The following is a 56,585-nucleotide window of genomic DNA, read 5'->3' as shown; positions in this document are numbered from 1 at the left end:
CTGTCGGCGAAAGCCCGAATTGCAGGGTTGCGTTGGCGCGCGACGAGGGCGGCCATGTAGAGGCTGGATCTGAGGTCGGCGCGTCCTCCGCCGATGCGCCGCCTGCCGGTGAGTTGGCCGGAGTCGTTGGCGATAGGGGCTAGGCCGGCAATGGCCGCGGCGGTAGCTTTCGAAATGGAGCCGATCTCGGGGAGGTAAGCCAGGATAGCGGCCGTGGTGTGTGGCCCCACGCCCTTGAGTGATCGCATCAAGCCAGCTTTGCGCTGCAGTTCAGGGGTTTTCTTGATGAGGGCTTCGATCTCGGTCTCAATGGCCTGCAGTTCCCCTTTGAGCCAGGTCTGGTGGCGCTGGATCGAGGTTTGCAAGCGCTTGAGACTGGCGTGTTCGCTACGGTTGGCCTCCATTCGCAGCATCTGGGCGAGCTCGTCACGGCGCCGGCGGAGTTGACGCAGGGCGGCTTGCTCGGGACTGGGCGGTTGGTAAAGTTCCAGTCCGGGGGTCAGACCATAGCGGGCGATCAGGCGGGCATCGATCGCATCCGTCTTGGCTAGCTTGCCGTTGAAGCGAGCGAAGAGCCGAGTACGGCTGCCATGGGCCCGGTGAACGGCTAGACCCAGTGCGACCGCCTCGGACAGCACATGGCGCTCATATCCGCCGGTCGCCTCGCACACCACCAGCAAGGGGCCGGTGCCAAGCCTGGCGCTGACGCGCTGTTCTGCCCTGAGTAGGCGGCGCACCTGAATAGGGGTGTTCGGGATGATCTTCTGGCTGTCGGCCGGCAGGGTATGCACCACCAGATGGGCCTTGCTTACCTCGAAAGCGACGATGTGGTTGAAACGTGGATCGTTGGAGTTCATGCTCATGCTTGCTGTCCGTTCGTCCTGGATTATTTGCGGCCGTCAAAGGCCTCTCTACCGTTCGGATGGCCGGAAAGGTCTGCAGCGGGGGGCAAGATAAGCTACGGCCTTTATGGCCAATCCCCACCAGGCCCGCCCGCCGCCCGGCGCCGGAGCTGTGCGGCTCCGCGCCGGGCTATCCTCGCGCCAATAAGACCCAGCGCAAGGATGCGCCCACAGAAATAATCCCCACCCCCTCCACCTGTGCCTACAATGCACCCATCTCTTCCGCGACGGGGCGGCCTGCAGCGACCAGTGGCGGAAGGAGCCGGGCACGGGGACGTCGCTGTCCTGCGTGGGTCCCGCCGGATCAGGCCGGCGTGCGCATCCAAAAACCGGCGCCCCGAGGTGGATATCGCCTCATTAACATTTACTCAGAGGCGGCATCGCCTCGGGGCCCCGCCTCCATCCGAACCGACGGTGACCCCGGCGGGCATGCGTGTTGCCTCAAGCCGAATCGTCGGCCTGTGCGTCCTCCGTCACGAACTCCACCGGGCCGGCTTCCTCGCCCATGATGGTCCGGCCGAAGAGGCTGGCGACGAGGTCGACCAGCAGGGTGGCGCTCCTGCCGCCATGGTCGAGGAAGGGGTTGAGCTCCACCAGGTCGAGCGAGCCGACCACGCCGCTTTCATAGAGCATCTCCATGATCAGGTGCGCCTCGCGATAGCTGAGGCCGCCGGGCACGAGGGTGCCACCACCGGGTGCGATGGAGGGGTCCATGGCGTCGAGGTCGAGGCTGACGTGGAGGTGGGCACCGGCGTCGCGTGCCTTGGCCAGCACGCCCCGCATCAGCGCCACCATGCCGTTCTCGTCGATGCGACGCATGTCGATGATGTCCACACCGCGCGCGCGCAGCAGCCGGCGCTCGTCACGGTCGACGGAGCGGGCGCCGATGATGGTGACGTTGCGCGGGTCGATCCGGCCCAGCCACGGCCCGCGGAAGCTGTCGTCGAACTCCGGTTCGCCGCAGAGCAGGGCGAGCGGCATGCCGTGCAGATTGCCGGTGGGGGAGGTCAGCAGTGTGTTGAAGTCGGCGTGGGCATCGATCCAGAGCACATGCACCGGCCGCCCGAGCGGCTCGCAATGCCGGGCGGCGGCAGAGACGGTGCCGATGGCAATGGAATGATCGCCTCCGATATAGAGCGGGAAGTTGCCCTGGCTGAGCACGGTGGCACCGAGTTCGCTGGAGCGGGCGGCAAGCTCGAGCACGTCGGCCTTGCGCTGCTCCGGCAGGCGCCAACTGGCGGGGTCGGTGCTGATCTCCGGATGTGGACGCCGGAGGTCGCCATGATCAGCGATATCGTGGCCGAGTTCGACCAGCGCTTCGGGCAGGCCGGCGACGCGCAGTGCCTCCGGTCCCATGCCGCAGCCGCGTACCGAGGCGCCGGCGGCGGTGGCGATGCCGATGAGGTCGATGCGGCGCGGTTTTGCGGGCATGAGGCGCTCCCTTCGAAACGGTGGATAAACCCCTGTCGCAGGGCTGGTTTGCGTTCACATCTTAACCGTCACAAAACCGTGCTGGTTGACTTGCGGCACCCATCCGAGAACCTATTTATTAACCGGAATCAGCACAGCCTCGTTGCTGGAGCTGTCTATCACGGGCGCGCTCTCATCTCCTTCCTCCCGCGCGCCCTGGAAAGGATACGAGATGACGGACGCAAATCCCGCCGCCGGCGATTTCAGCCGGGATCGGGTGTACCCAGTTCTCCCCCTGCGCGACATCGTCGTGTTCCCCGGCATGATCGTGCCCCTGTTCGTCGGCCGCGAGAAATCCGTAAAGGCCCTCGAAGAGGTGATGCGCGACGACAAGCACATCCTCGTGGTCACCCAGAAGAACGCCCAGGATGACGATCCGGCTCCGGACGAGATCTACGCCACGGGTACCATCGCCACCGTGCTGCAGCTCCTCAAGCTGCCGGACGGCACGGTGAAGGTGCTGGTGGAGGGGCTCAACCGCGCGACCATCGACCGGTACCTGCAGACCGAAGAGTATTTCGAGGCCGAGGCATCCATCCTGCCCGAGCCGGAAGAGGATGCCACGGAGATCGAGGCGTTGGGCCGCTCGGCGCAGGCCGAGTTCGAGAATTATGTGAAGCTGAACAAGAAGATCTCCGCGGAGGTCGTCGCTGCGGTCAGCCAGATCGAGAACCCGAGCAAGCTGGTCGACACCATCGCCAGCCACCTCGTGATCAAGATCCCGGAAAAGGAAGACCTGCTGTCGACCGTGTCGGTGATCGAGCGCTTCCAGAAGGTCCTTGGCCTGATGGAAGGCGAGATCGGCGTGCTGCAGGTGGAAAAGCGCATCCGCTCCCGCGTCAAGCGGCAGATGGAGAAGACGCAGCGCGAGTACTACCTCAACGAGCAGATGAAGGCGATCCAGAAGGAACTCGGCGACGGCGAAGACGGCGCCAACGAGATCTCCGAACTGGAAGACCGGATCAAGAAGACCAAGCTCTCCAAGGAAGCTCGCGCCAAGGCCGATGCCGAGGTGAAGAAGCTCAAGTCGATGAGCCCGATGTCGGCCGAGGCCACCGTCGTGCGCAACTATCTCGACACGCTGCTGGGCCTGCCCTGGGGCAAGAAGAGCAAGGTCAAGCGCGACCTTGCGCTGGCCGAGAAGGTGCTGGACGAAGACCACCACGGCCTCGAGAAGGTCAAGGAACGCATTCTCGAGTATCTGGCAGTGCAGGCTCGCACCGGCGCGCTCAAGGGTCCGATCCTGTGCCTTGTCGGCCCTCCGGGCGTCGGCAAGACCTCGCTCGGCAAGTCCATCGCCAAGGCGACCGGCCGCGAGTTCGTGCGCATGGCGCTGGGTGGCGTCCGTGACGAGGCCGAGATCCGCGGCCACCGCCGGACCTATATCGGCTCCATGCCAGGAAAGATCATCCAGTCGCTCAAGAAGGTGGGCAAGTCCAACCCGCTCTTCCTGCTCGACGAGATTGACAAGATGGGCCAGGACTTCCGCGGCGATCCGTCCTCGGCGCTGCTCGAAGTGCTGGATCCGGAGCAGAACGCGACGTTCAACGATCACTACCTTGAGGTCGACTACGACCTTTCGGACGTGATGTTCGTGACCACCTCGAACACCCTGAACATCCCGGGGCCGCTGATGGACCGCATGGAGATCATTCGCCTGTCGGGTTACACCGAGGAGGAGAAGCACGCGATCGCGAAGCAACACCTGATCCCGGAGGCTGCCCGCGAGAACGGCGTCGCCCATGGCGAGTTCGAACTCAGCGACGAGATGCTGATGAAGGTGATCCGCGGCTATACGCGGGAAGCCGGCGTCCGCAATCTCAAGCGCGAGATCTCCAAGCTGATGCGCAAGGCGGTCACCGACATCGTGCGCACCAAGGTGAAGTCGATCACCATCGACGACGCCAAGCTCGCCGAGTATCTCGGCCCCGCCATCTTCAAGCATGGCGAGATCGAGGCGGAATCGCAGGTGGGCCTGGTGACCGGTCTGGCCTGGACTTCCGTGGGCGGTGAGTTGCTGACCATCGAGGGCGTGATGACGCCGGGCAAGGGCCGTATGTCGGTCACCGGCAACATCAAGGAAGTGATGAAGGAGTCGCTGACGGCGGCTGCCGCCTATGTGCGCTCCCGTTCGATCGACTTCGGCATCAAGCCGCCGATGTTCGATACGCGTGACATCCACGTGCACCTACCCGAAGGCGCGACTCCGAAGGACGGTCCGTCCGCAGGTATCGGTCTGGCCACCGCGATCGTGTCGGTTATGACTGGCATTCCGGTGCGCAACGACGTGGCGATGACGGGTGAGATCACCCTGCGTGGCCGGGTACTGCCGATAGGCGGCCTCAAGGAGAAGCTGCTGGCGGCCCTGCGGGGCGGCATCAAGACCGTGCTCATTCCGGAAGAGAATGTCCGCGACCTCCAGGAGATCCCGGACATCGTCAAGGAAGGCATGGAGATCGTGCCGGTCTCGCGCATGGACCAGGTGATCGAGCGGGCGCTGGTGCGCAAGCCCGAGCCGATCGAGTGGAACTTCGACGAAGCCACCCCGGCGGTGTCCACCACCGTCGAGGCCGGCGAGGAAGCCCCCTCAGGCCTGCTGCCGCACTAAACCGGCAGTTCCAACGAACCAAAACGGCGCTCCGAAAGGGGCGCCGTTCGTCATTCAGGGGAAGCAAGGAGGGCAGACGTAGCCGCGAGCGAAAGGCTCAGTGCGTCCAGGGAATCTTGCGGTCATGCCGGAAGTTGTCCGGGTAGGAAGCTCGCTGGACCTTGGGTTCGTGGTCCGGCTGCACCCAATAGGCGATGCCGTTGCGCTGGCAGTAGGCCTCGGCGTCCTCGAGGGTGTCGAAGGCGAGGCGCACCTGCTGTGTGGTTTCGGTGCTGGACGTGTAACCCATCAGGGGATCGATGGCGCGCGGCGTGGTGGGTTCATGGATCAGGACCCACTGCTTCGTCTTGCCTTTGCCGGACTGCATGGCGTTGCGAGACGGGCGGTAGATGCGGGCGGTCATGAAATCCTCGACGATAAGGCGCGAATGGTCGGAGTACAAAGATTCGAACTTTGGACCCCCGGTTCCCAAAACCGGTGCTCTACCAGGCTGAGCTACACTCCGACTTCGCAGCTTTGCAGTTAGCGTGTTCCCTTTAAAAGAGCAAGCAGGCCGCGCGGTTGCAGCCACTATTGACGCAAGGGCCATAGTGCCCGCAGAAGCGTGGCATGGTGGATTTGAACAAGCCCTGGCCGCTGGGGCTCGATCGCGGCCGATGGATCGTGTTTTGCGTCGGCGTGCTCGCCGGGCTGGCGATTCTGTCGCAGGTTGACGTTTGGGCATCGCGAGCCGCCATCGGCTGGCCAGATGCGTGGCGGGCGCCGTTCTTCTTCATCACCGATTATGGGCTGTCGGACTGGATCCTGATTCCGACGCTGATCACGACGCTTATCGGCCTCGTGGCGCTGCTGGTGGTTCGCGGGCGATGGCGACCGGTTACGGTCGAACTGACGCTGCTGAGCGCCTACGTTTTCGTCGGTGTCGGTCTGCCTGGACTGATTTCGAACCTTATCAAGCGACTGATCGGCCGCGGCCGGCCGACTGAGTTCGACGACGTCGGTGCATTCTCGTTCCAGAACGTGTTCAACGACTGGACCTTCCAGAGCTTCCCGTCCGGTCACACCACCACGGCGATTGCGCTTGCCTTTACCATCGGGTTCCTCTGGCCCCGGCTGTTTCCGGTGCTGATGGTGGTCGGCCTCGTCGTCGGCATTTCGCGCGTGCCCGTCGGCATGCACTATCCCACCGACGTGTTCGGCGGCTTGATCGTCGGCATGCTCGGCGCCTATCTCGTGCGCAACGTATTCGCGCTGCGCGGCTGGCTGTTCGAACGGCAGCCTGATGGACGCATGGTTTTCCGCGGTTTTCCCGCCTTGCGACAGGCGTTTCAGCGCGCCGCGCGGTAGCGCTCGATCCCGGCCGAAAGATCCTGCTTCAGGTCATCAAGACCTTCAAAGCCGACATGGATGCGGAGCAAATTGCCTTCGGCGGTCCAGGGCCGGACGGTGCGGCTCTTGCCGAACTTCACCGGCAGGCACAGGCTTTCGTAGCCACCCCATGAGTAGCCCATGCCGAAGAGTTCGAGCCCGTCCACGAAGGCCGCGACGGCGGTGCGCGGCGCCGGTTCGAGCAGAACGCTGAACAGGCTGCCGGAGCCGGTGAAGTCGCGCTGGAACAGCGCATGATCCGGGTGGCTCGGCAGGGCAGGGTGAAGCACCTGGGTGACCCCCGGCTGCGTTTCCAGCCATGCCGCCATGTCGAGAGCGCGGCGGCGATGTTCTTCCATGCGCAGGGCCAGCGTCCGCAGCCCGCGGGCGACGAGGAACGCATCGTCGCCGGAAGTGAAATAGCCGAGCAGGGCGCGGATCCGCTCCACATCTGGCCACGCTTCTTCCGTGGCTGAAATCGTGCCGACCATGGCGTCGGAGTGACCCACGAACATCTTGGTCGCCGCGTGAACCACGAGGTCGGCGCCGAGGCTCAGAGGCTTGTGGAACAGCGGGGTGGCCCAGCTGTTGTCGACGATCAGCCGGGCGCCGTTGGTGTGCGCTGCTTCAGCAATGGCTGGAAGGTCCTGAACCTCGAAGGTCAGCGAGCCAGGGCTCTCCGCAAGAACGGCGCGGGTGTTCGGCTGCATCAGGTCGGCGATCCCACCACCAATTCGGGGATCGTAGTAGCGGGCAGTCACACCCATGCGGGCGAGAAAGTTGTCCGCGAAGATTCGCCCCGGTTCATAGGCGCTGTCGGAGATGAGCACATCGTCGCCGGCCTTGAGGCAACTCATCAGCGCAATGTTGATGGCTGCGAGGCCGGACGGCACCAGCTTGGTACGGTAAGCGCCCTCGAGCGCGGTGACCACGGTCTCGACGCTTTCGGTGGTGGGGTTGCCGGCGCGGCCGTAGAGGTATCTCTGCTGCTGCGAGTCGAGGTCAGCAAGGGTTTTGAACAGGACCGTCGAGCCCCGATAAACCGGGGTATTCACAAAACCGAACTGATCGTCCGGCGCGCGCCCGAGGTGGGTCAGCAGTGTCTCCACGGAGGTCGCCGAGGAACTGCTGCTTTTTCGATCATTCATCGTAGGCTCGGTGCTCAATACAGTATCAGTCGCTGAACAGTGGCGACATTTGCGACAGAGTTGCTGTCGTAAAGGTCCATCTGCCCTTGACGCAACGGTCATTAGCGGATTGCATGCTTAGCAGCATCATGCCTGTCTTCAAAGGCGGGGTGCCACCGGCGCCGAAAGAGCGCCGGGACACAAGGGTCAGGAAACAAAAGGCAATTCAATGAACAAATCGCTTGTAACGCTCGCGGTCGCAGCCCTTGCTGGCTTCGGCGCGACGGCTGCTCACGCCGATACGCTCGATGACGTGATGGCCAAGGGATATGTGCAATGTGGCGTTACCGGCGGTGTGCCGGGTTTCTCCGCTCCCGACGCCAACAACGTCTGGGCCGGTCTCGAGGTCGATTTTTGTCGTGCGGTGGCTGCCGCCATCTTCAATGATGCCGAGGCCGTGCGCTACACGCCGCTGACCAGCCAAGAACGCTTTGCGGCCCTGTCTGCCGGCGAAATCGACATCCTGTCGCGTACCACCACCTGGACCATGAGCCGCGACACCGATCTCGGCATCAGCTTCATCGGCACCATGTACTATGACGGCCAGGCCTTCATGGTTCGCGAGGCCGACGGCATCACGTCCGCCCTGGAACTGTCCGGCGCCGCCATCTGCATCGAGTCGGGTACCACCACCGAGCTGAACGCCGCCGACTACTTTGCCGCCAACAACATGGAATTCAACACCGTGGTGTTCGTGGATCAGGACGAAGTGGTGAAGGCCTATGAAGACGGCCGCTGCGACGTCTACACCACCGACGGTTCCGCCCTTGCCGCCGAGCGCTCCAAGTTCGCCAACCCGGCCGAGCACGTGATTCTGCCCGAGATCATCTCCAAGGAGCCGCTCGGCCCCGTGGTTCGTCAGGGCGACGATCGCTGGTTCAAGATCAATCGCTGGGTCTACTTCGCCCTGCTGGAAGCCGAAGAGCTGGGCGTGAGCTCCACCAATGTCGACGAGATGCTCGGCTCCGACAACCCGGCCATCAAGCGCCTGCTGGGCGTGGAAGGCGAGTTCGGCACCCCGATCGGTCTGCCGAATGACTGGGCCTACCGGATCATCAAGCTCGTCGGAAACTATGGCGAGTCGTTCGACCGCAATGTCGGCCCGAGCACCGATATCGGCCTCGAGCGCGGCCTCAACGCTCTGTGGACCGATGGCGGCCTGCAGTACGCAGCCCCGATCCGCTAAGCTGTCACTCGACACCGGCGCCCCGCCACAAACGGGGCGCCGGACTTCTTCGAGAACCGGCGACCTCTGCTTTTGTGTGTGCGTGATACCCGGCGAAGGCCGGCCTGCGCGGCGCTTGCCGCAGCAGCGATTTCGCATTCCGATTTCAGGGCGCGCGCCGTTCACAGCAAAGGAATGCATGCGCCATGGCCGTGCAAGGACATATGGCAGGGGCGCCGCCCCGAGCCTCATTGCTGAATGACCCGGTTTTCCGGGGGATCATCTACCAGATACTGGTCGCTGCGGCGGTCATCGCGTTCTTTGCCTGGATCGTCGTCAACACGGCACAGAACCTCGCAGCGCAGAACAAGACCACCGGCTTCGACTTCCTGTTCCGAACCGCCGGGTTCGACATCAGCTTCACGCTGTTCCCGTGGAGCCGCACCTCCTTCTACTGGGAAGCCTTCCTTGCTGGGCTGCTGAACACGCTGCTGGTGGCAGTGATCGGCATCTTCTTCGCAACGATCCTCGGCTTTGCCCTGGGTATCGCCAGGCTGTCGTCCAACTGGCTGATCGCGCGATTCGCGACGGTCTATATCGAAACCATTCGCAACATCCCGCTGCTGCTGCAGCTGTTCTTCTGGTACTTCGCGGTGCTGAAGGCGATGCCGGCGGTGCGCCAGAGCTTCGAACTGCCGCTCGACATCTTCATCAACCAGCGCGGCGTGATGGTGCCGCGGCCGATGCCGGACCAGGAGTTCACCCTGGTGATCGTCACCATCGTGGTTTGCCTGGTGGCGGCCATCGCGCTGGGCATCTGGGCCACGCGACAACGCGCGGCAACGGGTCGGTATCCACGGGCCGTGGTGCTGGCCGGGCGCGTTGCCAACGCTGTCGTCACGCTTGGGTTGGCGCTGCTCGGCGCGTCGTTGCTGCCGAGCGTCATCCCGGCGCTCTCGGATCTTCAGTCGGTGCTCTATGCGGGTGCAGTGGTGGTGGGGGGGCTATCGTTGACCCGTTTAGCTCCCTATGCGCGAGCGACGCTGTTCGTCATGTTCAGCGCGATCATCCTGTCGGCCGTGGTGCAGTCGATGTTTGCTGCCTGGCCGCCGCTGCTGCTGGTTGGCGGCAGCGTCATCGCGGCCTTCGTGATCGGCTGGATCGTCCTCGATGGCGCACGCAGTCGGCCCGAGGCAGAAGCCGGCTTTCCGTGGGCATTGCTGGCGCTGATCGTCATCGGCATTCCGTCGCTAGTGTACTGGGCGACCGGGGCCACCCTGGCGTTCGAAGTTCCGGTGCTGGAGCGGTTCAACTTCAAGGGCGGGCTGCAATTGCCGCCGGAATTCGTGGCGCTCGCCTTCGGCTTGATCATCTACACGGCAGCCTTCATTGCCGAGAACGTCCGAGGCGGCATCCGCGCCGTCAGCAAGGGGCAGACCGAAGCCGCGCAGTCCTTGGGCTTGAAGGAAGGCGACCGGCTGCGGCTGGTGATCGTGCCGCAGGCGATGCGGGTGATCGTGCCGCCGCTGACCAGCCAATATCTCAACCTCACCAAGAACTCCTCGCTGGGCGCCGCGATTGGCTACCCTGAACTGGTCAACGTGTTCACCGGGACAACGCTGAACCAGACCGGCAAGGCGATCGAGGTGATTGCCCTGACCATGGCGGTCTACCTCACCTTCTCGCTGCTGACCTCGGCGTTCATGAACTGGTACAATGGCCGCGTGGCCCTGGTGGAGCGCTGATCATGGCCAAGGATGCACTCTACGTTCGCGACGAATTCGTCGAGGCCCGTCCGGCTCCCGGGCAGACCGGCGGCCCGTTGCTGTGGCTTCGACAGAACCTCTTCGCAACGCCCGTCGACACCATGTTCACTCTTGGCGGGCTGTTGTTCCTCCTGTGGGCCATACCGCCGATCTTCAACTTCCTGCTCGGGGATGCGGTGTTCCCCGGTGGCACGGTGGAGGATTGTCGTGTCGAAGGGGCAGGGGCCTGCTGGGCCTATATCCATGCCCGCTTCAACTTCTTCATCTACGGCTTCTACCCCATTGATCAGTACTGGCGGCCGAACATCGTGTTCGTGCTGGGGGCGGCGCTGATCATCCCGCTGCTGATCCCCTCGGCGCCGTTCAAGCGCATCAACGCGGTGCTGTTCTTCGTCGTGTTCCCAGTGATTTCGTTCTACCTGCTCAGCGGCGGGGTGTTCGGGCTGCGCTATGTGCCGACGGAGCAGTGGGGCGGGCTCCTGGTGACGCTGATCATCTCGCTGGTCGGCATCTTCTGCTCGATCCCGATCGGCATCCTGCTGGCTCTGGGGCGGCAATCCCAACTGCCGATCATCAAGACGCTGTGCGTGATGTTCATTGAACTGTGGCGCGCCGTGCCGCTGATCACGGTCCTATTCATGGCCTCGATCATGCTGCCGCTGTTCATGCCCACGGGCACAACGGTGGACAAGTTGTTGCGGGCACTGGTGGGCGTGACGCTGTTCTCATCGGCCTATCTGGCCGAGACCGTTCGAGGCGGGCTGCAGGCGCTGCCGCGTGGACAGTACGAGGCGGCGGCCGCCCTGGGGCTCGGCTACTGGAAGCGCACCTGGTTCATCATCCTGCCGCAGGCTCTGCGGCACGTGATCCCCGGCATCGTCAACAACTTCATCGCCCTGTTCAAGGACACCTCGCTGGTGTCGATCGTGGGCATCTTCGACCTGCTGAACACGGTGCAGGCGGCCAGTTCGGACATCGACTGGGCGTCGCCGACGCAGGCGGTGACCGGCTATGTGTTTGCCGCCGCCATGTTCTGGATTTTCTGTTTCGCCATGTCGCGCTACTCGCTCTGGATGGAGCGGCGCCTCGACACCGGCCACAAGAGGTAGACCAATGAGCCAGGTATCTTCCGCCACGGTGGAGCGCACCATCGACACCTCCAATATGAGCGTGTCGGACACCGAGGTCGCGATCGACGTGGTCGGCATGCACAAGTGGTATGGCGACTTCCACGTGCTGCGCGACATCAACCTGAGGGTGATGAAGGGGGAGCGTATCGTCATCGCCGGGCCGTCGGGCTCGGGCAAGTCGACGCTGATCCGCTGCATCAACCGGCTCGAGGAGCATCAGGAAGGCCAGATCATCGTCAATGGCACCGAACTCACCGCCGATCTTAAGCGCATCGACGAGGTGCGGCGCGAGGTCGGCATGGTATTCCAGCACTTCAACCTGTTCCCGCACCTGACGATCCTCGAGAACCTGACGCTGGCCCCGATCTGGGTGCGCGGCATTCCCAAGGCGGACGCTGAGGCGACCGCCATGCATTACCTCGAGCGGGTGAAGATCCCGGAGCAGGCGAACAAGTATCCGGGGCAGTTGTCCGGTGGGCAGCAGCAGCGCGTGGCGATCGCCCGGTCTCTCTGCATGCAGCCGCGTATCATGCTGTTCGACGAGCCGACCTCGGCGCTGGACCCCGAGATGGTCAAGGAAGTGCTGGAGGTGATGATCACCCTGGCCGAAGACGGCATGACCATGATCTGCGTGACTCACGAGATGGGCTTCGCCCGCCAGGTGGCTAATCGCGTGATCTTCATGGATCAGGGGCAGATCATCGAGCAGAACGAGCCCGAAGCCTTCTTTTCGGACCCGCGGCACGAGCGCACCAAGCTGTTCCTCAGCCAAATCCTGCATTGATCGCCGGAGGAGCGCCTGAGCGCTCCTTCATCAGGCTTTGCCGAGTACGCCCAGGTGCGAGTGCTTGAACCCGGACGGGTATTTCAGCCCGTACCCGAGAGCCCGATCGAAGCCGATGTGAGCGGCGTGGATCAGGGCCAGATGCTGCAGCAGATCACTCTGGACCATCAGGCCCACGCCGCCGAGCACCGCCGGCACCACATAGGTGTGGGCGAGATTGTAGACGAACGCACCTGTCCGGCGTCCGGCGGAATAGCCGAGGAAGGATAGGTCTGGCGCAAGGAACAGCAGGGCAAAGAGCCACCAGCTGCCGCCCAGACTGAAATAGAGCGCGGTGGCGATCACCAGCGCCGCGGCCCCTTCGGCCCGCAGGAAGGCGCGTACTGCTCCCGTGACCGTATCCACGTCTTTCGTTTTCGACATCGTTTGATCCCTTTCGTTGATGCGAAAGAGATAGGTGTCAGCGCGCTGATGCTGAATTCACCAAGGCAGAGGGTACGATATGCGAAACTGAATAGTGCCGTACTAGCCGGCGAGACCGTGCGCCGCCGTGAGTTCGGAAAGCGTCACCTGGGGGCGAGCGCCGATATGGGAGATCACCTCGGAGGCCGCGAGGCAGCCGGTTTTGAGCGCTGACTCGAGCGTCTGGCCACGGGCGATCCCGAGCAGGAAACCGGACGCGAACAGGTCCCCGGCACCGGTCGCATCGACTACCTTGTCGACGGGAAATGCGGGAATGGAGACGATCTCTCCATTGTAGACGGCCATGGCGCCATCGGCGCCCATGGTGATGGCGGCGAGCTCGGCATCCTTGGCGATCTCGCGAACCGCTTCGCCGAGATCGTCGGTCTCATAAAGCGACTTCAGCTCGTGCACGTTGGCGAAAACGTAGTCGATGGTCTTGGAGCGGATCAGATCCAGGAACTCGGCGCGGTAGCGATCGACGCAGAACGGGTCAGAAAGGGTGAAGGCCGCTGCTCGTTCATGTTTGTGGGCATAGTGCGCTGCCAGCACGAAAGCCTTCTTGGCTTCGACCGGGTCCCAAAGGAAGCCTTCCATATAGGTAATGGCAGACCCACCGATCTCGTCGGGGCGGATGTCCTGCTCGGTCAGTTGATGGCAGGCACCGAGATAGGTGTTCATGGTCCGCTCGCCATCTTCCGACAGGAAGATCATGGAGCGGGCCGTCAGTGCGCCGTTCTTCAGCCGCGAGGTCGCGTAGTAGACGCCGATGTCGTTGAGGTCGTTCTCGAACACGTCGCCCAGAAGGTCGTCGGCCACCTTGCCGACGAAGGCCGCCCGCCCGCCGAGCGAGGCCACGCCGGCTGCGGTATTGGCTGCGCTGCCGCCCGAGATCTGTTGCCGCGTCAGCGGCATCTTGGAATAGAGTTCTTCCGCCCGATCGGTGTCGATCAGGTGCATGATTCCCTCGGTCATGCCTTCGCGCTCGATGAAGCCGGACTCTACGGGCGCGATGATATCGACAATGGCATTGCCGATGGTCAGCACGTCGAAGCGGGTCTGGGTCATGGCGGCTCCGTATGCGCGGGAACAGCGCTGGCAAGCGCGATGAACATGGTGCCGGCAGCAGGGTTCGAACCCGCGACCCCCTGATTACAAATCAGGTGCTCTACCAACTGAGCTATACCGGCCTTGCGACGGCTCTAGCATCGACCGGCATGGGTGGCAACGTCGCGCTTGTCACGCTGTCGAAAACCCTGGTGTTCCCCTGGGCCTGCCTTGACCCCATGCAGGCACCGGCCAATATGGGGCGGCGAGAGAGGGAAGGTGTTCGTGCGCGGTTTTGTGTGGTTGCGGCGGCTGGTGGGCGCGCTGGCGTTTTCGGGCCTGATCGCGTCGCCGGCGATGGCTCAACAATCCACGCTCGAACAGGTTCGCGAACGTGGATTCCTGATCTGCGGTTCGGCCAATCCGATCGCCGGGTTTGCGCAGCAGGATGCGGAAGGCCGCTGGTCCGGCTTTGACGTCGACCTTTGCCGGGGCCTTGCGGCGGCCGTGCTCGGCAATCCCGATGCCATCGAGTTCCGCGCCTTGCGTGGTGAAGCCCGCTATGCGCCGTTGCAGACCGGGCAAGTCGATGTGTTGACCCGCAGCGGTGCCTGGGGCATGCGCCGCGATACGATCTACGGCACCACCTTCGCCGCCACGGCATTCTTTGACGGGCAGGCCTTCATGGTGCCACAGAGTCTGGGGCTGGTTTCCGCCTTCGAACTCGACAATGTCAGCATCTGCGTGATCGACGGCAGCGAGGAACTGCGGCGGCTTCAGGAGTTCTTCTTCCTGAACCAGGCCCAGTATGTCGGTGTCCCGTATGAAGATCCTTCCGACATCGCCATCGCCTATCAGGCTGGGCGGTGCCAGGCTGTCTCAGCCTCTGGTCGGCAGTTGCAGGCAATCCGGCGGGCGCTTCCGGATCCCTCCGCCCATCGCATCCTGCCTGAGCGCATCTCCAAAGAGTTGCTTGGGCCGGTCGTGCGGGAGGGAGATGACCAGTGGCTCAAGATCGTCCGATGGACGCTGTTCGCCCTGATCGATGCCGAGGAGCTGGGGGTAACGGCCCTGAACATCGACTCCCTGGCTGCGGCACGGGCTCCGGCGGTACGGCGCTTGCTTGGCGTGGAGGGTGATTTCGGTACCACCCTGGGTCTCGCTCCCGACTTCATGGCGCAGGTTATTCGCGCTGTCGGGAACTACGGTGAGATCTATGACCGTCATTTCGGTCCTTCGACCGGCGCGGCGCTGCTCCGGGGGCAGAACGCGCTATGGTCCAATGGTGGGCTCCTCTACGCGCCGCCGGTGCGTTAGGTGGGATCGGCGAACACGACGCTGACGCGGCGGTTCTGCTTGCCCTTCTTCTCGATCTTGCCGAGCGCAAGCCGGCCGATCTCGCCGGTGGAGCGCACATGGGTGCCGCCGCAAGGCTGCAAGTCGATGTCGCCGATCCGTATCAGGCGGACACGCCCCTGACCCATTGGCGGCTTGACGTTCATCGTCTTGATGAGGTCGGGCTGTGCCGCCATTTCCTCATCGGTGATCCACTCGGCGGTGACGGCATGGTCGGCTTCCACCATCTGGTTGAGGCGAGCGGAGATGGCGTCCAGATCTTCGGGGGCCTCCGGCATGTCGAAGTCGAGGCGTCCCTTGTCCTCGCCCACCGAGCCGCCGGTCACGGGATAAGGCAGCGCCACCGACAGCAGATGCAGTGCCGTATGCATCCGCATCAGGCGATGGCGGCGATCCCAGTCGATGCTGGCGGTGACCGTGTCGCCTGGCTGCGGAAGGGTGTCGGGGCTTGCCGGTACATGAACGATGCGGCTCTTGTCCGCATCGGGGTGGACGGCCGTGCTGATCAACAATTCCCGGCCGTCGGACAGAAGCAGCCGACCGCTGTCCCCCGGCTGGCCGCCGGAAGCGGCGTAGAAGACGGTTCGGTCGAGCACTACGCCGCCCTCCGGCGTGATCTCGATCACCGTCGCTTCGGTGTCGACCAGATAGGCGTCGTCGCGAAACAGGAATTCAGTCATGTCAGAGCACCGGGGAAAGCAGGCGTGCCGCCTGGGTCAGGAAGCGCATCCAGGGCGCACGATTCTTCACTTCGTCCAGTTCCACAAGCCGGCAGCTCTTGAAATCCTCGAGCAGCATCTCCTCGACAGCGGTGATGGTCTGCTCGTCGGCGAACCAGAGGGTGATCTCGAAGTTGATGGCAAACGAGCGATTGTCGAAGTTCACGCTGCCGATGGAAGCGATTTGGTCATCCATCAGCACCACCTTCTGGTGCAGGAAGCCGTCGGTGTAGCGGTAGACGGGCACGCCATGCTCCACCATGCCATCGGCATGAGCAATGCTGGCGAGCCAGACGATCTTGTGATCGGGTTCGTCCGGCAGCATCACTCGCACGTCGACGCCGCGGAGCCGTGCTGCGAACAGGGCGGTGCGGATGTCGGTATCGGGCACAAAATAGGGGCTGACGATCCAGACCCGCTCCCGTGCGCGGCCGATGATGTCGGTGAAGGCGATGGCGCATTCCTCGAGCTTGTCGGCGGGACCGGACCCCATGACCAGTACGGACTGGTCCCCGGGCGTCGGAACCTTTTCGGGCGGGGTTTCGGGCAGGGCTTCGCCCGTTGCCCACTGCCAGTCTTCGCGGAACAGCAGGGCGCAGGCGAGGGCGGCAGGACCGGATACGCGGACATGGGTGTCGCGCCAGTGGCCGAAGCGGGGATCCTCACCAAGGTACTCGACGCCGACATTGTGTCCGCCGACCCAGGCGTGCTCGCCGTCCACCACGACGATCTTGCGATGGTTGCGGTAGTTGATGCGGGTGGGCCCGAAGAGCCGCAGGAACTTGTGGCGCTGGTTGAAACCCGCAACGCGAATCCCCGCCTCGCGGAGCTCCCGGCGATACCGCTTGGGCATGCCGGTGGAGCCGATGTCATCATAGAGCAGGTAGACCTTGACGCCGGCCCTGGCGCGCTCGATCAGCCGCTCCGCCAGCTCCTGGCCAAGAGCGTCGTCGCGAACGATGTAGAACTGCACCAGCAGGTAGTCCTTGGCCTTGGCGATACCCTCGAAGATGGAATCGAAGGTTGCCCGGCCATCGATCAGCAGTTCGACCTCGTTGCCGTTGAGGAACGGCACTTCCGAGACCTTGGTCTGAACCGGCCACTTGTGGCTGGTCTCGCGATCGATCAATGCTAGGTCCTTGGCGCGCAACGGGCGCGCGGCGCGGCCGTTGCGAATGCGGTCAGTGGCGTAGTCGTCGAAGGCCTTCCAGCCGAACACCATGTAGACGAACACGGTCGGGAACGGCAGCAGCGCCAGCGACAGCAGCCAGGCGATCGAACCCTGCGAGGTGCGCGAGTTCATGATTTCGCGCACCGCACAGACGAAGGCGAGCAGGTAGATCGCCGCGGTGATCGCGGCGAACAGGCTGAAATCGGCAGTGATGAAGCGGAGGAGGTCGTCTAGACCGAACAAGCAACAGACTCGTGACGCTGAAAGGGCGCCACTTTAGCAGCCCTGCAGCGACGAACAATGCGGCAGACGATCGGAGGTTCAGACCGGATCGGGTTCGAACACGCTGCTGATGTCGATCGGCGTCCGGCCCTCCAGCCAGTTCGGCACCGGTAGTCCCTTGGCGTGCAGGAACTCCGGATTGAAGATCTTGCTGGCGTAGCGGTTGCCGTAGTCGCAAAGGACAGTGACGATGGTCTTGCCAGGACCCAGGTCGCGAGCCATGCGCACCGCGCCGGCGATGTTGATGGCGCTGGAGCCGCCGAGGCAGAGGCCCTCGTGTTCGAGCAGATCGAAGATGTAAGGCAGGGCCTCGGCGTCCGAGATCTGGTAGGGCAGGTCGACCTTGAGGCCTTCCAGATTGGCCGTGATGCGGCCCTGACCGATGCCTTCGGTGATGGAGTTGCCCGAGGACTTCAGCTCGCCATTGGCGAAGTAGTTGAAAAGGGACGCACCCTCCGGATCGGCGAGGCCAATCTTCACATCCGAACTGCGGGCCCGCAGCGCTTCGGCCACACCGGCAAGGGTACCACCGGAGCCGACGGCACAGATGAAGCCATCCACGCGTCCGTTGGTGTCGTGCCAGATCTCCGGGCCAGTGGTCTCGATGTGAGCGCGTCGGTTCGCCGTGTTGTCGAACTGGTTGGCCCACACGGCGCCGTTCGGCAGCTCGCGGTTGAGCTTCTCGGCGAGGCGGCCGGAAACCTTGATGTAGTTGTTGGGGTGCTTGTAGGGCTTGGCCGGGACTTCGATGAGCTCGGCGCCGTAGAGGCGCAGCGCATCCTTCTTTTCCTGGCTCTGAGTGTCGGGGATGACGATCACCGACTTGTAGCCGAGCGCGTTGGCCACGAGGGTGAGCCCGATGCCGGTATTGCCGGCAGTGCCTTCGACGATGGTGCCACCCGGCTTGAGGGCGCCAGACTTCACCGCATCATGGATGATGAACAGCGCCGCCCGATCCTTGACCGACTGGCCGGGGTTGAGGAACTCGGCCTTGCCCCAGATTTCGCAGCCGGTGAGCGCCGACACGCGATTGAGACGGATCAGCGGCGTGTTGCCGATGGCGGAAATCAGGTCTTGGTGCTTGGCCATGGTCTATCGAGAGTGGGATCAAGCTTTCAATGGTAGGGGGCGTGGTGCGGTGGGACAAGGCGCAACAACCTCACCCGGCAGGACTTTCCTGCTGAATGGCTTGTGGGGCAAGCTGCACACCGCCTGTCCGCCGAGGCAGCAAAATCATTCCTGCCGCGGGCTATTCCATCAGCTCGGCAAGCTGCTCAAGCGCCGCGTTCCAGGCTTCCATCGAGAAGATGCGCGTTTCCGGATCGGCGTGCGCAAGCCCGCGTTCGGTCAGAGTGATACGGGTCTGGTCCGAACCGACCGGCTCGAAAAGGATGTCGAGCACGAAGATCAGCTCGTCATCGCCTTCCTCCTCTTCGTCCTTGTGCACCCAGGACATGACGAGCCGCTGGTCTTCGACAAAGGTCAGGATTTCGCCCGTGACCACCTGGTCGGTGTCGTCATCCTCGTCTCGGAAGGTGACGAAGCGGTACTCGCCGCCTTCGAAGGCGTCCAATTCCGCTTCGTCGGCCTGCCACTGCTCGATGAGCGCGGGATCGGTCCAGGCGGAAAAGACGTCGCTGACGTTCGCGCCGATGGTGCGGGTGAGGGTGATCTGGGACTCGCTGTCCCCGCTCATTGAATCGCTCATGCGGTCTCCTTGGCACGTCCGTGCAGTTCGGCCGACCGGGGCAGGAAGATGGTCAGCACACCCAATATGGGCAGGAACGCACAAAGCTGGAAAACGGCGATGATGCCGATCATATCGGCAAGTCCGCCGAGCACTGCGGCACCCAGTGCGCCGACGCCGAAGGCGAATCCGAAGACGAATCCGGCAACCATGCCGACCTTTCCGGGCAAAAGTTCCTGCGCATAGACGACGATCGCCGAGAAAGCGGATGCGAGGACGAGGCCGGCGAGCACACTCATTAATGCCGTGCCGAAGAGGTCGAGGTGCGGCAGCAGCAGGGTGAAGGGTAGGGCGCCGAGAATGGACACCCACACCACCGCCAGACGGCCGAAACGGTCACCCACGGGGCCGCCGATGAAGGTGCCGGCCGCGATCGCCCCGAGGAACAGGAAGAGATAGAGCTGCGATTCTTCCTTGGAGAGCCCGAACTTCTCGATCAGGAAGAAAGCGTAGTAGCTCTTCAGCGTCTCGATGTAGACGTACTTGCTGAGCAACAGCGCGCCGATCACAACGAAAGCGACTATCAGTCGCTGGCGGGTCAACTGCGGCTTCACGATCGGAGCCCGAGGCTGCAGCGCCAATTGACGCTGATGTTCGGCATACCAGCGGCCCACATAGGCGAGCAGCAGCACGCCGATGGCAGCCACGATCACGAACCAGCCAGTGCTGGCCTGACCCATGGGGATCAGAATCATGGCGGCCGCGAGCGGCCCCAGCGCGGTGCCGGCATTGCCGCCGACCTGGAACAACGACTGCGCCAGCCCGAGGCGTCCGCCGGAAGCGAGCCGGGCCAGACGCGAGGCTTCCGGATGGAACAGGGCCGAGCCCGTCCCCATGACCATAGAGGCCAGGAACAGCAGGCCGAAGCTGTTCGCCGTCGCCAGCAGGAAGACGCCGATGCCGACGATTGCGAGCGAAAGCGCCAGCCAATAGGGCTTCGGCCGCAGGTCCCCATAGAGCCCGAAGGCCGGCTGCAGGATGCAGGCGGTGATCTGCTGGGCAAGGGTCAGCAGCCCGATCTGCAGGTAGCTCAATCCGTAGGCATCCTTCAGCAGCGGATAGAGCGCCGGCAGCAGGAACTGCATGAGGTCGTTCAGCAGGTGCGAGGTGCTGAGGGCTGCGATGATGCCAGTCGACATGCGTTGCCTGGCTGGAGAAGCCAGGTTGGAAACGGCGGTCATGGATGGAAGTCCGAAGCTGAAGACGGCCATGCCTAGCCTCTGGAGGCGGGGCTGGCAACCGTCAGATGCTTTTGGGATGGTGCCGAGTTCGGGTCAAAACCCGAATGGCTCCGCGAGCTGGACTCGAACCAGCGACCATTCGATTAACAGTCGAACGCTCTACCAACTGAGCTATCGCGGAACATATTCGTGTGCCCCCTCGGCGAGGGCGAGGTCCGTGTAGCGGACTTGTTTCGCTTTGCCAAGCCCCCAATCCCATCAGCTGTGCAGAAGTGCTCGACCCTGCTCGCGAGAGCGGTTCTGGAGAGTGATCAGATCGGCCAGCGTGTTGAGGTTGGCGAAGGGATCACAGGGGCCGTCCCAGTTGACCGTGACAGCGCCAAGGGTGGAGAGCAAGCCCTTTGGACTGGCAGAACGGGGCAGGGCGGCAGCGAGATTGTCGAGGCGCCACAAGGCGTTTGTGGGGTAAAGTTGATCCTTCCAGGCAGCTGCGGCCGCAGGTGCTGAGCCGAGGGCCGTGACCAGTCGGGTGGAATAGTCAGCAGGCAGGAAGGGTGTGTCTACTGCAACCGACAGCAGCAAGCCGGATCGAATGCCCCGCCGCTCAAGGGCGCTCACCGCAGCGGCAAGACCCGCAATCGGGCCGGCGTGCTCTTGGTCGTGATCCGGAACGGGGATGGCGTGTGGCGGCAGGTCGGGCGGTGGGGTGCCGGGGCCGGTGGAGACGAGAAGCGGGTTTTCCAGCGGACCAAGGGCGTCCACCACTCGGCGAAGCAGCGGCCTGCCACCGACTCGCAGATCCGACTTGCGGACCCCGCCGAGTCGCGCACCGGCACCACCCGCTAGAATAAGGACATGCAGATCCTTACCCGGCATGTGCCGGTGCCTTCGGCCGCCGCAGCAGCAGCAACAGAGCAATGCCGCCCACAAGGCCCCAGAAGGGGGCGCCGATGCCGACCACCGTTATCCCCGACGCAGTGGCAACGAAGGTGAGAATGGCCGGCAAGCGCTGCTCCTCGTCCGCCAATGCTGCGGCCAGAGCCGTGGCGAGACTCGACAGCAATGCCAAGCCGGCCACCGCCTGGATCAGGATGGGCGGCGACGCAGCGACAAAGGCGGCGGCAAGACTGGCACCCAGACCGAGCAGGACATAGGTGGCCCCAGCGGCAACCGGTGCGGGCCAGCGGCGCGAGGGATCGGGATGCGCTTCGGGTCCTGCACAGATCGCTGCGGTGATGGCGGCGAGGTTGGTCGTGATGGAGCCGAACACGGCGGTGACGCCGCTGGCGATGCCGGTCAAGACAAAGGGCCCGGCGGGATTGACGATGACACCATTGGCCCGCAGCACCGCCAGCCCCGGCAAGTTCTGTGAGGCCATCGTAACGATATAAAGCGGCACCGAGATGCGGACGATGGCGTCGAGGGAGAAGCCGGGGACGACGAAGCTGAGGGTCGGCCAGGTGCCCTCCAGTGCGCCCGGCGGCAGGTGCGTTGTGATCGCAAGGACGATGCCGGTGACCAGCACGGCAATGGGCACGGCATAGCGGCGGGCAAAACGCAGGCCAAGAGCCCAGGCCAGCAGGATCGGCAGCGCCATCGCTGGCACCTGCCCGACGGCCTCAACAGGCGCGAGGCACAGGGTCAGCAGCATGCCGGCCAGCATGGCGTTGGCGAGCGAGGCTGGAATTGCCGCCACCAAGCGGGCAAGTGGCCGGAACAAGCCGGTGAGGACGATCAACAGCGCAGTGACCAGGAACGCGCCAACGACTGCCGGAAAACCACCAGAAGGCTCACCGACCGTCAGCAGGAAGGCCGCACCGGGTGTTGACCAGGCGAAGCTGATCGGCGTGCGGGTGCGAGCGCTGACCGCCACGTTCAGCACCCCGAGGCCGAGGCAGAGCGCCATCAGTCCCGAGCCCGCCTGCGCCGGCGTGGCGCCGGCCGCAGTCAGCGCTGCCAGCACCAGCGTGAACGTGCTGGCATAACCGACGATGGCCGCGAGCGTCCCTGCCATCAGCGGCTGCGCCGGATTCCAGCTCCGGGAGGGCGGGGGTGTGTTTGGGGTAGAATCGCCAAGAGGCGGCAGCTCGCGGGTCATGCTGCTTTATACACCTGGCCTCTGAGGGAAACAGACGCGGACTCCTCTTGTCCGATCTTGCTCAAGCTTAAGCCGGCAACGACATCGCCTCCTTGCCGTTTGGCTCGGGCACGGACAAGCGGACGGAGACCGATCATGCTGGCAATGGACTACAGGGGGCCCTATCGGGTACGGGCGGAGCAGAAGCCGATGCCCGAGATCGAGCACCCGGAAGACGCCATCGTGCGCGTCACCCGATCCTGCATCTGCGGCTCGGACCTACATCTCTACCACGGCATGGTCCCCGACACCCGCGTCGGCATGACCTTCGGGCACGAATTCACCGGCATCGTCGAGGAAGTCGGCTCTGAGGTGCACAACCTCAAGGTCGGCGATCATGTGCTGGTGCCGTTCAACATCGCCTGCGGCAAGTGCCACTTCTGCCAGCAGGGCCTGTTTGGCAACTGCCACGAGTCCAACAATGAGGCCACAGCGGTCGGAGGCATCTATGGCTATTCGCATACCGCCGGTGGCTACGACGGCGGCCAGGCAGAGTATGTCCGTGTGCCCTATGCCGACGTCGGCCCGCTGAAGATCCCGAGCTGGATGGACGTGGACGACGCGGTCATGCTGACGGATGTCGTGCCCACCGGATACCAGGCTGCCGAGATGGGCGGCATCCGCCGCGGCGATACGGTGGTGGTGTTCGGGGCCGGGCCGGTCGGCATCATGGCCGCGCGCTGCGCCTGGCTCTTCGGCGCCGGACGGGTGATCGTCATCGATCATCTTGACTATCGCCTGGAATTCGCCAGCCGCTTCGGGCCGGCCGAAGTCTACAATTTTCGCTCCATCGAGGACCCGGTCTACTTCCTAAAGAAGGCCACGGACTCGCTGGGTGCCGATGTCTGTATCGACGCCGTCGGCGGTGACGCCGCTGGTAGTGCCCTGCACACACTGCTCGGCACCAAGCTGAAACTGGAAGCTGGAGCGGCAACGGCGCTCCACTGGGCCATCAACTCGGTGAAGAAGGGCGGCATCGTCTCGGTGGTAGGCGTCTATGGCCCCACCGGCAATCTCGTGCCCATCGGCAATGTGGTGAACAAGGGCATCACCATCCGGGCCAACCAGGCATCGGTGAAGCGTTTGCTGCCGCGGCTCATCGAACATGTCGAGGCGGGCCGCATCAATCCCAAGGCCCTCATCACCCACAAAGTGCCACTCGAGGAGGTCTCCGATGCCTACCACATCTTCTCCGCCAAGCTCGACGGCTGCATCAAGCCTGTCCTCGTCCCCCCATCTGCCCGTGCCGCTTGAAGGCTCGGCAACGCCGAACCGGATAGATCCGGCGACGGTCGTCGGCTGGGGCGTCGATGCCGACCCGGAGAATGATCCGACTTACCCGATGCGGGACCGCTCACAGGACAGCAAGGGCGGCATGGACTGGAACCGCCCGACGCTGCAGCCGCAAACGGTGGAAGTGTTGCGCTCGACCGAACATAACCGGCGCACGGCCGTCTATGGCACGTCGACGCCACCGAAGGGGATCAGCGGCGCCATCCGCCGACAGGCCTTCAAGAAAAGCGAGGGCAAGTGGAGCCATTGGCTCATGCTGCTGGCCGCCGACCGCATCAACGTGGTCGAGGGAATCGGTCAGGATCTGGCCCGTGGCAAGGTGCCGAACATCCCTGCGGAAATGGGTGTCCGGTCCGAAATCCAATACAACATGCCAGGGCTGGTGCGGAAAACGGTCGTCGCCGGCGCTGCGGTCGCCGTCCTGTACGCGCTGCTCAGGTCAACCAGACCGCGACGCCAGCCAAGCCGGCGTCGCTACTGACCTCGACTTCATAACCTCGGTGGGCGAGCCACTCTCACCACTCGCCGCTTGACCTCCGGCAGAGCTCGCAAGGCCTGCCGAACGGCGTCTCGGAAGCTGGTCACCTCCCATTGGGGACCAAGAGCCCGTAGGTGCCTTGTCCGCTGCGAATCGAGATAGCTTCTCCAGAAGTGGGTGCTCGTGCTCGAACGTGGGTGTGTGGTTGCATAGGTCCTTGATCCTTCTTGGCCTGTTTGTGGCGCTGTCAGCTTGCGGCTCCATCTGGGTCGCCTACGCTTTTGCGGTAAGTGGCACAGGGGACTTGTTCAACACCGATCTGATACAGCCCTACATGATCGTCAGGGACACGGTTATCCACGCCGGCTCCTTCCTGGCCTGGCAGTATTCACCAGCAAACTACGTCTTTCCTGATCTGTTTATTGCCGGACTCCTCTACCTGGTCGGAGTACCTTGGCTCTGGCTGCCGATCGCCTATGCAGGTGTGTTGCTTGCGGCTTATGGAACGCTCTTCGGGATTGTTTCCGAGGCGGTGCAGCCCGGAGCGGCAGTGGGCTTCACTTTCGTCGCTACGCTGATCCTGGCGGCGTTCCTGGCCGCCGCGGCTTCCGACATCTCTCATCCCGGATCGCTCCTGGCGATCTACCTGGTGTCTTCCTACATCCATACGGGAGCGATTCTGGCGGGGCTTGTGGCGCTTGCGTTAGCGATTCGGTGCCTTTCGAGCACCGAACGCGTTCTGGCGTACCGCGTTCTGCTGGTGATTTCCGTTGTCACTTCCTTTTCCGACCTGCTGTACCTGCTCTGGTTTGTTGCCCCGATCGCAATCGTGTGGCTTCTTCTGGCGCGAGCTCGCGCAGACCGGGCCCTGCGGAAGCAAGGAATCATCCTTGTCGCCAGTTCGGCCATAGCCAACTTGCTCGACAGGCTCCTCAGGGCGCCTGGTGGCCTTGAGCGCGACATCCAGCAAACAATCGCAAACCTGTGGCAGGGGTTCGTGATCGGCCCTCTGGCGGGCGACTGGGTGATGGCGATCGTCACCGTTTCCACACTGTTGATGGCATTGAGCGGCGCGCCGCTACTGTTCCGCTTGCTGCGGCGGCAGGAACTGACCCGGCTGCAGATGGCGCTGTTGATGATAACGGGGGTGCAGTGGGCCGCTATCGTGGCGCCCGCTGCCAGCGGCCAGTTCGTGTCAATCGTGCACCTGCGCTACGCGCTGCCAATCTTTGTCCTGCCGGTGCTCTGGTTTATGCTGCTGGCCTCCAACTGGCTGTTGCCGCGCCTGAGAACGGCGGTCGCGTGGGTTGGCGCAGCGGTTCTCGCGACTGTATCTGCGATGACCTTCTCGACGGGCTTGTCCGCTGCCGAAGCGTTGATGCGACCGCATCCGGTCGTTGGTTGTGTGTCGGGCCTTGGCCGGGTAGCCGGCTATTCAGACTACTGGCTGAGCAAACTGACGACCTTCTCCACGGACTACCGGATGACCGTTGTTCCGCTCGTTGAAGATGGTTCCCTTCACAGGGCCTCCATGAACCTGCGGTGGCTTGATCGCACCGCGGATGGGACGCAGCCGTTTGCCCCAACCTTCGTGATCATGGAGCGACTGGACCCGGCCAAGATCAGGGAGAGATTCGGGGCGCCCGGCGAGGTGGTGGACTGCGGCTCGAGTGAGGTTTGGCTGTACGACCATTCCCTGCCGGTCGTCCGGCCGTAGTGGACCGAAACATGAGTTCGCGGACGTGTTGAGCCAGGCGGCTCCTTGCAGGAGACACTCCGAGGCACTTGTTTCACTGAACGGTGGGTCGCGTGAGGCCAGTGCCGTTCACGAGCACCAGGAATGCGAGGATGGCTGCGCGGCAGGGAGGGGCCCTTGGTTATTGTGGGCGCCCGGCATGTCACAGCAAATCGGTGGAGGCCTCGTCCGGAATCGAACCGGAATACACGGATTTGCAATCCGCTGCGTAACCATTCCGCCACGAGGCCTCTGGGCGCCTTCTCAACAGGTTGGTGGTGACCTGTCAAGATTGGCCAGCGAACGGCGTGACGGAGCGTGATTGAAAGCTGTTATTTGTGGTTTCCGCCAGTGTCGTGCGAAGCGTCAGGCCGTCAGGCTCCCAGCGATGATGATTGTCGATATGGGCGATCGCCCAACTGAACGCCTTGTGCAACTCGGGCAGACTACGCTGCTGGATGGCTGGAGCGAGCAGGCCGTTCATCTCCGTCTTGGCCGGTAGATGCCCGGCGGGCCCTACGCGTTCGAACGAAACGGTCACTCCGGCGGCAACCCAGGCGCCGATCGCTCCGGCGAAGGCTTCGGAGAGCAGGAAAGCCGACCGGCGCAGGATCACGACCGTCATCGCATCGTTCTCGATCGCCTCGGGCCGCAGCACCACGCCACTGGAACTCGGGTGCCATTCCGAGCCGAGATCGGCCAGGAAGAACCAGCCGCAATACCAGCCGCGACAGGGTTGTGGTCGAACCTCATAGACGGTGCAGCCCCGGCCACGCAGGCAATGGGGGCACAGCGTGTTCGACGGCTTGTCGAGTTCGGGCGATCTGATGGGGATGAATTCGCAGCAGGCGGTGCAGTCGCCGCAGCTCCGATCTGCCAACCGCTTCAGCACCGGTCCGCCTCCCGCGATGCCGTTTCCAGCGCGAGAGTGAACGCAAAAAAGATGCACTGTCCAGCGCAAGTGGATGAAACTGCGGCGTGGAGCCGCGTGTGCTTGCCAGTCGCGGAATCGAGGGATATGCACGTCCGGCATATGCTCTGAGGCTACGGACTCCATTCCCATGTTCGATTTCCAGCGTGCTCGCACCTTCATGGTGGATAACCAGCTGCGCACGAGCGGCGTCAGCGACTGGCGGATTCTGGCCCGTATGGGTGAGGTGCCACGGGAGGAATTCCTGCCCGAAGCAAAGCGTGAACTCGCTTACCTCGACAGCGTGCAGTGGCTGGGCGAGCCGCGCCGCGGCCGATTCATGCCAGCCCCGGCGATCTTCGCCAAACTCTTGCAGCTCGCGGAGATCGGCAGCCAGGACACGGTGCTGATCGTTGGAGCCAATTCCGGCTATTCGACCGCCGTGGTTGCGGGGCTGTGCTCCAAGGTGACCGGGCTCGAGCACGATGCTGCGCTGGCGGAGAGTGCTCGCGATACCCTGGAGAAGCTGGGTATCAGCAATGCGACGATCATCGCCGGGGACATCTCTGCTCTCGGCAAGGACCGATACGACGCCATCTTCGTAGAAGGTGCCGTTGAGACGGTGCCGCAGGCTTTGCTGGACCGGCTTTCGGACATTGGCCGCCTTGTGGCGCTGGTGCGCGAGGGTGGCGTCTCCGTGGCAACTGTGTACGTCAAGTCCGACGGCGTAGTCGCCTCGCGTCAGGAATTCAATGCCAGCTTGCCGGCGTTGATGGTGAAGTCAGGCGAGCCGGAATTCGTATTCTGACTGTTGCGTGAGTGCCACCAGGCGACGCTATCGTCTGGTGAGAGCTTGGTAGGGGTTGTGCGTTAGCATTGGCAACGCCACCTCGGGCCAGTACAATCTTCGGTGGATGGAGTAGGGGCGATGAAGTTCAGGGTTCTTGTGGCGGTTAGCACCTTGGCGCTGACGCTCGGCATCGCCGGCACCGGTGCCGCACAGGCGCAATCGATCGCTCAGGCCCTGGCCGCTGCATACGACCATGCTCCGGACCTGCAGTCGGCACTTCTGAGTGCCAAGTCCTCGGCCGAAGACATCGTCCGGGCGGAGTCGGCGAAGAGGCCGACTATTGGGGCATCGCTGGGCGGCAACTACAACTGGGCGGTTGGACCCGGCGCGGTGGGCCCCGGAGGAACGAACCCTACGGGCGCCTTCACAGGTAGCAGCACCTTCAGCGCCGGTTTGTCCTATAACCAGACCATCTTCGACAATTTCGCGACCGAAGCGCAGATCGAAGCTGCGCGTGCGGGCGCCGAGGCCGCCGAATACCAGATCCGGAACACCGAGCAGAACGTGCTGCTCGACGTGGTTCAAGCCTATATGGACGTGATGACGGGCCAACAGCTGGTCGCGTTGCGGCAGGAGAACCTGACGTTCTTCCGCGCGCAGCTCCAGTCGGCCGAAGACCGGCTCGAAGTGGGTGAAGGAACCCGCATCGACGTGGCGCAGGCCGAGGCGCGTCTGGCCCAGGGTGAAGCAGGGTATCGGGCTGCCATTTCGAGCCTTGAGGTCAGCCAGGCGACGTTTCAGCGACTGGTGGGCGCGGCGCCGCGCAACCTGTCGGGCGGTCATGACTTCTCGCGCTTGATTCCGGGCACGCTGCAGAGCGCAATCGCCGAGGCCGAGACAGGCCACCCGGCGATCCTTCTGGCGAAAGCAGGCATTCGGGCGGCACAGGCCGGCAGTGACGCTGCACAGGCAGCCTTCGGTCCTAATGCCTCCGTCAGTGGTCAGGTCGGAACGTCTTACAGCACCGCCACGGGCACGTCTTCCGGGCTCTCCGGCCAGTTGGGATTCCAGATCACGGTGCCGATCTATGCCGGCGGCGCGCTGGGCGCAGGCGTGCGCAAGGCCAACATCGAACAGATCCGCTCGGAAGTAGACGCGATGGGCGCCTATGATCAGGTACGAGCGGCCGTGATCGCCGCCTGGTCCGGCATCCAGAGCGCTGACGCGCAGATCACCGCAGCGCAGGCCGCGGTCAGCGCCGGCCAGGAAGTGCTTGAAGGCGTGATCCAGGAACGCGATCTCGGCACCCGTACCACCTTGGAAGTGCTGAACGCGCAGGCCGAACTCACCACCGCTCGCGAAGGGTTGATCAACGCCTCGTCGGGCAAGGTGGTCGCGACCTTCTCGCTGCTGGCAGCGATCGGCCGGCTAACGGCTGCGGACTTGGGGCTGCCCGTCGAGGTGAAGACGGCCGTGCCCTATACTCAGACCGTCGAGGATGTCTGGCAGGAACTGCGCACCGTCGCGGACTAAGGGGACCAGAGTACCTCCTGCCTCGCGTGCCATCCGGCTGCGCGGAACAAGTGCTGGTGCCAGTTAAGACTCACTCGCACAACTTTTGGTGGAAGACGAGATCGTCGCTTCGGCTGACGATTCCATTATCCGCATGGTGTGTCTAGAGTTAACAAGACGATTCGGAAGCGCGGGCCGATAGCGGCGGTCGTGATCCGGTCGACCGTTGAGTATGAGGCGCCTATGAACAAGCCCGCGACCAAAGAACCGTCGATGGACGAAATCCTGTCCTCCATCCGGCAGATCATTGCGGATGACGACGCGGCGGGCGTGACGCGCCGGCCGGTGTTGCAGGCGGCGCCGCCGCCGATGGAAGCTACGCCCGCGCGCCCCGTCGCCGAGGACCGCGATCTGGAAGACATGCTCGAGGACATCGAGCCGCTGGCGCTGTCGCCAAGTCAGATCGTCAGCACGGAGCCCGAGGAAGACGCTAGCGGTTTCAGCTTCGATTCCATCCTGGCCGACACCGAAAGCGAAGTGGCGGAGAACCCTGCGCCGCAACTGGTCGAGGCGGAGGACGTGCATTTTTCCGAGCCGGAGGTCGAGGACGACCTGCCGTCGTTCGATCCCGCTCCTGCCAGGGCTGCCGCACCGGAACCAGAGCCGGAGCCTGAGCCGGTATTGCGGGTCGTGCCGCCCCGGGCGGCAGAAGCCCCGCCACAGCCACAGCGCCCACAGGTGTCCGTAGCCGAGGCGGCCCCGCTTCCCGATCCGACCCTCACCAGCGACATGGCTAGTGAACTGCTGGAGCCCGCCACCAAGGCGGCGGTTCGCAGTTCCATCGGCAAGCTGTCGGCGCTCGGCATCGGCTCGCCCGGCCTCACCATCGAGGCGATGATGCGCGACATGCTGCGGCCGATGCTGAAGGAGTGGCTCGATGAGCACCTTCCTTCCGTGGTCGAGCGCATGGTCGAAAAGGAAATCGCGCGCATTTCCCGCGGCGAATAGTCTGGCTGGGGGACAGCGCTTGCTGTTGACCCCGACCGGCGCATTTGCTTGAAGTTCCGCCACCTGACGGCCCGCCAGCCCGCACTGGCGGGTCAACTGTGTTTGCGAGTGATCCATGCTTGAAAAGACCTATGAGCCCGCATCTGTCGAGGCGCGCATCTACGACGCCTGGGTCGAGGCTGGTGCGTTCAAGGCGGGGGCAGGGGCGGCGCCGGGCGCCGAGACCTTCACCATCGTCATTCCGCCGCCCAACGTCACCGGGTCGCTGCATATCGGTCACGCGCTCAACAACACGATCCAGGACATCCTGGTCCGCTTCAACCGCATGCTGCACAAGGACGTGTTGTGGCAGCCCGGCACCGACCATGCCGGCATTGCGACGCAGATGATCGTCGAGCGGCAACTGGCCGAGCGGCAGCTCGATCGCCGCAGCATGGGCCGCGAGGCCTTCATCGAGCGCGTGTGGGAGTGGAAGGCCGAGAGCGGCGGCACCATCATGAACCAGTTGAAGCGGCTGGGCGCCTCGGCGGACTTCACCCGCGAGCGCTTCACCATGGGCGACCGTGGGCAACCGGACGACCAAATGGTGCGTGCGGTCACCAAGGTGTTCGTTGAACTGTACAACCGCGGCCTGATCTATCGCGACAAGCGGCTGGTGAACTGGCACCCCGGCCTTGAGACCGCGATCTCGGACCTCGAAGTGGAGAATATCGAGGTCAAGGGCCATATGTGGCACCTGCGCTACCCGCTGGCGGATGGCGTGACCTACCAGTTCCCGATCAAGGACGAAGACGGCAACGTCACCGGGCACGAGACCCGGGACTACATCATCGTCGCGACCACCCGTCCGGAGACGATGCTGGGCGACTCCGGCGTGGCCGTGCATCCGGACGACGAGCGCTACAAAGATCTCGTCGGCAAGTTCGTGGAACTGCCGCTGGTCGGCCGCCGTATTCCCATCGTTGCTGACGAGTATGCCGATCCGGCGCTCGGCACTGGTGCGGTGAAGATCACGCCTGCCCACGATTTCAACGACTTCGAGGTCGGTGCTCGCAACGGGCTTGAGCAGATCAACGTATTCACCACCCGCGGCGCCGTCGTCGATGCCGAGTTCATCCCGGCCAGGTATCGTGGGCTCGACCGCTTCGAGGCGCGCAAGGCGATCGTCGCCGACCTGACCGCGCTGGCGGAGGAGAACCCGACGCGTGGGCTCGACCATGTCGAAGACAAGAAGATCATGGTCCCGCATGACGAGAAGAGCAAACTCGTCGTCATTGAGCCGTTCCTGACGGATCAATGGTGGGTGAAGGCCGACGTGCTGGCCCGGCCGGCACTGGCCGCGGTGCGCGAAGGCCGCACCAGATTCGTGCCGCAGCAATACGAGAACACCTATTTCGCCTGGCTGGAAAACATCAAGCCGTGGTGCATCTCGCGCCAACTGTGGTGGGGCCACCAGATCCCGGCCTGGTATGGCCCAGATGGGCATGCCTTTGTGGCGCAGAGCGAGGCCGAAGCTGCCGCTGCCGCAGAAGCGCACTACGGCAAGGCTGTCGAGCTCCGCCGCGACCCCGACGTGCTCGACACCTGGTTCTCCTCAGGCCTGTGGCCGTTCTCGACCCTCGGTTGGCCGGACGAAACCGCTGAGCTCAAGCGCTACTATCCGACGGACGTCCTCGTCACCGGCTTCGACATCATTTTCTTCTGGGTTGCCAGGATGATGATGCTCGGACTTGAATTCCTGGGTGAGGAGCCGTTCCACACGGTCTACATGCACGCCCTGGTCCGCGACGAGAAGGGCCAGAAGATGTCGAAGACCAAGGGCAACGTCATCGACCCTCTCAAGCTCATCGACCAGTACGGTGCTGATGCGACGCGCTTCACCCTGGCTGCCATGGCTGCGCAGGGGCGCGACCTGAAGCTTTCCATCAATCGGGTCGAGGGCTACCGCAACTTCGTCACCAAGCTCTGGAACGCCGCGCGCTTCCTTGAGATGAACGAGTGCCGGCGCGTTGACGGCTATGATCCGCGCGACAACCGGTTGCCGCTCAACCGCTGGATCGTCGGTGCCACCGCCCGTGCGGCGGCGGCGGTGACGCGCGGCATCGAGGAGTACAAGTTCAACGAAGCCGCGAACGCCGCCTATGACTTCGTCTGGGGCACGTTCTGCGATTGGTATGTGGAGTTCGCCAAGCCGGTGTTCAGCGGCACGGACGAAGCCGCCAAGGCAGAGACGCGCGCAACTGCCGCCTGGGCACTGGACCAGATCCTGGCCTTCCTCCACCCGTTCATGCCCTTCGTCACCGAGGAACTGTGGGCGGAGACCGGCAAGTTCGGCCCCGGTCGTGCTGGGGTGTTGGCACTGGCCGACTGGCCGAACCTCGACGGACTCGAGGACCCGGACGCCGATGCGGAACTCGGCTGGCTGATCGATGTGATCACCAGTGTGCGCTCGATCCGTGCCGAGATGAACGTGCCAGCGGGCGCCAAGCTGCAGCTCGTGATGGTGGGGGCAGGGGAGGAAACCCTGCGCCGCGTCGTGGCCGGCACGGCGTTGATTACGCGGCTGGCGCGTCTGGAAGCCATCTCGCCGCAGTCGGAAGTGCCGGGCGAGTCTGCCCAGTTTGTGGTCGGCGAAGCGACCTTTGCACTGCCGCTGTCGGGGGTGATCGACCTTGGTGTGGAACGGGCCCGGCTCGAGAAGGAAGTGGGCAAGCTCGACGCCGAGATCGCGCAGATCGACAAGAAGCTTGGCAACGAGCAGTTCGTCGCCAAGGCACCTGAAGAGGTGATCGAGGAACAGCGGTCTCGTCGCGAGGCAGCAATAGAACGGCGCGGCCGCATCGTCGAGGCGTTGGCACGCCTGCGCTAGCCCCGTACGGGCGATGCATAAGCCTTAGAGGCGGGGCGGCCAAGGCTGCCCCGCCTCTTCTTTGTGCTGATTCGGCAACAACGATCCGGATTCCAGCAAGAGCCTACTTGCAGCAACCATTTGGCGATGTTTGTCGCCACAATCTGCCTCTAGACGATGGCTGGACATCTGGGGGCGGATGGCTGTGCAGCGTGCCTGCAAAAGGCACTGCCTTCGCTCGTCGCCTCCCGATGCTGACAATCGACCAGCGCATGGAAGTCATGCGCTGGGAAACTCCGGTTGAACTCGGTGCATGCGCCGGGCGCCCGCTCCAAATGCGGTCACAAACGGGGTTTACCGAAACCTTAACGGCAGGTCCCCGAGACGGGAGTTTGCCAAAGAAACAAGGGTCGGTGCTGCCGCTTGATGGCGCGCCGACACATAGCCCGCCAAGCGGGTGTTCAACGTGTCTGTCGCAGGACAGGCTGAAGGAGTGGCATGCGGACCGTTAGGGGTACATCCCTGCTTTCCGTACTGGTTATTGGACTGTTCGCCGTTCCGGCGGGCGGCGCTTTGGCTCAGGACAGCGTCATCGTGTATCCCGAGACCATTCCGGCTGAGGGATTGCCCGAGGTCGGGTTGCCGCCCGGCGCTCTGCCGAGCGATGCGACGCTGATGCAGCCGGTGCCCGCCGAAACGGCCATGGACGCAGCCCTCAATATGGCAAACATGCTGGACGGTGCTGGCGGCGGCGTCTCGAGCGACGCCTATGTCGCGGCGCTCGAAGATGCGGCGGCGGCCGGCCAACCGATGGCGATGTGGCAGCTCGGCACCATGTACGAGAATGGCCAGGGCGTGGCCAAGGACCCGGTCAAGGCCTTCGGGTATTTCGCCCAGATCGCCAACCAGTACGCCGATGCCGCTCCGCGCGGGGTTGAGGCCGATATCGTGGCCCGCTCCTTCGTGAAGCTCGGCGACTACTATCGCGAGGGTGTGCCGGATGCTGGCGTCTCGCAGGACCGCGAGGAATATTATCGCGTGCTCCAGCATGCGGCGTCCTACTTCGGGGATGCCGATGCCCAGTACCAGCTCGGCATTCTGTTCCAGCAGGAAGACGGCCCCGGTGTGAGCGCGGTGATGAGCGCGCGGTGGTTGCGCGAGGCGGCGGGCAAGGGGCATTGCCTGGCGCAGGCGCGTCTGGGCGATCTGCTGTTCAACGGCCTTGCCGACTATGAGGCTCGGCCGCTGGAAGGGCTGATGTGGCTCAACGTCGCCCATATCCGCTGCGGTGGCAGCCTCGACGCGGCCTGGATTGACGAACTGCTGGCGCGGGCGCAATCGGTTGCCGCTCCCGAGCACCGGACCGAGGCCCTGGCATTGGCGAGCAGCATCGCGCCGCAGTTTGCCGGGTTCTAGAAGGTAAACTCACCCTCCACCGGCACGTGGTCGCTGGGCTTGTCCCAGCCTCGCACGTCCTTGTGCACCACCACATTCTCGAGCCGGTCGGCGGCCTGCGGCGACAACAGCAGGTGGTCGATCCGGATGCCGGCATTGCGGCGCCAGGCGCCGGCCTGGAAGTCCCAGAAGGTATAGGTGGGCTCGTCTGTCACCGAGCGGAGGGCATCGGTCAGCCCGAGGTTCTTGAGGGTGCGGAACCGCTCGAGGCTCTCGGGGCGATAAAGGGCGTCGCCCCACCAGCCTTCCGGATTGTGGGCGTCGATGGGTTCGGGGATCAGGTTGAAGTCACCCACCAGCACGAACGGTTCTTCCAGCCGCAATCGCTGCTCCACATAGGATTCCAGGCGGCGCATCCAGCTCAGCTTGTAGGGGAATTTCTCCGTGTCCACAGGATTGCCGTTGGGCAGGTAGATGTTGCAGACACGGATGGCGCCGGCCTCAACCGAGAACACCCCCTCGATCAGCCTTGCCTGCTCGTCGCTATCATCACCCGGCAGCCCGCGGCAGACCTCGTCGAATGGCAGCAGCGACAAGATGGCTACGCCGTTCCAGCTCTTTTGCCCGTGCGTCTCGACATTGTAGCCGAGAGCTTCGATCTCGAGGCGCGGGAAACCCTCGTCGACCGTCTTGATCTCCTGGAGCACCACGATGTCCGGCTTCTCCTCGGATAGCCAGCGCAGCAGTGATTCCAGCCGCGCCTTGACGCCATTAATGTTCCAGGTGGCGATGCGTAGGCCCATGGTCCTCTCCTAGAACACGTATTCGGCATAGGCCGCGTTGCGGACTTGTCTCGGGAAGGCGCCGAGGCAGCCTTCGAAGGCCGTGTTGCTCATGGAGAGCATGGTAACGCCGTTGACCGGGTCTACAAGCCAGGAATGGCCATAGACTCCGCCCCAATTGACTGTTCCTGGTGCCTCCGGCGTTTGCGCCGCCTGCGGGTCGTCGACTATGGCGCCGAAGTAGCCGAAGCGCTGCCCGGCGTCGTCACGCGGCAGGTCGCCGATACGGTTCGAAAACGCCAAGTCAACAGTTTCGGGCCGCAGGATCGGTGCGCCGCCCCGGCGGAGAGCCTCGAGGAAGCGGAAAATGTCGCCGGGCGTGCCAGCCATGCCAGCACCACCTGAATGAAAGGCATTCGCGTCGAAGATGCGAGACGGCGAGAAGGTGGTTGGGCCACCCAGATGATTGTGCAACACGTGCGGGTCTTCCATGGGCACCGGCTCTGTATCGCCATCCGCATAGGCCTTCGCCAAGCGCTGCGGATCGGCCACGAAGTACCCCGTCTCCTTCATCCCTAGCGGACCGGTGACGTGGGCGGCTACGGCGTCGCCTAGTGTTCCCCCGTGCACCCTGGCGAGTACGGCACCGAGAACGTCGGTCGCGACCGAGTACTGCCAGCCGGTACCGGAAGCGAAGCTCAGCGGCTGCTCGCCAATCAGGGCGGTGTTCTCGTCCAGGGTCTGGCCGCGTGTGGGGCCGAGGCCGGTGTTGATGTGGGCGGGATAGCTGTAGCCGAGGCCGGATGTGTGCGTGAGCAGATGGTGGATCGTCACCACAGGGATCGTTCCGTCGGCGAGCTTGGGCCGGAAGTAGGGCAGGTGGTCCGTGACGGGGTCGTCCAGCCGCAGCAGGCCCTTGTCCACCATCGCAAGAGCAGTTGCAGCGATGAGGGGCTTGGTGACCGAGGCCAGGCGATAGATCGCGTTCTCCGGCATAGGCACGCCCGCCTCGCGGTCGGAGTGGCCGGCGGCGCGCCGGTACACGATCTCCCCATGCCGTGCGACGATCACCTCGGCACCGACGATGCGCCCGCCGGCGATTGCAGCATCGATGGCCGAGTCGAGCTTGTTGCCCATGGTGCCCTCCTGGAGTTGGGGCGCACCATGCCGGATTCGGTAGAGCGCGTCTGCTGCTCAGGCGCCGTCTGCGCCGAGCTCCCGCTGCCGTTGCAGGAAGTTCGCAGCTTCGCTGTAGCGGTCGTGTATTCGGCGGAAGCGGCGGAGCGTGTCGCTTGGCAGATCGAGCTCTGCCAGTTCGTCGTGAAGGGCCTTGAGTTCACCCTCGATCGCCTGCATCTCGTCGAAAAGATGGGTGATCTGGGCCTCGGTGAGGCGAACGACTGTGGCCATCTTCTCCTCCTTTTGGCGGCAACCAGCAGGACGGGCGAAGGGTTCCAGACCTAACAACGGGTCAGGGAAGGGGGCGCTAGACCGCGAAACTCGTGCCGCAGCCGCAGGAAGCCACGGCATTGGGATTGCGAATCTGGAAGGACTGCCCGATCAGGTCGTCCACATAGTCGATCTCTGCGCCACCCATGAATTCAAGGCTCAGGGAATCGATGAGGACAGTGGCGCCGTTCTTGGACAAGACCACGTCATCGTCCGTAGGAGTCTCCTGCACGAGGTTGTACTCGTACTGGAAGCCGGAGCAGCCGCCGCCGGCTACCGAGATGCGCAACACCGTGCCTTCCGGCTCCTTGGACAGGATGCGGGCGACGCGCTTGGCGGCGCGGTCAGTGAGCACAACCTGCGGAGGGGCGAGGGTGGCCATATCGCTCATCGGACTTCACACCGTAATGTCATAACAGTGGGCTGAAGATAGGCACTTCGCCCGCGGTTGAAAAGGGTAGCGCCGCGCACATGATCGATACCGCGCCATACGCCAGCAAGCCGGAACATTCCTTGGGGCGCCTGCATGGCACAGGGCCCAGCCCGACCCGCTCCGAGTTCCAGCGGGATCGCGATCGCATCATCCACTCGACGGCGTTCCGCCGGCTGCAGAACAAGACCCAGGTGTTCTTGCAGCACGAGGGCCGGCATTTCCGCAATCGGCTGACCCATACGCTGGAAGTCAGCCAGATGGCGCGCTCGATCGCCCGAGCCCTGATGCTGGACGAAGATCTGGCGGAGGCCGTTGCCCTGGCGCACGATCTCGGGCATACACCCTTCGGCCATGCCGGCGAGCGCGCGCTCGATCGGGCGATGTCGCCCTATGGCGGCTTCGACCACAACCTGCAGGCGCTGCGCGTCGTCACTCTGCTCGAAAGCCGCTACGCCGAACATGACGGCCTGAACCTCACTTGGGAGACCCTTGAAGGAATCCTGAAGCACAACGGGCCGCTGCTCGGTCCGGCCGGCAAGCCGGTGGGGCGTTATGCGGAGTACGGACTTCCCCGCGGCATCGAGGAAATCCCCACGCCGGCTGACCTGCGCCTCGACAGTCATGCCTCACTCGAGGCGCAGGCCGCCGCCATCGCCGATGATATCGCCTACAACGCCCACGACATCGATGATGCGTTCCGAGCGCGTTTGCTGGTGCTCGAAGATCTGGTGGATGTGCCCATGGCCGGGCCGATCGTCCGGGAGGTGCTCGAGCTCTATCCCGCCATCGACGCCAAGCGCCAGGCGCACGAGGTGCAGCGCCGGCTGATCACCCGCGCCATCGAGGACGTGATCGCCGAGAGCACGGCTGCGATCGCCACAGCAAACGTGCAGTCTGCCGAGGACGTCCGCCGCGCGGGAACCACGCTGATCCGGTTCTCCCCGGCCACGGCCGAGGCGGAGCAGGGGCTCAAGACCTTCCTGTTCGACAAGGTCTATCGCCACGAGTCCGTCATGGCACCGGTACGGCGCAGCGAGCAGGTGGTGGAGGAGTTGTTCGCCCGCTACATGGCCACCCGCAACCTGCCGGGCGTGTGGGGCGCCGCCGCCAGGGCCGCTGGCGACGATTTCGCGGCCGCTGCGGTTGTGCGGGACTTCCTTGCCGGAATGACCGACCCCTACGCTCTCAACGAGTACGGGCGGCTGTTTGACGCTCGTCCGGAATTGCTTTAACCCCGGCGCGCTTCCCCGCCCCAAGGTTTTGTCATGGACGTCTTCGCCCTGTTCTCCGCGCGCATTGCCGAGGCAATGCAGCAGCTCTTCCCCGACGCCGGCGCCGATCTGATTGCCCGCATCGTGGTCGAGCCTCCGCGCGATCCCGCCCATGGCGATCTGTCCACCAATGCCGCCATGGTCGTCGCCAAGCCGCTCGGGCGCAACCCGCGCGAAGTGGCGACGGCGCTGGCGGAGCGCTTCCGTGACGATGCTGATGTGGACGCGGTCGAGGTCGCCGGTCCGGGGTTCCTCAACTTCCGGCTGGCTCCTGCCGTGTGGCACCGGGTGCTGCACTCGATCGCCCAACTCGGTCCGGACTATGGCCGCTCAACCATGGGTGGCGGCACGCGGGTCAATGTCGAATATGTCTCCGCCAACCCGACGGGGCCGATGCATGTGGGCCATACCCGCGGCGCCGTGTTCGGCGATGCGTTGGCGGCGCTCATGGCCTATTCCGGCTACGACGTCACCCGCGAGTACTACATCAACGACGCCGGCGGCCAGGTGGACACACTGGCCCAGTCGGCACTGCTGCGCTACCGCGAGGCGCTGGGTGAAACCATCAGCATCCCGCCCGGCCTCTATCCCGGCGACTACCTTGTGCCCGTGGGGCAGGCGCTGAAGACCGAATTCGGCGACAGCCTGCTGGGCATGCCCGAGGCCGAAGCGTTACCCCTGGTCAAGGACCGGGTGCTTGCCGCCATGCTGGACCTGATCCGGGCCGACCTCGCCAAGCTCAACATCCACCACGATGTGTTCTTTTCCGAGCGTACGCTGCACGGGCAGGGGGGCGATATCGACCTCACCCTTGCCTGGCTGCGCGAAGAGGGGATGGTCTACGAAGGCCGCCTCGAGCCACCCAAGGGCAAGACCCCGGAGGATTGGGAAGACCGCGAGCAGACCTTGTTCCGCGCCACCGACTATGGCGACGACGTCGATCGGCCGCTGGTGAAGTCCGATGGCTCCTACACCTATTTCGCGGCCGATATCGCCTATCACCGCAACAAGTTCCTGCGCGGCTTCACCCAAATGGTGAATGTGTTCGGCGCCGATCACTCCGGCTACATCAAGCGCCTGCAGGCCGCGGTGAAGGCCGTGTCCATGGGCGCCGCCGATGTCGACGTGAAGGTGTGCCAGCTCGTGCGGCTGCTCAAGAACGGCGAGCCGTTCAAGATGAGCAAGCGCTCCGGCGACCTAGTGACCCTCGCCGACGTGGTGGAGGAGGTCGGGCCCGACGCCACCCGTTTCATGCTGCTGTTCCGGCGCAATGATGCGGCGATGGATTTCGACTTCGCGCTTGTCAAGGAACAGACCAAGGACAATCCGGTCTTTTACGTCCAGTATGCCCATGCCCGCACCTACTCGGTGTTCAAGACTGCGCAGCGGGACCTGCCTGAGCTCGACGTGTCGCCGGCAGCGTTGGCTGCGGCCGATGTGTCGCTGCTGCAGTCGACGGCGGAACTGGACCTAGTGCGCGTGCTGGCGCAATGGCCGCGCACGGTTGCGGCGGCCGCAGCAGCCCATGAGCCACACCGCATCGCCTTCTATGCCCATGATCTTGCAGCGGCGTTCCATGGCTTCTGGGCCAAGGGCAAGGACGACCCGCAGTTACGCTTTGTTAATGGTGCAGAGCCGAATCTGACTCTTGCCCGACTCGCACTCGTGGATGCGGTGCGTCAGGTGATCGTGAATGCGCTTGGTATCCTGGGTGTTGCGGCCCCGGAGGAACTTTCATAATTCCGGCGCAAATTCGTGTTGACTCCGCCAAGTTGCGCCCCTGCGAGGCGCCCAGGCAGGAACGAGAAAGCGCTGCTTGATGACAGCCAAGCCCCAGCAAACCGACCAGTCCAACGCCGCCGATGATCTCATCGCCGAATTGGCGCGGCTGATGGCGCAGGATGCCGGGACGGAAAAGCCGCCCGAGCGTCCGGCTTTTTCCTTGCGCATTCCAGGCGAGCCGGCTGCTCCTCCTCCCGCTCCCAGCAACAGCATCCCGGCACCCCGTTTCGATTTCAGCGCAGCCAACCCTGACCGGGTGGCTCAGCCGGCCCCTGCGGTTGAGCAGGGGACGCCGGCGAGCGGCCCCGCTGCTGCCACGCCCTTCAGCTTCAATACCGATCCGCAGCCGAAGGCTGAAGTTGCCGAAGCGTCCCCGGCCCCGGCCGTGCCCGCCACTGAAGATGCCATCGCACAACTGATCGAAGCCGAGTTTGCCAACGCTCACCCCGAGCCGGAACAGCCCGCAGTCCAGGAAACTGTTGCCCCTGAGCCTGTGGCGGCTGTTGCGGCGGAGCCAGCACCTGTGCGTCCGGCCGATCCGGTGCAGGATCAGTTCCGTATTCCACCGGTCTTTGGTCTCGGTGGGGCGCCAAAGCCGCAAGCGACGCCTGTTCCCGATGTCAGCCGCCCACAGCGTGACGAGCGGTCTGTCGCTAGCCACACGCGCCCGGCCATGGACCCGATTGATGAGATCGAGAGCCTGATCGGTCGCGCTGTGCAGGTCGGCCTTGAGCAGCCGGAAAAGCAGCAAGAGCAGCCGGTCGAGCCGGTGGTCGATTTCGTTCCTGCTCCGGCGCCGGAGCCGGAGGCGCGTCCTGCTGCCAGCCCGACCTTGCGCAGTCTTGCTACGCCCACCCTCAAGCCACCGCCGCAGCCGGCTGCGCGGGGCAACCTGTCGGCTGCCGATGAGACGATCATGGCCGCTGCCCATGCCACTGGGGCGCAGTTGGAGTGGGTCGACGAGCCGGAGGTCGAGGAACCAGTTCTACAACGACCCGAGCGCCGTCGCCCGCGCCTGGTCTTCTCCCGCGCGGTCGCGGGTCCCGCCGTTGCGGTTACTCTGCTGTTGGCGGCCGGGTTTGGGCTCTATTGGGTGCTCGGCCTTGGCACAACGGAAGGCCCAGCGCCTCTGCTTACCGCGAGCGCCGAGCCGGTCAAGGAAGTGCCGGAGGTTTCGGCCGAGACGAGCGCTCCCCCGCAATCCGTGGTGTTCAACGAGATCGCCGGTGGCTCGCCCGAGCAAGAGCAGTTGGTCTCACGAGACCAGGCTGACGTGACCGAGCTTGCGGCGGCGACCACTCCCCCCGGCGCCGTGGACTCGTCCGCGAACCGTAAGGTGCGCACGGTCACCGTTCGTCCGGACGGCACGATCGTCAGTGGTGAGGACAGCCTTGCCGGCGGCGCGATCCTGCCGGTGGCCCGCCCCGACGTTCCGGAGGTGCCGGGCGCCACGGATGCGAGCCCGCTTCTGGCCAGTGTCGGCGCTGCTTCGGAAACCGCGGCGCCGGAAGGCGCTGCCGAAACGCGTGCGCTTCCCGCTGAGGCGGAAGCTGCCATTGCCGAGACTGCACCTGCGCCCGAAGTTCCGCCAGTCGAGCCGGGCACCTATGTTGCCGCCGTGGACGTTGCAGGCAACCCGATCCCCGGCAAGACCGCCCCGGTGCCGATGGTGAAGCCGCAGTTCTCGACCGCGGTTCTTGCTGCTGCGGCGCAGGCGGCACTTCCGCCGGCGCCCAGCACTGCCAATGCCTTGGTTGCTCCGCAGGCGACCCAGCAGGCATCGCTCCCGCCGCCACCTGCTGCCGCGCCAGCACCGGCTCCGGCCGCATCGGCAGGAGAGGCGCCGGCCTATATCCAGCTCTCTTCGCAGCGGACGGAAGAGGCTGCGCGCGCCAGCGCTCAGGAGATCGTCAACCGCTTCGGTCCGCTGTTCGGTGGCGGGAACCTGGAGGTTCAGCGCGTCGATCTCGGCGAGCGCGGGATTTTTTATCGCGTGCGCGCGCCGGCGGCTTCGCTGTCGGATGCCAACACCGTGTGCAACAACATCAAGGCGGCAGGCGGCGACTGCTTCACCATGTAGTGGCCGACGGAAGCTGTGATCACTTGAAAGGCGCTGCTCGCTCTGAGCGGCGCCTTTGCTTTTCGGGCCCGGCTTGACGCTGTCGCTGGCAGCCGCCATGGATTGAGCATGTTCCCGAGAGCGGCTCAAACACGATGACGACCGCACCGACTGACTGGCTCGAGCCGCCACCGGCGCCGACAGAGGAGGTCATGCACGTCGATGTCGGCGGGTATGAGGGTCCGCTCGACCTGCTGCTGGATTTGGCGCGGCGGCAAAAGGTGGATCTCGCCGCTATTTCCGTGTTGGCGCTCGCCGAACAGTATCTCGCCTTCATCGCGACGCTCCGGGACCGGCGCATCGAAGTGGCGGCAGATTACCTCGTGATGGCTGCCTGGCTCGCATATCTCAAGAGTCGGTTGATGGTGCCGCAGGCACCCAGCGACGAGGAGCCGTCGGGCGAAATCCTGGCGGCCATGCTGCAGTTTCGGCTCAAGCGGCTCGAGGCAATGCGCCGTGTTGGCGGCCAGTTGCTGGAGCGGCCGCGATTGGGACAGCAGGTGCATCCGCGAGGATCGCCGGAGCCGCTGGTGGTGCAGCGCCGGAGCCTGTGGGAAGCATCGCTCTATGATCTGCTCAAGGCCTACGCTTCGCAGCGCGAACGCAAGGTTCGACTGGAGTATGTGCCGCGGCAGCGAACCGTGTGGTCCCTTCAGGAGGCGAGAGAAATTCTTCAGCGGCTGATCGGTGACAGCATGGAATGGGTCGCCATGGACAACTACCTGGCAGAATATCTCGGCAAGCCCGAGGAGCGGGCGACCATCCGTGCCTCTACCTTCGCCTCCAGCCTGGAGCTCGTGCGGCAGGGGGAGATCGATATCCGGCAGACGGAGACCTTTGGTCCGTTGCTGGTGCGGCGTCGGGGCAAGCATCGGTGAGCGAGGCTGAAGGCTCGGAGGTTCTGGAGCGCCAACTTCGTGTCCTCGAAGCGCTGTTCTTCGCCGCCAGCGAGCCGCTCAGCCCGGCCAGTCTGACGCCCTATCTTGGTGAGGGAGCCGACGTCGGCAAGCTCATTGAGGTTCTGCAGCGGCGCTATGCCGATCGCGGCGTGAACCTCGTGCGCCGCGGCGACAAATGGGCATTCCGTACAGCCGAGGACCTCAGCTACATCCTGCGACGGGAAGAAGAAGAGACGCGGCCGCTGTCGCGGGCGGCGCTCGAAACCCTGGCGATCATCGCCTATCACCAGCCGGCAACGCGCGCCGAAATCGAGGAGGTGCGCGGTGTTGCCACCGGCAAGGGTACGCTGGATCTGCTGATGGAGGCTGGCTGGGTCCGCATGCGTGGGCGGCGGCGCAGCCCGGGCCGGCCGGTCACCTATGGCACGACCGAGGCCTTTCTCGACCACTTCGGGCTCGAAACCCTGGCCGACCTGCCTGGCCTCGAGGAACTGAAGGGAGCCGGCCTGCTCTCCGGGCGACTGCCTGCCGACATGCAGATACCGCTACCTTTCGATGGCACTCTGCGAGACGACGAAGATCCGCTTGATCCTGATGACAGCGGGCAAGACGAACCCGAGGAAACGTGACCGGGGGACAGGAACACGTCCTTGTGTTCCTCAGCGTTTGAACCTATTTCTGACCCATCTATCGCGTGTAACGCGTTCGTATTCGTAGGGGAGACCATCATGCACGCGCCAGGTATTTGGGGCATTCTCGTTGTCGCCGTCGTCGTCATCCTGCTGTTTGGTCGCGGCAAGATTTCCGGCATGATGGGTGAAGTCGCCCAGGGCATCAAAGCCTTCCAGAAGGGCATGAAGGACGAGGACAAGCCCGTCGAGCGCGTGACCACCACCGCCGACACGGCCACTCCCGCTGCTACCGAAGCCGAGAAGAAGGACGCCTGAGAGGCGTTCTCCGCCGGCCGGCGCAACGGATTGAGGGAATCGTAGCATGCTCGGCTTGGGCTGGACGGAGATGCTGGTGATCGGCATCGTGGCGCTGGTCGTCATCGGGCCGAAGGACCTGCCCGTCGTGATGAACCGCATCGGCAAGGTTGCCGGGCAGATTCGACGCATGGGCACGGAGTTCCAGCGCGAGATCAATCGTTCCACTGGCCTCGACGAGGTGCGGAACCTGCGCAATTCCATCTCGGCACCGTTGAAGAAGACCACCGAAGAGATTCGGCGCGAGTTCAACACGATGACGCCGACCGGCCCAAAGCCCAGCGGCGCCATCAAGCCGACGGATCCCAACGTCGAGAGCGTCGTCGATGAGATCAAGGCGCGGGCCAACATGCCTGTGGCCAAGACTGCGGACGAGAAGGCTGCCGAGTACGGGTTCAAGCCATCCAGCGCTCCCAAGACGTCCGAACCAGCCGATGCTTCGGTCGCCGAGGCCAAGCCGGCGCCGAAGCGTAAAGCACCGGTCAGGGCCAAGGCGGCGCCGACCAGACCCGTCGTAGCCACGGACTTGCCGCCGGTCGAGACTGCTCAGGCGAGCGAGGCGGCGCCGCCGGCGCAGTCCGAGCCTGCTGCAGCGCCGCGCAAGCGTGCTGCCCGGAAGACTGCGCCTTCGAATATCGATGCTGGCGCGACCGAGCCCGTTGCGAGCAAACGGGCCACCCGCAAACCTGCCGCGGGCGCGGAAACGGCTCCTGCACAGTCCGAGCCAGCAGCGCCCAAGCGCCGCCGCGCAGTCAAAACCACTGACGGGTCCGCCGAATGAGCGAAACCAAGCCCGTCGAGGATAGCAAGCCGACACAGGACGAACTCGCCGGCAGCGAGGCGCCGCTGATCGAGCACCTGATCGAGTTGCGCAAGCGGCTGATCTATTCGGTCGTCGCCGTGGTTGCGCTGATGGCCCTCTGCTTCATCTTTGCGTCGACGATCTACGACTGGCTGCTGCAGCCCTATCGCGACGCCGTGCCGGATGCAGAGCTGATCTTCACGGCGCCGCAGGAACTGTTCTTCACCTATCTGAACGTCGCATTCTTCGGCGCCATTTTCCTCGGCTTCCCGGTGATCGCGAGCCAGATTTACATGTTCGTGGCTCCGGGCCTCTACAAGCACGAGCGCAAGGCCTTCATTCCCTACCTCGTGGCGACCCCGGTCTTCTTCCTGCTCGGCACGGCCATGGTGTACTTCATCATCCTGCCGATGGCGCTGCATTTCTTTGCCGGCATGCAGACCGACGACATCGTCATGCTGGTGAGCGCGAAGGAGTATCTCGGCTTTGCCATGGTGCTCATCATCGCGTTCGGCGTCTGCTTCCAGTTGCCGATCGTGCTGACGCTCCTGGCGCAGATCGACCTCGTGAACGTCGAACTGCTCAAGAAGGGCCGCCGTTACGCCATCGTCGGCATTCTGGCATTCGCGGCCTTCATCACGCCGCCCGACCCGATTTCCCAGATCGGTCTTGCCTTGCCCATGTACGCCCTCTACGAACTCTCCATTCTGTCGGTGCGGTTCATCGAGAAGCGCCGGGCCGCGGCGCTCGCCGCACAGGAAGCCGAGCTCTCCGGCTCATCGTCCGAATAGGCTGCGCCGCTATTCTGCGGGCGCAGCTTCTGTTGCCCGCGGCGCAAGCAGGCACGCCCTGGGCACAAGACCATAAGCCTGTAGCCAAACCGGAGGCGGGCAGGGGCCCGCGCACGCCATGTTCGATATCAAGTGGATCAGAGCCAACGCCGAAGCCTTCGACGCTGCCGTTTCGCGGCGCAAGAACGTTTCCGTGCGCGCCTCCGATCTGATCGCGATCGACGAACGGCGCCGCGCCGTCATCACCCGCCTCAACGAGGCGCAGGAGAAGCGCAACGCCCTCTCCAAGCAGATCGGCCAGGCCAAGGCGCAGAAGGACGAAGCGCGCGCCCAGGAGCTGATGGCCGAGGTCGCCCGGCTCAAGGAGACGATTCCCGCCGACGAGGCCGAGGAGCGCGCCGTCGAAGCCGAACTCCGCCAGGCGCTCGAGACCATCCCGAACCTGCCGCTCGAGGACGTGCCCACCGGCGCCGACGAGAACGACAATGTCGAGTATTTCGGCGCCAACGGTACCCCCGAGACCGCTGCCCGCGTCCGTCCGGCCAAGCCGGCGCTGACCTTCGCCCCCAAGCAGCATTACGAGCTCGGCGAAGCGCTCGGGCAGATGGATTTCGAGGTCGCGGCGAAACTCTCCGGCAGCCGCTTCGTGGTGCTGAAGAGCCACCTGGCGCGGCTCGAGCGGGCCCTCGGCCAGTTCATGCTCGACCTCCACACCACCCAACACGGTTACACCGAAGTGCAGCCGCCGCTTCTGGTGCGCGACGAAGCGCTCTACGGCACCGGCCAGTTGCCAAAGTTCGAGGAAGACCTGTTCTTCACGCCCCATGGCGAATCGCGGCTGGCGCTGATCCCCACCGCCGAGGTGCCGCTCACCAATTTCGTGCGCGATTCGATCGTCGCCGAGGAGGAACTGCCCCTCCGGCTCACCGCGCTCACCCCGTGCTTCCGCTCCGAAGCCGGCTCGGCCGGCCGCGACACTCGCGGCATGCTGCGCCAGCACCAGTTCGACAAGGTGGAACTGGTCTCGATCACCACGCCGGAAACTTCCATCGACGAGCACGAGCGCATGCTCGGCTGTGCCGAAACCGTGCTGCAGCAACTCGGCCTCCACTACCGCGTCATGAAGCTGTGCACCGGCGACATGGGGTTCGGCGCCCGCAAGACATATGATCTCGAGGTCTGGCTGCCGGGACAGGACACCTATCGCGAGATCTCGTCGGTCTCGGTGTGCGGCGATTTCCAGGCCCGCCGCATGGAGGCACGCTACCGCCCCGCCGGCGAAAAGCAGGCCCCGCGCTATGTCCATACCCTCAACGGGTCCGGCACTGCCGTCGGCCGTTGCCTGATCGCGGTGATGGAGAACTACCAGCAGGAGGACGGCTCCATCATCGTCCCCGAGGTGCTGCGACCCTATATGGGCGGCCTCACCAGCATCGGCGGTCGCTGAGCCATGCGCATCCTCATCACCAACGACGATGGTGTGGATGCGCCCGGCATCGCCATCATGGCCGACATCGCCCGGACGCTGACCGACGACATCTGGATCGTCGCGCCGGACGGCAATCAGTCAGGGGCAGGGCACCGCTTCAGTTTCGGGCGGGAGCTCGCCTTCGACCAGCGCGACGACCGCACCTATGCGGTCGTCGGCGGCTCTCCGGCCGACTGCGTCGTCGCCGGTATGACCTACCTGCTGGCCGACCAGCCGGCCGATGTGGTGCTGTCCGGCGTCAATGCCGGCCAGAATCTCGGCGATATCGTCAACTGCTCCGGCACCGCCGCCGGTGCCCGAGAAGGCGCCATGCAAGGCGCGATCGGCATCGCCGTCAGCCAGGGCGTCAATTACGAGCGCGGTCACGATGTCGATTGGCGCAATGCCCGCCATCATGGCCCGGCCGTGGTGCGGGCGATCATCGAGGCGGCCGAAGGGCGCGAGCACTACTACAACGTCAACCTGCCGTTCTGCGTGCCGGACGCAGTCACTGGAATCGCCGTGGTGCCGCACCAGCGATTCTCCCGCTCGCCCTTCCGTTATTACGGCAGCGACAATCCCGGCAAGTTCTTCATCGCCATCCCGGAAACCCCGCTACCGCTCGATCCGCAGGCTGATTTCGAGCGTATGCGCCAGGGCAACAGCATCACGGTTACGCCGATGCTGTTGCAGCAAACCGATCACGGGCTCGCCGAAAAGCTGGTCGGGCAACTGACGCTCTAGGGCCGTCGGCGCCTTAACCTTACCCAATCCGGAATCCGGTCTGACGCTTTTTCGTCAAACTGCAGCGAGTTTAAACTCGCCTTTACCTTACCCGCTTAGATTCACACTCGTGTTGAGTACCTGCGCACGAGTTTGCTGATGAGTATGCGCTTATCCCGCCCGGCCGCGAAGAACGCAGTTGCCGTGGCCACCCTGATCGTCGGCGCCGTGGCGCTTTCCGGGTGCTCCAGCCTTGGTAGCCGCACCTTCGGCGATCCTGTCACCACCGGCACCTTGCAACAGGCGCCTCCGCAGAGCGTCAATCAGCCCATGCCGGCGAGTCTGGGCGCTCCGCAGACCCTTGTCGCCGAGCAGCAGTTCCTGCCGCCTGCGCCGCTCGGCGGTGGCGGAAACTGGAACTCGCAGCCAGCTCCATCCACACCGATCTGGAATCAGCCGAGCCAGCAGCCGGCCTGGAACCAGCCTGCTCCGATGGCGTCCGCATCTGCGCCCGCCGTCCAGTCCCAAGACCTTCCTGTACTGAGTTCACCGTCCCAGGGATCCTTGCCAGCCATGCCTGCCCAGACCGCCCTTGCTTCGACCGCGCCCGCGCCGTCCCCGGCCGCGCTGGGCACCCTGCCAACCAACTCGTCGGTTCCGACCGTCGCCGCTTCGGCGCCGACGGTTGCTCCGGCCGCTGCCAACTCCAACGGCGCCTACTATCACACCATCGCCGGTGGCGAGTCGCTCTACACCATCGCCCGTCGCTATGACGTCACCACGCAGGCGATCGTGCAGGCCAACAATCTCGGCTCGCCCGACAAGATCGTCGTCGGCCAGAAGATCCTCATTCCGGGCCGCTCGGATCTCGCCAGCCAGCCGGTGCAGGTTGCCAGCACCACGCCCGTCGCTGCTCCCGCGCCGCAGCCAGCGCCGGCGCCGGCTCCTGCTCTGCAGCAGGCTGCCGCTACGCCGACGCCAGCTCCGGCCACACCCGCAGCAACGACGCCACAGCAGCCCGCGCCGACCCAGGTTGCAGCCGCTCCTGCCGGGACGCAGCCCGCAGCCCCGGCTCCCGAACCGGCGATGTCCGGCAGCGACAAGTTCCGCTGGCCGGTGAGCGGCCGGGTGCTAGTCGATTTCGCAGCATCCCGCGGCACCGGCATCAACATCGAAGCATCCGAGGGTGCGCCGGTGGCTGCTGCCGAGAACGGCACCGTCATCTATGTCGGCTCCGGTGTCGAAGGCTACGGCAATCTGGTGCTGATCCGGCACCCGAACGGGTATGTTTCCGCGTACGCCCACCTGTCGTCGATGAACGTTGCCAAGGGTGCCGTGGTCAAGCGTGGCGACACTATCGGCGCCGCCGGCAAGACCGGCTCGGTGACCCAGTCGCAGCTGCACTTCGAACTGCGCAAGGGTGCCACCCCGGTCGATCCGATGCCGCTGCTGAGCTGATCGGAAGCTCCGAACCACCTTCAAACGGCCCGGACACTGTCCGGGCCTTTTGCGTCGATACCGGATTGGAGCGGCTTCTAGATCGCCTTGCCCAACTCACCCGCCAGCGTGCGCACCAGTTGGATCGCCACTCGGCCCGATCGGGCGCCCCGGGTCTGCGACCACTCGATGGCGCGCGCGTTCAGCGTCTCCTCGTCCAGCCCGAGCTGGTAGTGATCGGCATAGGCCTTGACCATGCTGAGGAAGGTCGGCTGGTCGCAGTTGTGGAACCCGAGCCACAAGCCGAACCGGTCGGAGAGGGACACCTTCTCTTCCACCGCCTCGCCGGGGTTGATGGCCGTGGCACGCTCGTTCTCGATCATGTCGCGCGGCATCAGGTGCCGCCGGTTGGAGGTGGCGTAGAACAGCACATTATCCGGCCGACCTTCGAGGCCACCGTCGAGGATCGTCTTCAGCGACTTGTAGCTGGTCTCGTCCTTGTCGAAACTGAGGTCGTCACAGAAAACGATGAAGCGCGCTGGTTCCTTGCCAATCAGGCGCATCAGGCGGGGCAGGGTGTCCAAATCCTCACGGGCGATCTCGATCAGGATCAGCCGCTCAAAGCCCTCGTCGCTTCGGCTGGTGATGTCGCCATGGATGGCCTTCACCAGTGAGCTCTTGCCCATGCCGCGGGCGCCCCACAGCAGCGCATTGTTGGCGCCGTGGCCGCGAGCGAACTGCTCGGTATTGCGGAGCAGGATGTCCTGCACCCGATCGATTCCCTTGAGCATGGCCAGAGGCACGCGGCTGACCCGCGGCACCGGCATCAATCCTCCGGCATCGGCGTCCCAGTGGTAGGCATCGGCCTCGCTCAGCACCTGGACGGAGGCTTTCGGTGCGGCCGTCGCGGCCTTCAACGTTGTCGCGATTTCCTGAAGCGTGGCTGCGATTTGGGCGAGCCGGTCGTCGGTATTCAACAGGGCAGTCCTTGGGTTGTGCCGCGGCAATCTGCGTAGCCGCGAAGGCCTTTGCAATACGAAGGGTGCAAATGTATAGTCCGCCCGATTTTGTCCGGGGTGCAAGTGCAGCAAGCCCCTCGCGCGTCCAGTCGCGTCGAAGACGATGCTGGTTCTGGCGCTGCCCCATCAAACAAAAAGAAGCAATAAGGAGCTCGCCTCATGTTCGTTACGCCCGCCTTCGCGCAAGCCGCTGCCGGTGCTCCGGCCGGTGGAGGATTCGCCGATATTCTCGTCCAGCTGATGCCGATCGTCCTGCTGGTCCTGATCTTCTGGCTGTTGATCTTCCGTCCGCAGCAGAAGCGGCTCAAGGCGCAGCAGGCCATGCTCTCGGCCATCCGCCGCGGCGACACCGTCGTCACCACTGGCGGCCTTGTCGGCAAGGTCACCAAGGCGGTGGACGGTGAAGACCTCGAAGTCGAAATCTCGCAGGGCGTGAAGGTGAAGGTGGTCCGCGGCATGGTCGCCGACGTGCGCACCAAGGCCGAGCCGGTCAACGACAACAAGCCGGCCTGATCCGGCCAAGCATCCCGCCGGAGCCCCAGGGCTCCGGTTCGTCTTTCAGGGTACACCTTAATGTCCAGTCCGTTCCGCTCCGTCTTCGTCCTGATCGTTGCCTTGGTCGGCATCCTGTTCGCGCTGCCGAACTTCCTGCCGAAGGACGTGACCGAGAACCTGCCGGATTGGGTGCCGAGCCAGACCATGGTGCTGGGCCTCGACCTCCAGGGCGGCTCGCAACTGCTGCTCGAGGTGGACCGTGAAGGTATCATCTCCGAGCGACTGCAGAGCCTGCGTCGCGACGTGCGCAACGTGCTCGCCAACCAGAACGGCATCGGCAACATCATCGCCACGGACGAGGCCAACGCACAACTCACGGTGGAACTCACCGATCCGGCGCAGAACGATGCTGCTCGTACGGCCCTGGAGACGCTGCAGAACAGCCTGAGCAATGCCCTGTTCGCCGGCATCGGTGTCAACGAGTTGGCCTTCGGCGAGACGGCCGACGGCAAACTGACCGTGTCCTTGACCCCCGACGGCATCAACCAGCGCATGAGTTCGCTGGTCTCGCAGTCGATGGAGGTTATCCGCAGTCGCATCGACGAGTTGGGTACCACCGAGCCGACCATTCAGCGCCAGGGCGATACGCGCGTCCTCGTGCAGGTGCCGGGCTTCGGCGACTCGGACCGCCTGAAGTCGCTGATCTCCCAGACCGCCCGTCTGACCTTCCACATGGTCTATCCCGGCATGTCGGCCGCCCAGGCGGAGGCGCAGGGCCTGCCCGCCGGCACCATGATCGTGCCGAGCCAGGATGGTGGCGCGGAACTCCTCTATGAAGACGTTGCGATCGGCGGCGAGTCGTTGGTCGATGCCCAGCCGGCATTCGACCAGCAGCGTGCTCAGCCCGTGGTCAGCTTCCGCTTCGACACCCGTGGCGCCGTCACCTTCGGCCAGATCACCTCGGCCAATGTCGGCCAGCGCTTCGCCATCGTGCTCGACAACGAGGTCATCACCGCACCGGTGATCCAGCAGCCGATCACCGGTGGTACCGGCCAGATCAGCGGCAGCTTCACCACCCAGAGCGCCAATGACCTTGCCGTCCTGTTGCGGGCGGGTGCGCTGCCGGCCACCCTCGACATCATCGAGGAACGCTCCGTCGGCCCCAGCCTCGGCGCCGACAGTGTCCGTGGCGGCGTGATCGCCGGCATTATCGGCGGCATCAGCACCATCGTCTTCATGCTGGCCGCCTATGGCCTGTTCGGCGTGTTCGCCAACATCGCCCTGCTGCTCAACATCACTCTCGTGGTTGGCGCCCTGTCCCTGCTGGGCGCGACGCTGACGCTGCCTGGCATTGCAGGCATCGTGCTGACCATGGGTATGGCGGTGGACGCCAACGTCCTGATCTTCGAGCGCATGCGAGAGGAACGCGCTGCCGGACGGTCGGTCATCCAGGCCATCCAGTCGGGCTTCAGCAACGCCATGAGCGCGATTCTCGACTCTAACGTTACGACGCTCATTGCCGCGGTTGTGCTGTTCTACCTGGGCTCCGGCCCGGTGCAGGGCTTCGCCGTTACCCTGGCGCTCGGTATTCTCACCACGCTGTTCACCGCCTATTTCGTGACCAAGCTGATCGTACTGCGCTGGTACGACTGGGTCCGGCCCAAGCAGTTGAAGATCCAGCTGCTCAAGCTGATTCCCGACGAAACGAAGCTGCCGTTCATGAGCTGGCGCAAGATCGCGATCATTGCCTCGCTTGTTCTGTCCATTGCTTCGGTTGGCCTTACCGTCGTGAACGGCCTCAATCTCGGCATCGACTTCAAGGGCGGCACTTCGATCGAAGTGCAGCACCAGGGCGGTCCGGCCGATCCGGGTCTCATCCGCACCCGCTTGAGTGAACTCGGCCTTGGCGACGTCCAGGTGCAGGGCTTCGGCACGCCGGAAGATGTGCTGATCCGTATCGAATTGCAGGAAGGTGGTCCGGAGGCGCAGCAAGCTGCCGTGGATGCCGTGCAGGAGACACTGGCGCCTGAGAACTACGAAGTGCGCCGCGTCGAAGCTGTCAGTGGCACCGTTTCGGGCGAACTCGCCATGACCAGCACCATCGGCCTGTCGGTCGCCGTGCTCGGCATCCTGATCTACCTGTGGTTCCGCTTCGAGTGGCAGTTCGCGGTCGGTGCAGTGGTGTCGACCCTGCACGACGTGGTGCTGACGCTCGGCTTCATTGCCCTGACCGGGATCGAGTTCAACCAGTCCAGTATCGCCGCCATTCTGACCATCGTCGGCTATTCGTTGAACGATACGGTGGTGGTGTACGACCGCGTGCGCGAGTTCACCCGCAAGTACCGCAAGATGCCGCTGATCGATCTGCTGGATAAGGCGATCAACTCGACGCTGTCGCGCACCGTGCTCACCGGTCCCACCACGCTGTTGGCCCTGCTCGCGCTGGCGCTGTTCGGTGGCGAGATCATTCAGAGCTTCGTGCTGCCGATGATCTTCGGTGTTGTCGTTGGCACCTACTCCTCGATCTTCATCGCCGCGCCGATCCTGGTGAATCTCGGCCTGCGCTCGCCGCGCGAGGACGCCAAGGCCGAGACTGGTGGGGCCGTCGATACCCCGGCGGTGTAGCCGTGACCGAGCCGGAAGCCGGGCGCAACTACCCCCAGCAGGTGGGCATCGACGCCTATGGCAATGGCGGCTTTCGGTTTGCAGGTATCTCGCACCGGGGCTCGCTGCTGTGCCTGCCCTCCGGCATGGCGGCTTGGCAGGTCGCCGCCGGCCCGCTGACGCTGGATGCGCTTCGTCCGGTCCTCGCCGAGGCGGACGACATCGATGTGCTGCTGATCGGTTTGGGAATGGACATCGCGCCGCTCGCCCCGGAGATCCGCCAGGCCTTTCGCGAGCGCTCCGTCATCGTTGAGGCGATCGCCACTGGCGGCGCCGTGCGGACCTACAACGTCCTGCTGGCGGAGCAGCGCGCCGTCGCCGCCGCCCTGATTGCCGTAGACCGGGTGCGCTGATGGCCTCCGACAGCTTTGTCCATGCCGCGGCCGCTCTCAGGGCAGGGGACCGCGACCGGTACCTCTCGACCCTGGTCCTGACCGGCGAGCAGCGTGACGCCGTCACCGCCCTCTACGCCTTCAACGCCGATGTTGCCGCCATCCGCGACCGGGTCTCGAACCCCGCTCCCGGCGAGGTGCGGCTGCAATGGTGGGTTGATGCCATCGAGGGCACCGAACATGGTGCAGTTCGCAGCAATCCCGTTGCAGATGCCCTTTTGCGGGTAACGGAAGACTACCAAATCCCGGCCGGAACGCTGCTGCGGCTGCTCAATGCGCGCCGCTTCGACCTCTATGACGACCCCATGCCGGACCTGCCCAGTTTCGAGGGTTACGCCGGCGAAACCGCCTCGACGCTCTATCAACTCGCGGCCATGATCCTCAACGATGGCAATACCTTAGACGCCGGCGACGCCGCCGGCCACCTCGGTGTCGCCCATGCCCTGATCGGCCATCTCCGCGCCTTCGGCCGCATCTCCGCCCAGGGCCGCATCATGCTCCCCTGGTCCGTCTTCGCCGCCAACGGGGTGAACGAAGGGGAGATATTCGCTCGTACCGAGAGCGAGGGGCTTGTGGAAGCCCTTGGCCAGCTTAGCGAAATTGCCGCCGACCATCTCGTCCGCGCTGATGCTGCAATCGCCGACCTGCCGACAAAACTCAGGCCCGCCTTCGCTCTGGCGCCGGTCCTTCGGCGTCAGCTTGAAATGCTGAACCAGCACACGGACAGCCCGTTTGGGCCGGCACCGGACGAGCCCGACTGGCGCAAGATCACCCGGCTTCTGTGGTGGAGCTGGCGAGGCCGTTAGGCCTCTGCCGGGACCAATCCGGCTTCTGCCCAAGGCTTCAGATCTGCGAGCGCCCGCGAGGTGATGGCCCGGCGCTTGGCAATCACTTTATCATTGCCGCGCCAACGACTTACCCCTTCCGGACGGCTGACGCTGACCGGCGGGAACAGTCCGAAATTGACGTTCATCGGCTGGAAACTGCGAGCGCCGCTATAGCTCTCCGCCTCGAGGTGGCCGCCAGTGATATGGGCCACCAGGGCGCCGAGTGCCGTGGTGACCGGCGGCATCGGCAGGTCGCGTCCAGAGACCTCGGCGGCAGCGAGCCGACCGGTGATCAGGCCGACGGCAGCACTCTCGACATACCCCTCCACGCCGGTCACTTGGCCAGCAAAGCGGATGCGTGGATCAGCCTTCAGTTTAAGGTCGGGCCGCAAGACCTTCGGCGAGTTGATGAACGTGTTGCGGTGCAATCCACCTAGCCGGGCGAACTGGGCGTTCTCCAGCCCCGGGATCATGCGGAAGATCTCGGTCTGAACGCCGTAGCGCATCTTGGTCTGGAAGCCGACCATGTTCCAAAGCGTGCCGAGGGCATTGTCCTGGCGCAACTGCACAATGGCGTAAGGCTTGACCGTGGGATTGCGGGGATTAGTCAGCCCCACCGGCTTCATCGGCCCGTGGCGCAGGGTTTCCGGGCCCCGCTCGGCCATGACCTCTATCGGCAGGCAGCCATCGAAGTAGGGGACCTTCTCCCAGTCCTTGAACTCGTGCAGCGGCGCGCTCTTCAGCGCTTCGATGAAGGCATAGTACTGGTCGCGGTCCATCGGGCAGTTCAGGTAGTCGGCGCCGGTGCCGCCAGGCCCCGCCTTGTCATAGCGAGACTGCTTCCAGGCGATGTCGTGATTGATGCTGTCGTAGTGCACGATGGGCGCGATGGCATCGAAGAAGGCCAGCGAATCCTCACCCGTCTTCGCCAGGATCGCTTCGGCAAGGGCAGGGGAGGTCAGTGGCCCGGTGGCGATGATGACGTTCTGCCACTCCTCGGGCGGCCATCCGGCGACCTCTTCCCGCTCAATGGTGATGTTGGGGTGGTTGTTCACCGCCTCGGTGACGGCGGCGGAGAAGCCGTGCCGGTCCACCGCCAGTGCGCCCCCTGCCGGGAGCTTGTGCTGATCGGCCGCCCGCATGATCAGCGAGCCGCAGCGCCGCATCTCCTCGTGCAACAGCCCCACGGCGTTCTGCTCATGATCGTCGGAGCGGAAGCTGTTGGAGCAGACGAGTTCGGCGAGGCTGTCGGTCTCGTGCGCGTCGGTCGCCTTCACCGGCCGCATCTCGTGCAGGATGACCTGGGCGCCGGCCTCTGCGGCCTGCCACGCGGCTTCAGAGCCGGCGAGACCGCCGCCGATGACGTGAATGGGATGTTTGGACATGCGCCGGGCATAGCAAGCGCCGGTGGGGGGCGCAACTGCCGCCCGGGGCTCTAGCGTGCTCGTGATGAACGAGCCGTGCCGGAAGTCGAAATACGGAAACGCCCGCAGCTTAGAAAGATGCGGGCGTTCGGATCGAAGTTGTCGTGATAGCCGGATTAGAGGGTGTTGGCATGATCACGAGCAATGCGGGTGATGTCCGTGCGGGCGATACCCAGATCGTTCAGCTGACGATTGTCGAGGGCAGCGAGTTCACGGACGGTCTGCTGGTAGGCAGCCCACTTCTTGAAGGTCTTGCGGATGTCCATTTGTAGTCTCCTGTCGTTTACGAGGACATATCTAGTCCGGCGCGTCTCGCTTGAGCAGTGGGGCAATAGTCAGATTGGCCATGCGTTCAGTGCAGGGCTTTAACC

At 64.4% G+C, this 56,585-nt stretch carries 51 protein-coding genes and 4 tRNA genes (1 of these 55 cut by a window edge); 30 read left to right on the top strand and 25 right to left on the bottom strand.

The genetic code is table 11. The annotated features are described in order from the left end of the window. Together ACFSX5_RS18740 and rocF are read right to left on the bottom strand one after the other, a co-directional pair. A protein-coding gene (locus ACFSX5_RS18740) for an IS110 family transposase (RefSeq protein ID WP_386832653.1) crosses the window boundary here: on the bottom strand, positions 1–863 show its 5' portion. It extends 109 nt beyond the left edge of the window; the window shows 863 of its 972 coding nt (coding positions 1–863); the start codon lies at positions 861–863; its stop codon lies beyond the left edge, outside the window. 480 nt (positions 864–1,343) lie between these two features. After that, complete coding sequence (gene rocF, locus ACFSX5_RS18735; protein WP_386835480.1) at positions 1,344–2,333, bottom strand: arginase; 990 nt, start codon at positions 2,331–2,333, stop codon at positions 1,344–1,346. A 211-nt stretch (positions 2,334–2,544) separates the two neighbouring features. Between rocF and lon the strand changes: the two genes are divergently transcribed. Further along, complete coding sequence (lon, locus tag ACFSX5_RS18730) at positions 2,545–4,980, top strand: endopeptidase La (RefSeq protein WP_386835478.1); 2,436 nt, start codon at positions 2,545–2,547, stop codon at positions 4,978–4,980. A 97-nt stretch (positions 4,981–5,077) separates the two neighbouring features. Here lon and ACFSX5_RS18725 read toward each other — a convergent pair whose 3' ends face one another. Further along, positions 5,078–5,383, bottom strand: coding sequence for an ETC complex I subunit (locus ACFSX5_RS18725; protein ID WP_386835476.1), 306 nt, complete (start codon positions 5,381–5,383; stop codon positions 5,078–5,080). A 25-nt stretch (positions 5,384–5,408) separates the two neighbouring features. Next, positions 5,409–5,485: transfer RNA gene (locus ACFSX5_RS18720), tRNA-Pro, on the bottom strand. Between the two features lie 113 nt (positions 5,486–5,598). Between ACFSX5_RS18720 and ACFSX5_RS18715 the strand changes: the two genes are divergently transcribed. Further along, on the top strand, positions 5,599–6,327 hold the full coding sequence (locus ACFSX5_RS18715; RefSeq protein WP_386835474.1) for a phosphatase PAP2 family protein: 729 nt from the start codon (positions 5,599–5,601) through the stop codon (positions 6,325–6,327). Here ACFSX5_RS18715 and metC read toward each other — a convergent pair. Next, complete coding sequence (gene metC / locus ACFSX5_RS18710) at positions 6,309–7,496, bottom strand: cystathionine beta-lyase (RefSeq protein WP_386835473.1); 1,188 nt, start codon at positions 7,494–7,496, stop codon at positions 6,309–6,311. The genes ACFSX5_RS18715 and metC overlap by 19 nt on opposite strands. A 208-nt stretch (positions 7,497–7,704) precedes the next feature. On the opposite strand from metC, the gene ACFSX5_RS18705 reads away from it, so the two are divergent. The 4 genes from ACFSX5_RS18705 (at position 7,705) to ACFSX5_RS18690 (ending at position 12,380) form a co-directional block, all read left to right on the top strand. Then, entirely contained in the window at positions 7,705–8,721 is a 1,017-nt protein-coding gene (locus tag ACFSX5_RS18705; protein ID WP_386835471.1) for an amino acid ABC transporter substrate-binding protein, read from the top strand. Between the two features lie 230 nt (positions 8,722–8,951). Further along, a complete protein-coding gene (locus tag ACFSX5_RS18700; protein ID WP_386835470.1) occupies positions 8,952–10,445 on the top strand; it encodes an amino acid ABC transporter permease in 1,494 nt (497 codons plus the stop codon). A gap of 2 nt (positions 10,446–10,447) precedes the next feature. Next, positions 10,448–11,575: an amino acid ABC transporter permease gene (locus ACFSX5_RS18695; protein WP_386835468.1), complete on the top strand. Its 1,128-nt coding sequence runs from the start codon at positions 10,448–10,450 to the stop codon at positions 11,573–11,575. A 4-nt stretch (positions 11,576–11,579) separates the two neighbouring features. Further along, entirely contained in the window at positions 11,580–12,380 is an 801-nt protein-coding gene (locus tag ACFSX5_RS18690) for an amino acid ABC transporter ATP-binding protein (RefSeq protein ID WP_386835467.1), read from the top strand. Between the two features lie 30 nt (positions 12,381–12,410). Here the strand turns inward: ACFSX5_RS18690 and ACFSX5_RS18685 are convergent, their stop codons facing one another. The 3 genes from ACFSX5_RS18685 to ACFSX5_RS18675 form a co-directional block, all read right to left on the bottom strand. Next, positions 12,411–12,803, bottom strand: a complete 393-nt coding sequence (locus tag ACFSX5_RS18685) for a DUF4260 domain-containing protein (protein WP_386835466.1) — start codon at positions 12,801–12,803, stop codon at positions 12,411–12,413. 102 nt (positions 12,804–12,905) lie between these two features. Further along, complete coding sequence (locus tag ACFSX5_RS18680; RefSeq protein WP_386835464.1) at positions 12,906–13,910, bottom strand: adenosine kinase; 1,005 nt, start codon at positions 13,908–13,910, stop codon at positions 12,906–12,908. Between the two features lie 46 nt (positions 13,911–13,956). Next, positions 13,957–14,032, bottom strand: a tRNA-Thr gene (locus tag ACFSX5_RS18675). 142 nt (positions 14,033–14,174) lie between these two features. Here ACFSX5_RS18675 and ACFSX5_RS18670 point away from each other — a divergent pair. Further along, complete coding sequence (locus tag ACFSX5_RS18670; RefSeq protein WP_386835462.1) at positions 14,175–15,206, top strand: amino acid ABC transporter substrate-binding protein; 1,032 nt, start codon at positions 14,175–14,177, stop codon at positions 15,204–15,206. Here ACFSX5_RS18670 and ACFSX5_RS18665 read toward each other — a convergent pair. The 8 genes from ACFSX5_RS18665 to ACFSX5_RS18630 all read right to left on the bottom strand — a co-directional run bounded on the left by ACFSX5_RS18665 (position 15,203) and on the right by ACFSX5_RS18630 (position 22,362). Continuing rightward, positions 15,203–15,925 (bottom strand): alanyl-tRNA editing protein, encoded by a 723-nt coding sequence (locus tag ACFSX5_RS18665; RefSeq protein WP_386835461.1) that lies wholly within the window; start codon positions 15,923–15,925, stop codon positions 15,203–15,205. The two genes, ACFSX5_RS18670 and ACFSX5_RS18665, sit on opposite strands and share 4 nt — an antisense overlap. A 1-nt stretch (position 15,926) precedes the next feature. Further along, the gene (cls, locus tag ACFSX5_RS18660; RefSeq protein WP_386835459.1) at positions 15,927–17,378 is read right to left on the bottom strand and encodes a cardiolipin synthase; all 1,452 of its coding nucleotides are present in this window, start codon (positions 17,376–17,378) and stop codon (positions 15,927–15,929) included. 78 nt (positions 17,379–17,456) lie between these two features. Beyond that, a complete protein-coding gene (locus tag ACFSX5_RS18655) occupies positions 17,457–18,506 on the bottom strand; it encodes a cysteine synthase A (protein ID WP_386835457.1) in 1,050 nt (349 codons plus the stop codon). A 160-nt stretch (positions 18,507–18,666) separates the two neighbouring features. Beyond that, positions 18,667–19,125 carry an SRPBCC family protein gene (locus ACFSX5_RS18650; RefSeq protein ID WP_386835455.1) on the bottom strand — a complete coding sequence of 153 codons (459 nt, stop codon included), beginning with the start codon at positions 19,123–19,125 and terminating at the stop codon, positions 18,667–18,669. Next, positions 19,122–20,375, bottom strand: a complete 1,254-nt coding sequence (locus tag ACFSX5_RS18645; RefSeq protein ID WP_386835453.1) for an MFS transporter — start codon at positions 20,373–20,375, stop codon at positions 19,122–19,124. The genes ACFSX5_RS18650 and ACFSX5_RS18645 overlap by 4 nt, the downstream gene beginning before the upstream one ends. A 75-nt stretch (positions 20,376–20,450) precedes the next feature. Continuing rightward, positions 20,451–20,526: transfer RNA gene (locus tag ACFSX5_RS18640), tRNA-Asn, on the bottom strand. A gap of 77 nt (positions 20,527–20,603) precedes the next feature. Next, positions 20,604–21,221, bottom strand: coding sequence for a molybdenum cofactor guanylyltransferase (gene mobA / locus ACFSX5_RS18635; protein WP_386835451.1), 618 nt, complete (start codon positions 21,219–21,221; stop codon positions 20,604–20,606). After that, positions 21,211–22,362 (bottom strand): benzoate/H(+) symporter BenE family transporter, encoded by a 1,152-nt coding sequence (locus ACFSX5_RS18630; protein ID WP_386835688.1) that lies wholly within the window; start codon positions 22,360–22,362, stop codon positions 21,211–21,213. The genes mobA and ACFSX5_RS18630 overlap by 11 nt, the downstream gene beginning before the upstream one ends. 216 nt (positions 22,363–22,578) lie before the next feature. Here ACFSX5_RS18630 and ACFSX5_RS18625 point away from each other — a divergent pair, with 216 nt between their 5' ends. From ACFSX5_RS18625 to ACFSX5_RS18615, 3 genes are all read left to right on the top strand, one after another. Further along, positions 22,579–23,736: a zinc-dependent alcohol dehydrogenase gene (locus ACFSX5_RS18625; RefSeq protein ID WP_386835450.1), complete on the top strand. Its 1,158-nt coding sequence runs from the start codon at positions 22,579–22,581 to the stop codon at positions 23,734–23,736. Beyond that, the gene (locus tag ACFSX5_RS18620) at positions 23,726–24,256 is read left to right on the top strand and encodes a hypothetical protein (RefSeq protein WP_386835449.1); all 531 of its coding nucleotides are present in this window, start codon (positions 23,726–23,728) and stop codon (positions 24,254–24,256) included. The genes ACFSX5_RS18625 and ACFSX5_RS18620 overlap by 11 nt, the downstream gene beginning before the upstream one ends. Positions 24,257–24,470: 214 nt before the next feature. After that, positions 24,471–25,970, top strand: coding sequence for a hypothetical protein (locus ACFSX5_RS18615; protein ID WP_386835447.1), 1,500 nt, complete (start codon positions 24,471–24,473; stop codon positions 25,968–25,970). Between the two features lie 195 nt (positions 25,971–26,165). Here ACFSX5_RS18615 and ACFSX5_RS18610 read toward each other — a convergent pair. Next, a tRNA-Cys gene (locus ACFSX5_RS18610) sits at positions 26,166–26,239 on the bottom strand. A 35-nt stretch (positions 26,240–26,274) separates the two neighbouring features. Continuing rightward, entirely contained in the window at positions 26,275–26,880 is a 606-nt protein-coding gene (locus tag ACFSX5_RS18605) for a hypothetical protein (protein WP_386835446.1), read from the bottom strand. A gap of 169 nt (positions 26,881–27,049) precedes the next feature. Here ACFSX5_RS18605 and ACFSX5_RS18600 point away from each other — a divergent pair, with 169 nt between their 5' ends. From ACFSX5_RS18600 to ACFSX5_RS18580, 5 genes are all read left to right on the top strand, one after another. Then, positions 27,050–27,706 carry a protein-L-isoaspartate O-methyltransferase family protein gene (locus ACFSX5_RS18600; RefSeq protein WP_386835444.1) on the top strand — a complete coding sequence of 219 codons (657 nt, stop codon included), beginning with the start codon at positions 27,050–27,052 and terminating at the stop codon, positions 27,704–27,706. A gap of 120 nt (positions 27,707–27,826) precedes the next feature. Then, positions 27,827–29,221: a TolC family outer membrane protein gene (locus ACFSX5_RS18595; RefSeq protein WP_386835442.1), complete on the top strand. Its 1,395-nt coding sequence runs from the start codon at positions 27,827–27,829 to the stop codon at positions 29,219–29,221. A 222-nt stretch (positions 29,222–29,443) separates the two neighbouring features. Further along, positions 29,444–30,208, top strand: coding sequence for a DUF2497 domain-containing protein (locus ACFSX5_RS18590; RefSeq protein ID WP_386835441.1), 765 nt, complete (start codon positions 29,444–29,446; stop codon positions 30,206–30,208). A gap of 115 nt (positions 30,209–30,323) precedes the next feature. After that, positions 30,324–33,077, top strand: coding sequence for a valine--tRNA ligase (locus ACFSX5_RS18585; RefSeq protein ID WP_386835439.1), 2,754 nt, complete (start codon positions 30,324–30,326; stop codon positions 33,075–33,077). Between the two features lie 477 nt (positions 33,078–33,554). Then, the gene (locus tag ACFSX5_RS18580; RefSeq protein WP_386835438.1) at positions 33,555–34,472 is read left to right on the top strand and encodes a tetratricopeptide repeat protein; all 918 of its coding nucleotides are present in this window, start codon (positions 33,555–33,557) and stop codon (positions 34,470–34,472) included. On the opposite strand, the gene xth is transcribed toward ACFSX5_RS18580, so the two are convergent. The 4 genes from xth to erpA all read right to left on the bottom strand — a co-directional run bounded on the left by xth (position 34,469) and on the right by erpA (position 37,064). Then, the gene (gene xth / locus ACFSX5_RS18575; RefSeq protein ID WP_386835437.1) at positions 34,469–35,254 is read right to left on the bottom strand and encodes an exodeoxyribonuclease III; all 786 of its coding nucleotides are present in this window, start codon (positions 35,252–35,254) and stop codon (positions 34,469–34,471) included. The two genes, ACFSX5_RS18580 and xth, sit on opposite strands and share 4 nt — an antisense overlap. Before the next feature lie 9 nt (positions 35,255–35,263). Beyond that, a complete protein-coding gene (locus ACFSX5_RS18570) occupies positions 35,264–36,370 on the bottom strand; it encodes a serine hydrolase domain-containing protein (RefSeq protein WP_386835436.1) in 1,107 nt (368 codons plus the stop codon). Between the two features lie 57 nt (positions 36,371–36,427). Continuing rightward, positions 36,428–36,643, bottom strand: coding sequence for a hypothetical protein (locus ACFSX5_RS18565; RefSeq protein ID WP_386835435.1), 216 nt, complete (start codon positions 36,641–36,643; stop codon positions 36,428–36,430). Positions 36,644–36,719: 76 nt separating this feature from the next. After that, positions 36,720–37,064, bottom strand: coding sequence for an iron-sulfur cluster insertion protein ErpA (erpA, locus tag ACFSX5_RS18560; protein ID WP_386835687.1), 345 nt, complete (start codon positions 37,062–37,064; stop codon positions 36,720–36,722). Between the two features lie 89 nt (positions 37,065–37,153). Between erpA and ACFSX5_RS18555 the strand changes: the two genes are divergently transcribed. From ACFSX5_RS18555 to ACFSX5_RS18505, 11 genes are all read left to right on the top strand, one after another. Continuing rightward, entirely contained in the window at positions 37,154–38,347 is a 1,194-nt protein-coding gene (locus ACFSX5_RS18555) for a deoxyguanosinetriphosphate triphosphohydrolase (RefSeq protein ID WP_386835434.1), read from the top strand. 33 nt (positions 38,348–38,380) lie between these two features. Continuing rightward, positions 38,381–40,126, top strand: a complete 1,746-nt coding sequence (gene argS / locus ACFSX5_RS18550; protein ID WP_386835433.1) for an arginine--tRNA ligase — start codon at positions 38,381–38,383, stop codon at positions 40,124–40,126. A gap of 79 nt (positions 40,127–40,205) precedes the next feature. After that, a complete protein-coding gene (locus ACFSX5_RS18545) occupies positions 40,206–42,248 on the top strand; it encodes an SPOR domain-containing protein (RefSeq protein WP_386835432.1) in 2,043 nt (680 codons plus the stop codon). 134 nt (positions 42,249–42,382) lie between these two features. Beyond that, positions 42,383–43,165: a segregation and condensation protein A gene (locus ACFSX5_RS18540; RefSeq protein WP_386835431.1), complete on the top strand. Its 783-nt coding sequence runs from the start codon at positions 42,383–42,385 to the stop codon at positions 43,163–43,165. Then, positions 43,162–43,815 (top strand): SMC-Scp complex subunit ScpB, encoded by a 654-nt coding sequence (gene scpB, locus ACFSX5_RS18535; RefSeq protein ID WP_386835430.1) that lies wholly within the window; start codon positions 43,162–43,164, stop codon positions 43,813–43,815. The genes ACFSX5_RS18540 and scpB overlap by 4 nt, the downstream gene beginning before the upstream one ends. 99 nt (positions 43,816–43,914) lie before the next feature. Next, positions 43,915–44,133, top strand: coding sequence for a twin-arginine translocase TatA/TatE family subunit (tatA, locus tag ACFSX5_RS18530; protein WP_386835429.1), 219 nt, complete (start codon positions 43,915–43,917; stop codon positions 44,131–44,133). 46 nt (positions 44,134–44,179) lie between these two features. Next, the gene (gene tatB / locus ACFSX5_RS18525) at positions 44,180–44,953 is read left to right on the top strand and encodes a Sec-independent protein translocase protein TatB (protein WP_386835428.1); all 774 of its coding nucleotides are present in this window, start codon (positions 44,180–44,182) and stop codon (positions 44,951–44,953) included. Then, on the top strand, positions 44,950–45,765 hold the full coding sequence (gene tatC, locus ACFSX5_RS18520; RefSeq protein ID WP_386835427.1) for a twin-arginine translocase subunit TatC: 816 nt from the start codon (positions 44,950–44,952) through the stop codon (positions 45,763–45,765). Before tatB ends, tatC begins: the two co-directional genes overlap by 4 nt. 118 nt (positions 45,766–45,883) lie before the next feature. Beyond that, positions 45,884–47,212, top strand: coding sequence for a serine--tRNA ligase (gene serS / locus ACFSX5_RS18515; RefSeq protein WP_386835426.1), 1,329 nt, complete (start codon positions 45,884–45,886; stop codon positions 47,210–47,212). A 3-nt stretch (positions 47,213–47,215) separates the two neighbouring features. Beyond that, positions 47,216–47,977, top strand: coding sequence for a 5'/3'-nucleotidase SurE (gene surE, locus ACFSX5_RS18510; protein ID WP_386835425.1), 762 nt, complete (start codon positions 47,216–47,218; stop codon positions 47,975–47,977). A gap of 138 nt (positions 47,978–48,115) precedes the next feature. After that, entirely contained in the window at positions 48,116–49,414 is a 1,299-nt protein-coding gene (locus ACFSX5_RS18505; protein ID WP_386835423.1) for a peptidoglycan DD-metalloendopeptidase family protein, read from the top strand. A gap of 77 nt (positions 49,415–49,491) precedes the next feature. Here the strand turns inward: ACFSX5_RS18505 and ACFSX5_RS18500 are convergent, their stop codons facing one another. Next, on the bottom strand, positions 49,492–50,370 hold the full coding sequence (locus tag ACFSX5_RS18500; RefSeq protein ID WP_386835422.1) for an ATP-binding protein: 879 nt from the start codon (positions 50,368–50,370) through the stop codon (positions 49,492–49,494). 201 nt (positions 50,371–50,571) lie between these two features. Here ACFSX5_RS18500 and yajC point away from each other — a divergent pair, with 201 nt between their 5' ends. The 4 genes from yajC to ACFSX5_RS18480 are packed head-to-tail and all read left to right on the top strand — an operon-like array spanning position 50,572 to position 54,769. Continuing rightward, a complete protein-coding gene (gene yajC, locus ACFSX5_RS18495) occupies positions 50,572–50,925 on the top strand; it encodes a preprotein translocase subunit YajC (RefSeq protein ID WP_386835421.1) in 354 nt (117 codons plus the stop codon). A gap of 60 nt (positions 50,926–50,985) precedes the next feature. Next, positions 50,986–53,532 carry a protein translocase subunit SecD gene (gene secD / locus ACFSX5_RS18490; protein WP_386835420.1) on the top strand — a complete coding sequence of 849 codons (2,547 nt, stop codon included), beginning with the start codon at positions 50,986–50,988 and terminating at the stop codon, positions 53,530–53,532. A 2-nt stretch (positions 53,533–53,534) separates the two neighbouring features. After that, a complete protein-coding gene (locus ACFSX5_RS18485) occupies positions 53,535–53,924 on the top strand; it encodes an Mth938-like domain-containing protein (RefSeq protein WP_386835419.1) in 390 nt (129 codons plus the stop codon). Continuing rightward, positions 53,924–54,769: a phytoene/squalene synthase family protein gene (locus ACFSX5_RS18480; protein WP_386835418.1), complete on the top strand. Its 846-nt coding sequence runs from the start codon at positions 53,924–53,926 to the stop codon at positions 54,767–54,769. Before ACFSX5_RS18485 ends, ACFSX5_RS18480 begins: the two co-directional genes overlap by 1 nt. On the opposite strand, the gene trmFO is transcribed toward ACFSX5_RS18480, so the two are convergent. Further along, positions 54,766–56,175 (bottom strand): methylenetetrahydrofolate--tRNA-(uracil(54)-C(5))-methyltransferase (FADH(2)-oxidizing) TrmFO, encoded by a 1,410-nt coding sequence (gene trmFO, locus ACFSX5_RS18475; RefSeq protein WP_386835417.1) that lies wholly within the window; start codon positions 56,173–56,175, stop codon positions 54,766–54,768. The two genes, ACFSX5_RS18480 and trmFO, sit on opposite strands and share 4 nt — an antisense overlap. 155 nt (positions 56,176–56,330) lie before the next feature. Continuing rightward, positions 56,331–56,480: a DUF1127 domain-containing protein gene (locus ACFSX5_RS18470; protein ID WP_386835416.1), complete on the bottom strand. Its 150-nt coding sequence runs from the start codon at positions 56,478–56,480 to the stop codon at positions 56,331–56,333. Positions 56,481–56,585 lie beyond the last annotated feature (105 nt).

Source organism: Devosia albogilva (assembly GCF_042685625.1).
GTDB lineage: Bacteria > Pseudomonadota > Alphaproteobacteria > Rhizobiales > Devosiaceae > Devosia > Devosia albogilva.
Note: the sequence above shows the minus strand (reverse complement) of the source record. Positions and strands in the feature narration are given on the sequence as shown.

What these genes read in the sequence shown, in the direction of transcription:
- tatB (WP_386835428.1), top strand. Translation starts at nt 44,180, where the DNA reads ATGCTCGGCTTGGGCTGGACGGAGATGCTGGTGATCGGCATCGTGGCG.
- ACFSX5_RS18480 (WP_386835418.1), top strand. Translation starts at nt 53,924, where the DNA reads ATGGCCTCCGACAGCTTTGTCCATGCCGCGGCCGCTCTCAGGGCAGGG.
- ACFSX5_RS18725 (WP_386835476.1), bottom strand. Translation starts at nt 5,383, where the DNA reads ATGACCGCCCGCATCTACCGCCCGTCTCGCAACGCCATGCAGTCCGGC.
- ACFSX5_RS18680 (WP_386835464.1), bottom strand. Translation starts at nt 13,910, where the DNA reads ATGACCCAGACCCGCTTCGACGTGCTGACCATCGGCAATGCCATTGTC.
- ACFSX5_RS18650 (WP_386835455.1), bottom strand. Translation starts at nt 19,125, where the DNA reads ATGAGCGATTCAATGAGCGGGGACAGCGAGTCCCAGATCACCCTCACC.
- xth (WP_386835437.1), bottom strand. Translation starts at nt 35,254, where the DNA reads ATGGGCCTACGCATCGCCACCTGGAACATTAATGGCGTCAAGGCGCGG.
- ACFSX5_RS18645 (WP_386835453.1), bottom strand. Translation starts at nt 20,375, where the DNA reads ATGGCCGTCTTCAGCTTCGGACTTCCATCCATGACCGCCGTTTCCAAC.
- lon (WP_386835478.1), top strand. Translation starts at nt 2,545, where the DNA reads ATGACGGACGCAAATCCCGCCGCCGGCGATTTCAGCCGGGATCGGGTG.
- yajC (WP_386835421.1), top strand. Translation starts at nt 50,572, where the DNA reads ATGTTCGTTACGCCCGCCTTCGCGCAAGCCGCTGCCGGTGCTCCGGCC.
- erpA (WP_386835687.1), bottom strand. Translation starts at nt 37,064, where the DNA reads ATGGCCACCCTCGCCCCTCCGCAGGTTGTGCTCACTGACCGCGCCGCC.
- tatA (WP_386835429.1), top strand. Translation starts at nt 43,915, where the DNA reads ATGCACGCGCCAGGTATTTGGGGCATTCTCGTTGTCGCCGTCGTCGTC.
- ACFSX5_RS18665 (WP_386835461.1), bottom strand. Translation starts at nt 15,925, where the DNA reads ATGACTGAATTCCTGTTTCGCGACGACGCCTATCTGGTCGACACCGAA.
- ACFSX5_RS18655 (WP_386835457.1), bottom strand. Translation starts at nt 18,506, where the DNA reads ATGGCCAAGCACCAAGACCTGATTTCCGCCATCGGCAACACGCCGCTG.
- mobA (WP_386835451.1), bottom strand. Translation starts at nt 21,221, where the DNA reads ATGCCGGGTAAGGATCTGCATGTCCTTATTCTAGCGGGTGGTGCCGGT.
- ACFSX5_RS18600 (WP_386835444.1), top strand. Translation starts at nt 27,050, where the DNA reads ATGTTCGATTTCCAGCGTGCTCGCACCTTCATGGTGGATAACCAGCTG.
- ACFSX5_RS18625 (WP_386835450.1), top strand. Translation starts at nt 22,579, where the DNA reads ATGCTGGCAATGGACTACAGGGGGCCCTATCGGGTACGGGCGGAGCAG.
- ACFSX5_RS18540 (WP_386835431.1), top strand. Translation starts at nt 42,383, where the DNA reads ATGACGACCGCACCGACTGACTGGCTCGAGCCGCCACCGGCGCCGACA.
- ACFSX5_RS18545 (WP_386835432.1), top strand. Translation starts at nt 40,206, where the DNA reads ATGACAGCCAAGCCCCAGCAAACCGACCAGTCCAACGCCGCCGATGAT.
- serS (WP_386835426.1), top strand. Translation starts at nt 45,884, where the DNA reads ATGTTCGATATCAAGTGGATCAGAGCCAACGCCGAAGCCTTCGACGCT.
- tatC (WP_386835427.1), top strand. Translation starts at nt 44,950, where the DNA reads ATGAGCGAAACCAAGCCCGTCGAGGATAGCAAGCCGACACAGGACGAA.
- ACFSX5_RS18590 (WP_386835441.1), top strand. Translation starts at nt 29,444, where the DNA reads ATGAACAAGCCCGCGACCAAAGAACCGTCGATGGACGAAATCCTGTCC.
- surE (WP_386835425.1), top strand. Translation starts at nt 47,216, where the DNA reads ATGCGCATCCTCATCACCAACGACGATGGTGTGGATGCGCCCGGCATC.
- ACFSX5_RS18555 (WP_386835434.1), top strand. Translation starts at nt 37,154, where the DNA reads ATGATCGATACCGCGCCATACGCCAGCAAGCCGGAACATTCCTTGGGG.
- secD (WP_386835420.1), top strand. Translation starts at nt 50,986, where the DNA reads ATGTCCAGTCCGTTCCGCTCCGTCTTCGTCCTGATCGTTGCCTTGGTC.
- ACFSX5_RS18695 (WP_386835468.1), top strand. Translation starts at nt 10,448, where the DNA reads ATGGCCAAGGATGCACTCTACGTTCGCGACGAATTCGTCGAGGCCCGT.
- trmFO (WP_386835417.1), bottom strand. Translation starts at nt 56,175, where the DNA reads ATGTCCAAACATCCCATTCACGTCATCGGCGGCGGTCTCGCCGGCTCT.
- ACFSX5_RS18470 (WP_386835416.1), bottom strand. Translation starts at nt 56,480, where the DNA reads ATGGACATCCGCAAGACCTTCAAGAAGTGGGCTGCCTACCAGCAGACC.
- ACFSX5_RS18690 (WP_386835467.1), top strand. Translation starts at nt 11,580, where the DNA reads ATGAGCCAGGTATCTTCCGCCACGGTGGAGCGCACCATCGACACCTCC.
- ACFSX5_RS18565 (WP_386835435.1), bottom strand. Translation starts at nt 36,643, where the DNA reads ATGGCCACAGTCGTTCGCCTCACCGAGGCCCAGATCACCCATCTTTTC.
- ACFSX5_RS18505 (WP_386835423.1), top strand. Translation starts at nt 48,116, where the DNA reads ATGAGTATGCGCTTATCCCGCCCGGCCGCGAAGAACGCAGTTGCCGTG.
- metC (WP_386835473.1), bottom strand. Translation starts at nt 7,496, where the DNA reads ATGAATGATCGAAAAAGCAGCAGTTCCTCGGCGACCTCCGTGGAGACA.
- ACFSX5_RS18580 (WP_386835438.1), top strand. Translation starts at nt 33,555, where the DNA reads ATGCGGACCGTTAGGGGTACATCCCTGCTTTCCGTACTGGTTATTGGA.
- argS (WP_386835433.1), top strand. Translation starts at nt 38,381, where the DNA reads ATGGACGTCTTCGCCCTGTTCTCCGCGCGCATTGCCGAGGCAATGCAG.
- ACFSX5_RS18585 (WP_386835439.1), top strand. Translation starts at nt 30,324, where the DNA reads ATGCTTGAAAAGACCTATGAGCCCGCATCTGTCGAGGCGCGCATCTAC.
- ACFSX5_RS18570 (WP_386835436.1), bottom strand. Translation starts at nt 36,370, where the DNA reads ATGGGCAACAAGCTCGACTCGGCCATCGATGCTGCAATCGCCGGCGGG.
- ACFSX5_RS18705 (WP_386835471.1), top strand. Translation starts at nt 7,705, where the DNA reads ATGAACAAATCGCTTGTAACGCTCGCGGTCGCAGCCCTTGCTGGCTTC.
- rocF (WP_386835480.1), bottom strand. Translation starts at nt 2,333, where the DNA reads ATGCCCGCAAAACCGCGCCGCATCGACCTCATCGGCATCGCCACCGCC.
- ACFSX5_RS18595 (WP_386835442.1), top strand. Translation starts at nt 27,827, where the DNA reads ATGAAGTTCAGGGTTCTTGTGGCGGTTAGCACCTTGGCGCTGACGCTC.
- ACFSX5_RS18685 (WP_386835466.1), bottom strand. Translation starts at nt 12,803, where the DNA reads ATGTCGAAAACGAAAGACGTGGATACGGTCACGGGAGCAGTACGCGCC.